The organism is Streptomyces populi (assembly GCF_002911015.1).
Taxonomy (GTDB): domain Bacteria; phylum Actinomycetota; class Actinomycetes; order Streptomycetales; family Streptomycetaceae; genus Streptomyces; species Streptomyces populi.
In genome coordinates this window covers 1-47,332 of sequence record NZ_KZ626903.1, presented here as the reverse complement: position 1 = coordinate 47,332, position 47,332 = coordinate 1, and the positions used below count along the sequence as shown (strand labels likewise).

Sequence of the window (47,332 nt, the reverse complement as noted above, 5' to 3'; positions counted from 1 at the left end):
CGCTCCGGCCGGCCCCTCGAGGGGCCGGCCGGAGCGGGCGCGGCCGGGATCAGACGGTGTCGAACGTGTAGAACGCGGAGTGGTCGAGCAGATCGGCCGGCCGGGTGTCGTTCCACGGCTTCATCGTCTCGCCGAGGTCGACGACGTTCGGGGTGTCCTTGAGCGGGAGATAGCCGGAAGCCGGGTGCCGGCGCTGCCACTGGGCCCACAGCCTGTCTATGAAGGCGTGGTGGAGCCAGAACACCGGATCGTTGGGGGAGACGCCCGTGGCCATCTGGCCGCCCACCCACACGTGCACCCGGTTGTGGAGGTTGACGCCCCGCCAGCCTTCGAGGTGATTGCGGAAGCCGTCCGAGGCGCTGTTCCAGGGCGCCATGTCGTACGTCGCCATGGCGAGCACGGACTCCACCTCGGCACGGGTCGGCAGTTCCCGGACCCCGCCACCCAGCGACCTGCGCAGATAAGTGCGGCTGTCGACACGGACGTTGATCGGCCAGTTGCCCGTGGAGGCCGCGAACGGGCCGTCCATCACCCGGCCGTCGAGGCTGCGCCCGGTGCCGCCGAGGAAGTCGGGCGCCCACAGGGAGGCCCGCGTGGTGCGGTCGGTGCTCCAGTCCCAGTAGGGCAGTGCCACCGAGGGGTCGACGGTTTGCAGGGCCCGCTCGAACTCCAGGAGGAATCTGCGGTGCCAGGGCAGGAACGACGGTGAACGGTGGCCCGTCCGCTCGCCGTTGTCGGTGTCGCCGAGGATGAACGCGTTGTGGGTGGTGACGAAGGTGTCGTACTTTCCGCTGCGCTTGAGCTGCAACAGAGCGTCGACGAATCGCCGCTTCTCGTCGGCGGTCAGGCTCGCCTGGTTCTTGCGTACGGTCATGTGCGGGACTCCACGATCTGCTTGCGGGGTGGTTCAGTTGGCGGCGAAGGGCACGAGCGGCGCCCCCTGCAGCTCCACGACGGCGGCGCGGGCCGCCTCGCGCGGGGTGGGCACGGGGGCGTAGTGGCTGACGACGCTGATCCAGCTGCCGTCGGCGTTGCTCATCACGTGCAGTTCCACGCCGTCGATGAACACGGCGTATCCGCCGCCGTGGTGGTGACCGCCCCCGGTGACCGGGCGGCCCTCTATGCGGCGCCCCTGGAACACCTCGTCGAAGGGCTGCGGGCCGCCGTGGTGGTGCCCGTCCATGGACTCCCGTGACGCGCCGGGTCCGTTCGGTGCCGCGGACGCGGAGGACGCGGCGAGGGTCTGGACCCCGCCGCCCGCGGCGAGCGCGGCGGCGGCCCCGAGGGCGCGGCGGCGAGTGAGCTCCGGCATGCGGAGACCTCCTGTGATCAGCTCTGTCGATGACCCGATATGCCTATCGGGTCGTCAAACAACGGGAGAAATCGCCGAATGTCGGTTGGCTGCGATCCGGACAATCGCCTACATGTCGTGCAGACTTGAACGAAGATGATCTTGCTGTCCGGGGCGCTCCGGGGCGGGCGGGAGCGGAAATCCTCCGGCCGGGAGGGTCTGTGCGGATGATCTTGCGGTCGCGGGCGCCGGCCCGTGGCGCGGCTCACGCCCGCGATCTGGCGTGAACCACGGGTATGGCACCCGCTGCTACTCTTCGTGCTCAATCGACCGCAATGTGCAACACAGGGGAGTGCGCGTGAAGATCGCGTGCGTCGGTGGCGGACCCGCAAGCCTGTACTTCTCGATCCTGATGAAGCTCCAGGACCCGTCCCACGACATCACCGTCCACGAGCGGAACCCGGCCGGATCGACGTACGGCTGGGGCGTGACCTACTGGGCGGGGCTGCTCGACAAACTGCGTGAGGGCGACCCGGCGTCCGCGCTCGCCGTCAGCGAGAACTCGGTGAGCTGGAGCGACGGCGTCGCCCATGTCGGCACCCGTACGACCGTGGCCCCGGGGGACGAGGGATTCGGCATCGGCCGCCGCCGGATGCTCGACCTGCTCGCGGAGCGGGCGCGGTCCCTCGGGGTCCGCGTCGAGTACGAGAGCGAGATCACGGCCGACCGGCTGCCCGAAGCCGACCTCGTCGTCGCCGGGGACGGGGTCAACAGCGCCCTGCGCGAACGTCACGCCGACCACTTCGGCAGCGAGATCGGTCACGGGCGCAACCGCTACATCTGGCTCGGCACGACCAAGGTCTTCGACTCGTTCACCTTCTCCTTCGTGGAGACGGAGCACGGCTGGATCTGGGCCTACGCCTACCGGTTCGGGGACGACCGGAGCACCTTGGTCATCGAGTGCTCCCCGCAGACCTGGACCGGCCTCGGGCTCGACAGCGCGGGCGAGAGCGAAGGTCTCGCGCTGCTGGAGGAACTCTTCGCCGGACTGTTGGGCGGACACGGGCTGATCGGCCGGGCGCAGGCCGACGGCGCGGCCCGGTGGCTCACCTTCCGCACCCTGACCAACCGGACCTGGCACCGGGGCAACCTCGTCCTGCTCGGCGACGCCGCCCACACCACGCACTACTCGATCGGCGCCGGCACCACCCTCGCCCTGGAGGACGCCATCTCCCTGGCGCGGGCGCTGCACGAGCACGCGGACCTCGAAACCGCCCTCACCCGCTACGGGCGGGAGCGCAGGGCCGAGCTCCTGCCGGTGCAGAGCGCCGCCCGCCACAGCGCCCAGTGGTACGAGAACCTGCCGCGCTACATCGGTCTTCCGCCGGCCCAGATGTTCGCCCTGCTCGGGCAGCGCCACTCGCCACTGCTGCCGTACGTCCCGCCGCAGCTGTACTACCGGATCGACCGCGCGGCCGGACGGCTGGAGACGCTGCGCCGCTTCAAGCGCTGGCTCGGGCCCCGGGTCGCCCGCGGGGTGCAGGCCCGCGCCCGGCGGTAGCCGTACCGGCCGGGGCCGACGGCGGCGGTACCGGCCGGTACCCGGGTCGAGTCCGGGCCCGGCCGATACCCGGGCCGAGCGCCGGTGCCTCGCGAGAAGTGGACCCCCCTTGGGGTGAATGGCGATTCACCGGTATGGTGAATTGTCATTCACCTCTTTTTCTCGTCTACTTCTGGAGTGCAGATGGCGGCCCTGCGCGAGCGGCTCGCGATACCTGTCCTGGCGTTCGGCGGGATCCTCATGGCCGTGATGCAGACGGTGGTCGTCCCGTTGCTGCCCGACCTGCCCCGGCTGACCGGGGCCTCGGCGGGCGCGGTCTCCTGGATGGTGACCGCGACCCTCCTCGCCGGAGCGGTGCTGACCCCCGTCCTGGGCCGCGCGGGAGACATGTACGGCAAGCGGCGCGTGCTGCTCATGGCCCTCGGGATGATGACGGTCGGCTCACTGATGTGCGCGCTCAGCTCCCACATCGGCGTCCTGATCGTGGCGCGGGCGCTGCAGGGGGCCGCCGCCGCCGTGGTCCCGCTGTCGATCAGCATCCTGCGTGACGAGCTGCCGCCGGAGCGCACGGGTTCCGCCGTCGCCCTGATGAGTTCCACCGTGGGCATCGGCGCCGCCCTCGGCCTGCCGCTCGCCGCCCTCCTGGTGCAGTACGCCGACTGGCACGTCATGTTCTGGGCGACGACCGCGCTCGGCGTCCTCGGGACGGCGCTGGCCTGGTGGGCGGTGCGCGAGTCGCCCGTCCGGGAGCCGGGCCGCTTCGACACGGTGGGCGCGCTGGGTCTGGCCGCCGGGCTGGTGTGCCTGCTGCTCGCCGTGTCCCAGGGCGGCACCTGGGGCTGGACCAGCCCCGGCATCCTCGGCCTGTTCGCCGGCTGCGCGGCGATCCTCACGCTGTGGTGGCGGCAGCAGCTGCGCGCCGAACGCCCCCTCGTCGACCTCGAGCTGGCCGCCCGCCCGCGCGTGGCCCTGCCGCACGTCGCCGCCCTGCTGACCGGCTTCTCCTTCTACGGCAACTCGCTGGTCACGGCGCAGCTGGTGCAGGCGCCGAAGGCCACCGGCTACGGACTCGGCCTGTCCATCGTGGCGACCGGCCTGTGTCTGCTGCCCGGCGGGGTGACGATGCTGCTGCTCTCACCCGTGTCGGCGCGCATCTCGGCGGCCCGCGGCCCCCGGATCACCCTGGCCCTCGGGACGGCGATCATCGCCTCCGGCTATGTCCTGCGGATCGCCGACAGCCGCGATCTGTGGGCGATCATCCTGGGCGCCACGGTCTGCTCGATCGGCACGACCTTCGCCTACTCCGCCCTGCCCACCCTGATCCTGCGCGCCGTGCCCGCCGGGCAGACCGCCTCCGCCAACGGCGTCAACGTCCTGATGCGCACCATCGGGCAGGCCGTGTGCAGCGCCGCCGTGGCCGCCGTGCTCGTGCACCACACGAGTCTCGTCGCGGGTGCCCCGGTGCCCACCCTGCACGGCTATCTGCTGGCCTTCGCCATGGCGGGTACCGTCGCACTGGTGGCCTGTGCCGCCGCACTGTCGATACCCACCGACCCCGCCTCCCGCGAGACCCCGCGAACCGGCCGCCCCACCGGCGCACCCCGCGACGAGGCCCTCGAAGGAGCTTGAGCACCGTGACCACCCCGCACTCCGGTCTCACGGCGTCCCCGGCCGTCCCGGCGACCGGTGAGCAGCCGGCCGCCGCCGCTCCGCAGCGGGGGGAGCCGGAAGCCGCGCCCGCCCCGCACCAGGAACCGGGAACGGGCCCCGCCCCCCGCCGCGACGCCGAGGCGAGCAAGGCGGCGATCCTGCGCGCGGCCCGGTATCTGCTGGCCCGGCACGCGCACGCGGACATCACGCTGAAGGCGGTCGCCGACCGGGCCGGGGTGAGCGCGCCGCTGATCCTGAAGTACTTCGGCAACAAGGACGCGCTGTTCGCCCGCGTCATGTCCTTCGAGTCCGACGCCGACGCCCTGCTGGACGCCCCGCTGGAGGAGCTCGGCCGGCACATGGTCCGCCACCTCCTCGAGGGCCAGACCCGGCGCGGCGCCGATCCCGTCCTGCGGATCGTCTTCGCCCCGTTGCAGGGGGAGCAGGGCGAGACGTTGCGGGCCAACTTCCGCGCCCAGGTCAGCGAACGGCTCGCGGGGCGACTGAGCGGGCAGGACGCGGGGCTGCGCGCCGAGCTCGCCGTGAGCACCCTGCTCGGCCTCGGCGTGATGTACGGGATCGCCAGGGGCCCGCACCTGCGCGCCACCACGGTCGACGACATCGTCGACCGGTACGCGCCCGCGGTGCAGGCCCAGCTCGCGCCCTGAGCGGAGGGGACGCGCGCTCCGGGGAGTGGGGTGCCACGGTCACCAGGGAACAGGGCCCGCCGCGTCGAAGAAGCCGCCGGTCGGTCCGTCCCGGCCGATCCGGGCCATGCGCACGATGATCCCGGCGCCCTCCTCCACGGTCTGCGTCCCGGTGTTGCCGTTCAGGTCGGTGGCGGTGAAGCCCGGTTCCACGGCGTTGACCCGCATCCCGGGGAACGCCTTCGCGTACTGCACGGTGATCATGTTGACGGCGGTCTTGGACGCCGGATAGGCGACACCGGGATAGGCGTGGGCGGGGCTCGTGGGATCGGTGGTCCCGGTCAGCGAGGCCAGTCCGCTGCTGACGTTCACCACGACCGGCGCGGCGGAGCGCCGGAGCAGGGGCACGAAGGCGTGGAGGACCCGGACGACCCCGAAGACGTTCGTCTCGAACAGCTCGCGCATCATGCCGGCGGTCACCTCCGCCGCGCCGATCACGCTGTTCCCCTCGCCGCGCCCCTCGATCCCCGCGTTGTTGACGAGGACGTCCAGACCGCCCTCGGCCTCGATCGTCCTGGACGCGGCGGTCACGGACGCGTCGTCCGTGACGTCGACGACGATCGCGCGCGCCCCGATCTCCGCGGCCGCGCGCCGGCCGCGCTCCGGGTCCCGGCTGCCCACGTAGACGGTGTGGCCGGCCGCGACGAGCCGGCGGGCGGTCTCGAGGCCGAGGCCCTTGTTCGCTCCGGTGACGAGTGTGGTGGTCATGCGTCCAGGGTCCGGCCGTGCGTCGCGGACAGCCAGGAGTCCGGTCTTCCTGGGACCGCCGGTACCAGGCGGGTCCGCCCGGGCGGGTGCACAGTGGGTGGCATGGTGAACACGGAGTTCGGGCGGACGGTGCGACGCTGGCGTGACAGGGTCACGCCGGAGGCCGTCGGGCTGCCCGGCGGCGGGACGCGGCGCGCGGCCGGACTGCGCCGCGAGGAGCTGGCCCTGCTCGCCGGGATCTCGGTCGACTACGTCACCCGCCTCGAACAGGGGCGGGCGGCCCACCCCTCGGAGCAGGTCGTCGAGGCACTGGGCCGGGCGCTGCGGCTGTCGGGGGCCGAACGCGAGCACCTCTTCCAGGTGGCCGGGCTGGTGCCGCCGGGCCGGGGCACGGTGCCGGCCCACATCACCCCGGGCGTCCACCGGCTGGTCGACCGGCTGAGCGGGACGCCCGTGGCGGTGTACGACGCGGCCTGGACCCTGCTGCTGGCCAACCCGCTGTACGCGGCCCTGCTGGGCGACCCCTCGGGGTGGCGCGGCAACGAGCGCAACGGTGTGTGGCGCAACTTCGTCGGCCCCGGCAGCCGGGTGCGGCACACTCCCAGGGAGCGGCGCGCCTTCGAGGCGACGCTCGTCGCCGACCTGCGCGCGACCGCGAGCCGGTACCCGACGGACCGGCGCCTCGGGCAGCTGATCGAGGACCTGTGCGCGAACAGCGTGCGGTTCGCGGAGCTGTGGGAGTCGGGGGCCGTCGCCCGCCACGACGCGTCCCGCAAGATCATCGACCACCCCCAGGTCGGAGCCGTGACGCTGGACTGCGACGTGCTCAGCGTCGCGGGCGGCGACCTGCGGATCATGGTCTACACCGCCGAGCCCGGTACGGAGGACGCCGAACGCGTCGCCCTGCTCGGCGTCCTGGGAACCCAGGCCCTCGTGGAGTGATCCCGCGGTGGCGTCCGGCTACGGGAGCCGCCGCTCCGTCAGCACTTCACGGATCACGTGCTCGGCGTTGCCCGCGATCACCGGGTTCGTGGCGCGGTAGTACGGGAGCTGGGCGAGGGCCATGGACAGGGCCCAGCCGCGTCCCCGTGCCCACCCGGCGTCGTCGGCGCCGGCCGCGTCCCGGAAGACGGGCCTCGCGGCGGCGGGCAGGAGGTTCCAGGCCGGGATGAAGTCGCAGGCGGGGTCGCCGGTGCCGAGGGTGCCGAAGTCGAGGACGGCCGTGAGGCGGCCGTCGCGGGTCAGGAGGTTCATCGGCATCAGGTCCGCGTGGAGCCAGCGCGGCGGGCCCGTCCACGCGGGCGCGGACAGCGCCTCCTCCCAGGCCGCCGTCGCGGCCCCGGTGTCGATGGTGCCGCGGAGGTCCTCGATCGCCGAGCGCGTCTCGGCGTCCACCGTGGTCAGGGGTGCGCCGCGGTAGGAGGCCGGTCCCCCGGGCAGGTCGGTCCCGCGCAGGGCGGCGACGAACGCGCCCAGGTCGGCGGCCAGTTCCCGGGCGTCGGTGAGCGCGCCGGGCGCCGGAGTGCCGCCGTCGAGCCAGCGCACCACGGACCAGTGCCACGGGTAGTCCGCGGCGGGCGTGCCGAGGCCGAGCACCTCGGGCACCGTGAACGGGAGCATCGGGGCGAGCCGCGGCAGCCACGTGTGTTCCTTGACGGCGTCGTCGGCGCCGTCCGCGATCCGCGGGAGCCGGACGGCCATGTCGTCGCCGAGCCGGTAGAGGGTGTTGACCGTACCGGCCGACCGCACACGCCTCAGGGGCAGTTCGGCCCACCGGGGGAACTGTTCGGCCAGCAGACGCCGTACGAGGGGACCGCCGATCCGCGTCTCGTCCGCGTGCATCGGGGCTGTGGGCAACGCCGGCCTGCTTTCCGTGGGAGGGCATCGACTTCCGCCATCCTGTGTCCCGATCGCGTCGCCGCGCAACGTGTTTGAGGCGGCCGGGCAACCTCCCGGACGCGATCGACGTCTTGATCGGCAACGGGCGCGTGGCAGGCGGTCCTCCCTGGAGCATCTCTTCACGGAAGATGATCCGGCCCATTATGCACTCTGTGTATACATGTCGTGTATACATCGTATGCATAGCCGGACCGCCGCACGTCGCCGCCCTGAAGGAGTCGATCACAGCATTGCCGCCGGACCGGTCCCGTACGCGGACGGACGGTGGCGGACGGAAAGGCACGCATGTACGGCAAAGCCTTCGCCCCGGAATACCAGGGCGCCTTGACCACCTTGTCGGTGAACTCCTCGCTGACCGACGTCCTCGCGGCGGGCACCGAGCAACTGCGCGCCGCCGAGCGTGCGGGCGCCCACGCCGAGGCCGCCCGGTCGGGCCTCGCGGTCGCCGAGGCGCACCGCCGGCTCGGGCAGGTGACGGACGCCGACCGGGCGTGGAAGGCGAGTTACCGCACCGCCCGGGAGGCGGGGGACGGCGCCGCGATGGCGTGGGCGCTGTGGAGCGGCGGCACCCTGGCCCGCCAGCGCGGGGCGTTTCCCCTGGCGTGGCGGCTGCTGCGGCTCGCCGCCGAACTGGGCGGACGGGCAGGGGACGTGGTCGTGCGCGGCTACTCGCTGGCGGGCATGGCGGAGACCGGCCGCATCCAGGGCGACTACGCGGCCGTGACCGCACTGCACGAGCAGCTGCTGGCCGAGGCGCGCAAGCGCGGCGAGGCCCGGCACACCGTGTGGGCCCTGGAGGGCATCGCCCAGATCCACCGCAACACCGGCGCGTACGACAGCGCCTACGCGATGTTCGAGGAGGCGGCGGAGATAGCCGCCGGTGCCGAGGACCGGCGCGGTCACGCCTGGGCGCTGCGAGGACTCGCGGACATCGTCTCCGTGCGGGACGGGGACACGGAGCGCGCGCTGGAGCTGCTGAGCGAGGCCGAGGTCTCCTGCCGCGCGATGAAGCTGTCCGGAGCGCTCGCCTACAACCACAAGATGCGTGGCAACGTCCTCTACCGCGCCGGGCGTTACGAGCAGGCCCGTGAGGTGTACGCGGGCGCCCTCGCCGAGTTCGAGTCGATGAGCGAGCCGCGCGGCACGGCCCTGTCCCGCCTCGGGCTGGTCAAGTCCCTCGCCCGTCTCGGCCGCGACGGCGCCGAGACGGCCGCCGAACTCGACGAGCTGGCCGGGGTGCTGGAGCGCATCGGGCTGCGGCACGCTCACCGGATGGTCGAACGGGCGCGCACGGAACTCGGGTTGACGACCGGGACCGGCGAGACGGGGGCCGCGCGATGACCTCGACGACCCTCGGCGTTCCGGCCGTCCCGGCGGCCCCCGTGGCGGCGGACACGACGGCCGCGCCGGTTCCCGCGGTGGCCGCGGACCGCGCGGCCCGGACGTCGCCGATCACCCCCGAGTCCCCGCCCGCCGCCGCGCGGGTGCTGCGCCGCTGCCGCGAACTCGCCGCTCCCGCGCTGGCGGAGGCGATCGGCACACTGCACCCCTGGGTCGCCGAGATGGCCCGGTACGCGTTCGGCCGCTGCGAGGTCGGCGGTGCCCCCGCCGACCACGGCCAGGGCAAAGGAGTGCGGCAGGCGCTGGCCGTCCTCGGGGCGGAAGCCGTCTCGGGCCCGGCCGAGGCGGGTGTGCCCGCGGCCGTCGCGGTGGAGCTCGTGCACGTCTTCTCGCTGCTCCACGACGACATCATGGACGGTGACGCGCTGCGCCGCGGGCGCCCCGCCGTGTGGAAGGCGTACGGCACCGGTCCCGCCGTCCTCGCGGGCGACGCGCTGTTCGCGCTGGCCGTCGAGACCGTGGCTCTCGCTCCCCGATCCGGTTCCGCCGTACGGCAGTTGACCTCCGCGCTCGGTGACCTGGTCCGCGGCCAGGCCGACGACCTGCTGTTCGCCGACAGGCCCTGGACCGGACCGGACGCGGTCGGGGTGGCGGAGTACGAGGTGATGGCCGAGCGCAAGACCGGCGCCCTGCTCGGCTGTGCGCTGGCACTCGGCGCCCGGCTGGCCGGAGCGCCGGACCCGGCCGTGGCCGCGCTGGACCGCGCCGGACGTCATCTCGGCGTCGCCTTCCAGATCGCCGACGACGTGCTGGGCGTCTGGGGCGATCCGTCGGTCACCGGAAAGCCGGTCCACGGCGACCTGCGGCAGGGGAAGAAGACCCTGCCGGTGCTCGCGGCGCTCGGCGGCGCCGGGTACGGCGAACTCGGCGAACTCCTCGCGGCCCCGCACTCCCTGGACGGTGCCGGAGTCCGCCGCGCGACCGCCCTCGTCGAGCGGGCCGGCGGACGCGCGGCGGCCGTGCGTGAGGCGCGCCGCCACCTGGCCGCGGCGGACGCGCTGCTCGCGGGACTGCCCCTCGCCCCCGGGCCCGCGACGGAGCTGCGCACCGTCCTGTCCGCCCTCGCCGACCGCGCGGTCTGAGACCTCCGGTTCCCCGCCGCGTGCTCCCGCCCCGTCCGCTCCGGGGCCGGGACGGTGCGACATCGGTCACACGCGCGCGCCGATCGGCCTCGTCAGGCAACCACTTCATTCCCCCTCACATCTGTTCGGTCGGCGCACTGTTGGCCACTCCTCGATCACCGATAAGCGAACTTTTGTAAAGAGATGCCCCCGAACGAAAGAAAAGGGATCTTTCTTCTTTACATGTACATGATGAATCGGTGAGGGTGGCGCATCGGGGCCCGACAGCTCCCGCGGCGCCCGACGGCGCCGCGCCGTAAGGCGGTTGGTGATCCCGGCCGCCCCTGTGCAAAGGAACTCAGTGCGTAGACCCCACATACGCCACGTGGCGATCGCCGTCGCCGTGACGACGGCCGCCACGCTTCCCGGTCCCGCCTTCGCGTCCGCGCCCGAGGGGCCCGCCCGCGTGGCGACCCCGGCCTCCTCGCCGGTGGCCGCCGCCAGGGCCGCGGCGTTCGCGCACGCCTCGGCCACCGGTGTCACCCGCGGCGACACCCTCCAGGCCAAGGACGTGATGACGGACCCGGACGGAAAGCAGCACGTCCGCTTCGTCCGCACCCACCAGGGCCTTCCCGTCCTCGGCGGCGACATGGTCGTCCACCTCGGCGAGCGGGGCGAGTATCTGGGCGTGACCCGGGCCGCCGACCACACGGTGAAGCCCTCCACCGTCGAGGCGCGGCTGACGCCGGAGCAGGCCGAGGCCAAGGCCGAGGCCGTCGCGAAGGGCGACGCGGGCACCGCCCGCCTCGTCGTGGACGCCCGCGCGGGTGCCGCCGACCTCGCCTACCAGGTGCTCGTCACGGACAGCGGCACCACGGAGGCCGGCGGGTCGACCACGGTCGTCGTGGACGCGCGCACCGGCCGGATCCGCAGCAACACCCCGAACACCGACGAGTTCATATCGCCCTCCCTGGCGGCCACGCTGCGCGAGCGCGGGGAGAGCGCGACCCCGCAGACCGGTACGGCCCCCGGTGCCGCCGCCGGGCTGTCCGGCCTCACGGGCATCGCCGCCGCGGGCCGCTACCCGGCCACGGCCAAGGGGAGCGGATCCTCCCTCTTCGCCGGCAAGGTGTCCCTGACCACCACCCGCACCGCGCGGACCAGCTACGTGCTCAAGGACCCGACCCGGTGGAACACCGAGACCCGGGACGCCAAGGGCCAGGAGCTGGAGTCCTTCGCGCGGGGCAAGGCGTTCACCGACGGCGACAACAAGTGGGGCACCGGCACCACCTCGGCCCGGACCACCGCCGCCGTCGACGCCCAGTACGGCATCACCCAGACCCTGGACTTCTACAAGAAGACCTTCGGCCGCAAGGGCATCAAGAACAACAGCGCCGCTGCCCGGGGGATGGTCCACTTCGGCAACAAGGTCGGCAACGCCTTCTGGGACTCGTACTGCGGCTGCATGCTCTACGGCGACGGCGACGGCCGGGTGTTCAAGAAGCCCCTCGTCGTCCTCGACGTCACCGGCCACGAGCTGACCCACGGGGTCGTCGACGCGACCGCCGCCCTCGAACCCACCCGCGTCGACGACGACGGCAACCAGTACGGCGAGGCGGGCTCCCTCAACGAGTCGCTCGCCGACATCTTCGGTTCGGACGTCGAGTTCTCCGCGAACAACCCGAAGAACCCGCCGAACTACCTGGTGGGGGAGAAGCTGGGGCTCGCCCAGAAGTTCCTGCGCCGCCTCGACCGCCCGTCCCTCGACGTGCTCGAGGAGACGGTCGACTACTGGTCGCCCGCCGCGTACGACACCGAGGTGCACGCCGGTTCCGGTGTCTCCTCGCACGCCTTCTACCTGCTCGCCGAGGGCAGCGGCCGGAAGACGATCAACGGCGTGACGTACGACTCGCCGACGTACGACGGTTCCCGCGTGACCGGGATCGGCCGCGCCAAGGCCACCGCCGTCTTCTACCGGGCGCTCACCCGCTACATGGTCTCCACGACCGACTTCCACGACGCCCGCAAGGCCACGCTGAAGGCCGCCGCCGACCTGTACGGCGCGAACGGCGCCGAGTACAAGGCGGTGGGCAAGGCGTGGGCCGCCGTCAACGTCACGGCCGCCAACACCCCGGCCGCCCGGCACTGACGGAGGGCTCCGGCAGACGGATCGAGGGGCCCCGCCGGCCGACCGGCGGGGCCCCTCGTGCCGTGCGCCCGGATCAGTGCTGCTGCGTCTTCTGCGGGGTCGCCTCGCTGGGACGCACGACGACGTAGCCCTCGCCCTCCAGTTTCAGCTGCACCGCCTCGCCCGAACCGCCTCGGATCATCGAGCCGATCGACTGCGAGCGGTGCAGCGAGGTGTGCAGGTGCGCCGTCCAGCCGACGACCGCGTCGGTGTCGACGAACACCGGCTGCTGCTGGGAGACGGGAATCACGAGCGGGTTGCCCTCGCATATCAGCCCCAGGCTGCCGTGACCGGTGAAGACGCTGTTGAACAGACCGCCGCCGGTGATGCCCGCGCCCTTCACGGTCTTGATCTCGTACGACAGCGAGGCGTCGAAGCACAGGACGTTGCGGCCGTTGACCGTGAACACGTCGCCGGGTTCGATGCCCACGATGAAACAGTTCTGCGCCTCGTGCGCGAACCAGACCTCGCCCTGCCCGCGGACGGTCATCAGCGGAAGTCCCTCACCGGTGACCGCCCGCTTGAGCATGCCGCCCACGCCCTGGCCCTTGCGCTCGAACTGGAGGTTGCCCCGGTAGGCGACCATCGCGCCCTGACGCGCGAACATCTCGCCCTGGACTGCGTACTTGATGGACTTGGCGTTCTGGACGCTCATGCCCGCCGCGACGGCCGGCTGCACCATGTGGTCACTGGAAAAGAGATCGCTCTTCATGCGCGCATCCTGTCGCGGAGGGTGAGGCTCCGCCAGGGGCGTGGCGATCTTGGGACGTACCGTGACCGAGTCACGACATGCCGAAGGCCGGCCCGGGCAACCGGACCGGCCCACGGGGGAGTTGTCAGGCGGCGGCCGGAGCGTCGACGTGCGCGTGCAGCCGGTTCAGGACCTCGGAGAGCTGCTCCGCGACCTCGGCGTCGTCGACGGGGTGCGTCTCGGCGAAGCGGACCACGGAGCCGGGCACGGAGAGCTTGATGTCCTCCAGCACGGTGCCGCCGGCGATGCCCACGGCCTTGCGGGCCTCGTCCTGCGCCCAGACGCCGCCGAACTGGCCGTACGCGGTGCCGAGCACGACGACCGGCTTGCCGGTGAAGGCGCCGGCGCCGTACGGACGGGACAGCCAGTCGATGGCGTTCTTGAGGACCGCGGGGATGGTGCCGTTGTACTCCGGCGAGAACAGCAGGAACGCGTCGGCCTCGCCGGCGACGGCGCGCAGCCGCGCGGCTGCGGCCGGCACGTCGCCCTCGACGTCGATGTCCTCGTTGTAGAAGGGGATCTCGGCGAGGCCCTCGAAGAGCTCGATCTCGGCACCCTCCGGAGCGAGCTTGACGGCCGCCTCGGCGAGCTGACGGTTGTGGGAACCGGCGCGCAGGCTTCCGACGAGGGCGAGGATGCGTACGGACATGGGTGTCTCCCGGGGGATGGAAATCGCTGAAACATTGCCGCAACAAAACGGACCGAGGTCCGCTTAAAGGTGTACCACCGAAGCGGACCGCAGTCCAGTTTCCTTCGGATGCCGTTACGCTGGCTCCATGTCCCAGCCACTTCCGCCGTTCCCGAAGCGACCGGAAACACCCGACGAGCCCGTCCTCATGCAGCTCACCGCGCCCGAGGCCGCTCCGCTGCGTGCCGACGCCGCCCGCAACCGCGCCCGCCTGCTGGAGGCCGCGGCACGGTTGGTCGAGGAGCAGGGAGTGGCCAGGCTCACGATGGAGGGCGTCGCCTGCGCGGCGGCGGTGGGCAAGGGCACGGTCTTCCGGCGCTTCGGTGACCGCACCGGCCTGCTCATGGCACTGCTCGACCACACGGAGCAGCGCTTCCAGACCGCCTTCATCAGCGGTCCGGCTCCGCTCGGTCCCGGCGCGCCGCCGCTGGAGCGCCTGCACGCCTTCGGGTGCCACGCCCTTCGCCAGACCTCCGAACAGCTCGACCTGTACCTCGCCGCCGAACCCGAGGTCACCCGCCGCTTCACCTCCGCGCCGTACCGGGTCCGCTTCATGCACGTGTGCATGCTGCTGCGGCAGACCGGCCCGGGACCGGACACGGACGTCGAACTCGTCGCCCAGACCCTGATGGGATACCTCGACCCCGCGCTGATCGGTCATCTGACCCGCCAGCGCGGTATGCCGTCCGAGCGCCTGGAGGCCGGCTGGCGCGACCTGGTCGACCGGAGCGTCGGTCCGCGGCCCGTCGTCTAGCCTCCCCGCCGGGAGCGGGCGGACAATGGATCCATGGGGCCACGCCTCGAGGACATGAGCGCACCCGCCCGGCTGGCCGGCCCGGACGAGGGCATCAGTGCGCAGGAGCTGGCCCTCGCCGCCCGGAACCACGGCCTGCCGCTGGAGGCCCTGCGGTACGAGGTCACACCGCCGGGCCTGCACTATGTGCTGACGCACTACGACATCCCGTACGCGGAAGAGTCCGACTGGCGGCTCGTCCTCGGCGGGCGGGTGCGGCGTCCGCTGCTGCTCGGGGTCGACGAGCTGAAGGCGTACCCCGCGGTCAGGCAGCGGGTGACCATGGAGTGCGCGGGCAACGGGCGTGCGCTGCTGACGCCCCGGCCGGTGAGCCAGCCGTGGCTGGTGGAGGCGGTCGGAACGGCCGAGTGGACGGGTGTGCCGCTGCGGGTGCTGCTCGCCGAGGCCGGGGCCGGACCGGACGCGGTGGACGTGGTGTTCACCGGAGCCGATCACGGTGTGGAGCGCGGGGTCGAGCAGGACTACCAGCGTGCCCTTCCGCTGGACGTGGCGCGCGGGGAGGAGCCCGAGGTCCTGGTGGCCTACGCGATGAACGGTGCCCCGCTGCCGCCGCAGCACGGGTACCCCCTGCGGCTCGTGGTGCCGGGCTGGTACGGCATGGCGCACGTGAAGTGGCTCCGGGAGATCACGGTGACGAGCGCCCCGTTCCGGGGATTCCAGCAGGCCGTCGCGTACCGGTTGCGGCAGGACGCCGCCGACGAGGGCGAGCCGGTGACCCGGATCGCCCCGCGCGCCCTGCTGGTCCCGCCCGGCTTCCCCGACTTCATGTCGCGGGAGCGGGCGGTCCGGCCGGGTGCCGTCACCCTGACGGGACGGGCCTGGTCGGGGTGCGCGCCGGTGACGGGGGTCGAGGTCAGCACGGACGAGGGGCGCACCTGGCACCCGGCACGGCTGGACCCGCCGGACGCCCACCGCTGGGCCTGGCGCGCGTGGCGCTTCACCTGGACCGCGGCCCCGGGCCGGCACGTGCTCGGCGCGCGGGCCACCGACGCCGACGGGTGCGTCCAGCCGGTCGGCCAGCCGTGGAACCGCGGCGGCTTCATGAACAACCTCGTCCAGCGCGTCCCCGTGCTCTGCCTGGATCCCGACGGCGACGGGTGAGGCCGCCGAGGGCGGGTGACGCCTTCGGCGGCCCGGGCGGCGCGGCCCCGGTCAGCTGAACGGATCCAGCGTGACGAAGGCCTGCTGCGGATCGCCGTCGTGGACGAGGGACTCGTGGTTCCCGACGTCGTCGAAGGCGAACGCGTAGGCCTTGCCGTCGGCCATCTGCGCGTGGACGGCGCGGGCGTACTGGTTGGTCACCGCGTCCTTGTAGAAGTTCCCGGAACCCGTGTCCGGCTGGTTGGTGTTCGTCAGCAGCGTGGTGCGGTTGAAGCCCGCGCACAGGGTGCGTGAAATGGGCCCGCGCACCAGGTCGTTGGGCGCGTCGAGCCGCTTGTAGCAGCCGAAGACGCTGTCCGAGTCGGGCTTCTGGAAGCTGGTGACGACCGCTCCGGAGCCGTTGGTGAAGTTCATGACGCCGCCGGAGACGCGTCCGAAGTACTTGGTGCCCGGCTGGTCGGCGAACGGGGTCACCGTCAGCGTCGACGAACCGTACTTCTGCCAGACGCGGTTGATGTAGTCGTCCATGACGCCGGCCGGGAGCGCGCCCGCCTCGATGCCGTGCCCCGGGGCGAGCGCCCGCAGCACCGTGCCGTCGGACCGGGTCTGGACGAGCTTGGCCCAGCCGCCCGGCTGGGCGCGCAGCGCGTCGAAGAAGCCTTTGTAGCCACCGGCCTTGAGGTGCCCGGTGTTCCTGGTGGTCCCGTCGGCGCCCTTGACCCCGACGGCGTACGGGGCGGAGAACATGTCGACCTGGGTGCTGTTGATCCACAGACCGGAGTCGTTGAGCGTGTACTCGGACCAGTTGAAGAGGATGTTGCGGTTGGGGTCGCTCGGATTCTGGACGGCCGGCTGCACGAGACCGCCGGTCGTCACCCGGAAGTCGATCTTCTGCCCGAAGGAGAAGTAGAGCCGGCCGGAGAACTTGGGGATCCGGATCGTCTTCGACTGGCCGTTGGCCGGTCCCGGGATGGACGCGTCGGGCGCGGGAGTGGGCGGGTTGCCGCCCGCGGGCCACGCGTGGAAGGTGCCGTTCGCGTCGGCCCAGCCCTGCCGTCCCGTCGACAGCTGGGTGCCGAGGTCGTAGATGTAGACCTGCTCGCCGCGGCCGGAGTTGTTCGTGAAGGTGAGCGGGATCGTCGCCGGAACCGCGGCCTCGGCGCGGGTGGGGGCGCCGAAGGCGAGCAGGGCCGTGGTGAGCGTGGCCGAGGCCAGCGCCCAGGCCGGCCATCTGATGTGTACGCGCACTCTCTGCCTCCTTGATGTGGGGTTCAGCGAGGTGGATTCACGCGGACGCGGCTCGTCCGCTTCCTTTTGAGAGCGCTCTCAGAATCGAGCCAGGTGGCGTACATGTCAACGATTCGCACACGATTGGTCCGGTCCAATTCGCCGGACTGTCAAAGGAGTTGACCGAGCGCGAGGGGTTGACTCCCGGGAGCGGCCACTGGTTCAGTGGCTCATCCACTCAGCCACTGCCCGGAGGGGGAAACGTGGAGGCCCTGCCCCGCGAGACCATCGTGGACGTCCTGGAGGACCGGCTGCGCACGGACATACTCGACGGCCTTCATCCGGCGGGGAGTTACCTCCCCCCGGAACGGCGGCTGGCCGACGGGTACGGCGTCACCCGCACCACGCTCAAGCACGCCTTCGGACGGCTCGCGCAGGCCGGACTGCTGGAGACCCGGCACGGAGTGGGCACCCGGGTGCGGGACTACGCCCGGCTCGGCGGAGCGGATCTCCTGCCCATGCTCGTCCGGCACGACTCCGGCTGGGTGCGCGAGGTGTTCGAAGTGCGGCGCGGGGTCGGCGCGTTGATCGCCGAGCGGGCCGCCGAGCGCGGCACCCGTCCGCAACGGGCCGAACTGGGCGCGCTGCTCGCGGCCCTGCCGCGGGCCGAGGGCGCCGACGCGGTCCAGCTGGCCGACGTGGAGGTGCACCGCGCACTGGCCCGCGCCACCGGCAACCGCGTGTACGTCCTGCTCACGAACACGCTCTTCAACGCCTATCTGCCGGTCCGCTCCCTGCTCCAGGGACCCTTCACCGACCCGGAGGCCGCCCACCGGAGACTGGCGCCGGTCGTGGAGGCCGTCACCGCCGGGGACGCCCGGCGGGCGCGCGAGGCGGCCGACACCTATCTGCGCGACACCGAACGCATCATGCTGGAGGGCCTCGCATGAGGGGCACGGTGTTCACGGAGACGATGCTCGGCACCGTCCGCCTCGACGGAGAGCCGGAGGAACGGCGCGTCCGGCTCGACCTGCGGGCCGACGCCGATCGCGTCCTGCTCCCGCACCGGACCACCCCGGCCCGGCTGACCGGCCGGGTGCGCATCGCCGGACACGCCGACGACCCGCGCGCCGAGGGCGAGCTGCAGGTGTCGCCGATCGCCCGGCGGCGCATCCGCTACCGGCTCGCGTTCACCGCCGACGGACGCCGCCTCACCCTGGACGGCTGGAAGTCGGTGACCCCCCGCCACCCCCTCGCGTCGATGACCGTCCTGCCCTTCACCGTGTACGAGGGACAGGCCCGGGTGGGCGAGGGCGTCCTGCGCTTCCCCCTGGCCACCGGCCTCCTGCCCTTCCTGCTCGGTTTCCGCTTCCCGCGCCGCGAGGACCCCGCGCGGCACTCGGCCCCGCGGTGGAACGGCGCCCCGGGCCGCACCGAGGTCTGGTACACCACCCTCACCGACCCCGCGAGCGGCACCGGGGTCTGGCTGCACCACGAACTCACCGCACCCGCCGACGGATCCGAACCCTTCGCCCACGGCTGGGCCGCGGTCTTCCCCCGCGAGGGCGAGGTGCGGCACGCCCGCTTCGGACCCGTCCCCTGGACCCGGCCGGCCGACGGCTTCACGGCCGAGGACGTGACCTGCTCCGGCGGACGACTGACCGGCAGCGCCGGCGACCTGCGCTGGAAGCTCACCGAACAGCCCCAGGGACAGCCGTTGTTCACCTTCCCCCGCTGGGCCTGGCGCCACCCCGTGCTGCCCGCGGCCCAGATGCTGCCGTCCGCGCGGGCCACCTACGAGGGAGAAATCTCCTACGGGGGAACGACGATGGACCTGCGCGGCGCGCCCGGAGCCTCCGCCCGGATCTACGGGCACGGCAACGCCCACCGCTGGGCCTGGCTGCACGCGGACCTCGGCTCCGGCGACGTCCTGGAGGTCGTCGCCGCCGTGTCCACCCGGCCCGCCCTGCGCCGGCTGCCCCCGCTCGTCTTCCTGCGCCTGCGCCGGAACGGCCGCACCTGGCCACGGCGCCCGGAACGCCCGGCGATCGGCGGGCCGGGGCCCGGACGCTTCCGGGCCGCCATCGGACTGCCCGAGTGGACGGTCACCGGCCGGACCGCCCTGCGCCGCATCCGCGTCGAGGTGAACCAGCCCCCGGAACGCACCCTCACCCTCGAGTACCGCGACCCGGACGGCTCCCGGGCGGTGTGCCGCAACAGCGAGTCCGCGGACGCCCGGATCGTCCTGGAACGGTGGTGGGGCCACTGGCGCCCGGAAGCCACCTGGACCCTGGACGGCACCGCGCACGCCGAGACGGGGACACGATGACCGCCGACGGGCTCGTCGCCGCGCTCCTCGCCGACGAGGACGGCACCGGATGGCCCGCCCGCGTGCCGCACCGCCTCGACGCGGTGCTCGCCGCCCTGCCCCGCCCGGCCCGCGCCGGGATGCGTGCCGCCGTCGCCGCCGTCGAGACGTACGCCCTGGCGCGCACCGGCAGACGCCTGGCCGCCCTGCGTCCCGACGAACGCGAGGACGTGCTCCGCTCGCTGGCCCTGCGCCCCCGGCTCGCCCCGCTCCTCGACCTCCTCAAGGTCCCCGTCCTGCTGGCCGCGGGCACCGAACGGACGAGGGTCGTGCCCCCTCCCGTACCCGCCCCGGCGGATCCGCCCCTCGACTGCACACCGGCCGGGGAATGGCCGGCCCGCACCACCGCCGACGCGGTCGTCGTCGGCTCCGGCGCGGGCGGCGCCATGGCCGCACGGACCCTCGCCCGCGCCGGACTGGGCGTCGTCGTCCTGGAGGAGGGCGGGCACCACCCGACGGCCTCCTTCGGCCGCCGGGCACCCCTCGACCGGTTCACCGAGCTGTACCGGGACGGCGGCGCCACCGTGGCCGTCGGCGGACCGCCGGTCCTGCTGCCCGTCGGCCGCGCCGTCGGCGGCACCACCGTCGTCAACTCCGGCACCTGCTACCGCACCCCGGACCACGTGCTCACCCGCTGGCGGAGCACGTTCGGGTTCGCCCTCGCCGAGCGCTTCGGCCCCCTCCTCGACGAGACCGAGCGAACCCTGCGCGTGGCACCCCAACCCCTCGACGTCCTCGGCAACAACGGACTGCTCACCCTCACGGGCGCCGAACGGCTCGGCTGGCGGGCCGCCCCGCTGCGCCGCAACGCCCCCGGCTGCAAGGGCTCGTGCCAGTGCGTGGTGGGCTGCCCCACCGGAGCCAAACAGAGCGTGCAGCTGTCCGTCCTGCCCGACGCCTGCGCCGCCGGCGCCAGGATCGTCACCGGCGCGAGGGTCCACCGCATCCTGCTGGACCACGACGTCCCGGGCCCGCCCCGCGCCGCGGGAGTCCGGGCCCGCCGTCCCGACGGCGGCGAACTGGAGATCCTCAGCCCCCTCGTCGTGGTGGCGGCCGGCACCCTCCAGACCCCGCCCCTGCTGCGCCGCTCGGGCCTCGGCGGACATCCCCGCCTGGGCCGCAACCTCAGCGTGCACCCGGCCACCAGCGTCGCCGGACGCTTCGCCGAGCCGGTGACGGCCTGGCGCGGCGTACTGCAGAGCGTCGGCGTCGAGGAACTGCACGCGGACGGGATCCTCGTCGAGGCGACCGCGAGCCCACCCGGCATGAGCAGCTTCGTCCTGCCCGGCCTCGGCCGGGAACTGCGGCGCGAACTGGAGGGGTCGGACCGGCTGGCCACCCTCGGCGCCATGATCGCCGACCGTCCCTCGGGGCGGGTCCTGGGCCGGGACCGGGCGTTCGTCCGCTACGACCTCGACCCCCGTGACGGCGGCCGTCTGATGACCGCCGTACGCGCCATGGGCCGCCTGCTCTTCGCCGCCGGGGCGACGGAGGTCCTCACCGGGGTCCCCGGCGCGCCGCGCGCCCGCTCGCTCGAAGCCCTCGACGAACTGCTCGCCCCGGTCGGCGCCCGCGACCTCCACGTCTCCGCGTTCCACCCGACCGGCACGGCGGCCGCGGGCGGCGATCCGCAGAGAGCGCCCGCGGACCCCGAAGGCAGGCTCCGCGGTGTCCACGGAGTCCTCGTCGCGGACGGTTCGGTCCTGCCGGGCTGCCCGGAGGTCAACCCGCAGCTCAGCATCATGGCGGCGGCCCTGGCGGTCACGGACGCCTGGCTCGCCGGAGCGGGGCACGGGGGCTGACCCGGTGCGCGCCACCCCAATGGGCCCCCGTGGTTCGCCGTGGCCGGGCACGGCACGGAGCATGAGGGAGTCCGTACGGCAGGAAAAGGACGTGCCCCCGTGCCCCGTACGGCAGGAAGAGGCGAGCCCCCATGAGCAGACGTGTTCCCCACGGCCGGAGCGGATCACGGCGTGTCGCTGTCCTGCTGTCCGCGATCGCGTGCGGCTCCGTTCTCGTCTCGTGCAGCTCGGACGACGGCGGTGGCAGCGGCGCCACGGCCTCGATCACCCCGCGGCCCACCCCGCCGAACACGTCGAACTTCACGGGGACGCCGCCGTCCGCCATCGCCTCGGCGGCCTCCTCGATCATCGCGTCGGCGTCCGAGCGGGCGGCCTCGGCCGCCGCCTCCGTGGAGGCCAGGGCCTCGGAGTTCGCGGCCTCGGTCTCCGCCGACACCGCCCGCGCCGCCGCCACCGCGGAGAAGGAACTGAAGAACGTCCAGGGCAGCGGCAACGCGACGTCCGAGGTCGCCATGACCGGAGTGCCCCTGGCGGAGACCGGCGGAGTGCGGGCCGTGCTCATCACCATCACCAACAGGAGCGGGGAGACGGCCTCGTACGCCGTGCAGGTCGACTTCAAGAACCCCGACGGCAAGGTCGTGGAGACGAAGTTCGTCGGCAAGGAGAACCTGGAGGCGGGGAAGAAGGCGACGCCGATCGTGATCAGCCGCCAGCCCGCGGAGCCCCAGCTCACCGCCGTGCTGACCAAGGCCCAGCGTTACTGACGGGGCGGACGCGGACGCGTACGGTCCGGGCGTCGGTGACACCGTCGCCCCGGGGCCCGGCCCCCCTCTCGGGGCCGGGCCCCGGGGCGCACCCGTGGGGGGAGGTCTGCCGGGGCGCGGACCGCCGCGGGCGCGGTGCCGGGAACCGTCAGGGGTACGAGACCACGGTGGACGGCACGGTGGAGGTGCCCGACGTGGGACTTCCCGTGTCGTTGACGACGCGCTCGTACTGCCCGTTGCCGCCGAGCGAGATCACCAGCAGACCGTGGAACTTCACGCCGGGCCTGTTGGGCGCCGCGAATCCGTGGTGCTGGACGATCGTGGGGTCCACGTTGTAGTAGCAGTAGCTGCCCAGGCCCCAGCCCTCGTGGGCGGTCACCGAGTCGCCGACCTTGTAGGCCGCGTACCCCTTGACGCTCCCGTTCTGGATCGCGGCCTGGTTCGGCGCGTCGTACGCCTTCTCGTTCTGGAAGAAGACCGTGCGGCCCCGCTGGCCGTACCACTGCACGTCGTACTTGTTGAAGTGCTCGACGAACAGCCCCGTGGCCAGGACGTCGTCGCCGTTGACGCGGAGGCCGTAGTCGGCCCTGTTGGTCTCCCAGCCGACGCCGGTGCCGTGGTCGGCCCGCCAGATCCACGTGTGGTCGACGATGGTGTGCCGGCTGTTGACGACCATGCTGGTCGTCGCCCTGCCGGCGCCGGCACCGCCGATGCGCACGAAGACGTCCTGCACGGTGGTCGGGTTCGCCGAGTGGTCCGCCGACGCCCCGGCCGGGCCGATCTCCAGCAGGGTCGGGGAGTTGACGGGGCCGGCGTCGACCAGGAAGCCGGCCAGCCGGATGCCGTCCACGTCGGCCGTCCTGAGCGCGGTGACGCCGTTGTCGGGGACCAGCGTGGCGTAGCCGAGGCCGAGGACCACGGTCCCCGCGCGGTTCACCTGGATCGGCCGGTCCAGGTGGTAGATCCCCGGAGTCAGCAGCAGGTGGAGGCCCTGGGCGAGCGCGGCGTTCAGGGTGGCGGCGGTGACTCCCGGCTTCGCCACGTAGAACTGGCCCAGCGGCAGCGACGAGCCGCGCGGGGTGCCGTTCCCCCAGGTGGTGCCGCGCGCGTTGACGCGCTTCTCCGGCAGGAACACCCGGTACTCGCTGCCGCTCAGATACAGGAACGGCTTCTCGCGGGACACCGGTGTGGTGTCGAGCGTGGTGTACGGAGGGTTCGGGAAGGACTGCGCGGGCGCGCCCTGGACGCCCGAGAACACCATGTTCCAGACGGCGTTGACCCAGCCGCCCACCGAACTGTCGCGGGTGTACCACTGCTGCTGCGAGTACGGTCCGACGGAGCCGTCGATCCGGCTGTCGGCGATGTAACCGCCGCTCGCCCAGCCGTAGCCGTCGGGAGCGAGGTTGAGACCGCCCTTGACGTGCATACGACGGAACGGCGCGGCCTGGGCGACCGCCCACCGGTTGGTGCCGTTCACCGGGCTGAGGGCCAGGTTCTCCGCCGAGCGCCAGAAGTTCTGGGTGGCGTTGCCGTTGAACCAGCCGGCGTCGACGGTCACGTCACCGTTGATCGTCGTGTCGTCCGGCGACAGGCCGAGACCCGCGATCGAGGTGTAGAAGCCGAGCTGGGCGTTGAGCCCGTTGTACGTGCCGGGCTTGAACAGGAAGGCGTAGCGGCCCGTGCCGAACTGCGCCGACTCCTGCTGCCGGAAGACCTGGTCGAGCCTGGCCTGGATCCCGGGCGTGGAGGGATCGAAGACGATGACGTTCGGGCCGAGATCACCGCCGCCGGGAAGGGCCGACGGCTTCCGGGCGGACCGGGTGACGGGCCGGGCGGGGGCGGCGGACGCCGGTGAGGACGGCGCGAGCAGTCCGGGTGCGGCCGCGCCGGCCGCCACCGCTCCGAGGACGGTGCGCCGCGCGACGGTGGAACGACCGGGGTCCGGGGCGTCTGTGGGGGTTGGAGGCATGGGGGGCGACTCTCCTGGTTCAGGAAGTGAACGGTGGGAGGTACGGGGGAGCGCTCTCTCGCCGATGCATGCTTCAACCAGGTGAACGACACGTCAAGAGTTGTGACCGGAGTCCCGGATGTTGTTGCACGCTGAAGCGACAACGCGGCACGTATTTGCGGTACTTGGACGAGGAATGGGTTGGTTCGAAGATCCGCGGCGGACCCGCTGCCGTGTTCAAGAGGTGCGCTCGATGTCGACGGACGATCCTTCGTCGACTCCCTTGACACCCTCGCGCGGCCGCCACAACACTCCTCGACGGGAGAGCGCTCTCCCATTCCCTCGGCACATGTGATGGCCCGTCACGCGGACGGTCCGGCGGCACCGTGCTCGTCGCCGCCCGGCCGCCCGACCCCCACCGTCCCCATCGACGTGGCAGGAGGTCTCCATGGCACGGAGATCGAAGATCGTCTCAGGAATGCTGATGTCCGGCGCGCTGGTGCTGACCTCGCTCGGTCTGGCCGGAGTGGCGATGAGCGCGGACCCCGTGTCCGGACCGCCGTCGAGGGCGGCCGGTTCGGGCGCCGCCCACGCCGCTCACGCGATGCCGGCCTCGACGCTCTCCTCGCCCGAGGACCCCGACGGCGACGGTTACATCCCGGCGAATCCCCAGGTCACCGGGGTCGTCCCGTCCAAGGCGGAGCCGGCGCACCGCTACTTCCACGAGTTCCAGGCGAACTGCTCGGTGACCCGCACCAGGCCGGACGACCCGATCGTCTACCCCGGCCAGCCGGGCAAGTCCCACGACCACACGTTCATGGGTAACACCACGACCGCCGCCGCCAGCACCACGGCCTCGCTCGACGCCGGTTCGACCAGTTGCAGGGCGCCCGGCGACAAGTCCGCGTACTGGATGCCGACCCTGCTCAAGGGCGGCACCCCCGTCCTGCCGGTGGGTCCGCAGGTCATCTACTACAAGGCGGGCGTCACCGACTACACCAGCGTGCGGCCCTTCCCGAAGGGGCTGCGCTTCGTGGTCGGCAGTCCGATGCAGTCCGCGGCCGACTTCCGCAACCACCGAGGGTTCGTCGAGGGGTGGGAATGCGGCAACAGCTACTTCAACACGGACTTCCCGCAGCAGTGCCCGAACTCGGCCGACGTCCAGCTCAACATCCGTTTCCAGGCGCCCAGTTGCTGGGACGGCACGTACCTGGACACACCGAACCACCAGAGTCACATGGCGTACCCGGTGGTGAACCCCGGCACCAACGACAACATCTGCCCGGACGACCACCCGGTCGCCCTGCCGATGATCGAGTTCAAGATGGCTTTCCCGGTCAACGGTGACATGTCGCAGGTCAGGCTCTCGAGCGGCGCCGGCTACTCGTTCCACTACGACTTCTTCAACGTGTGGGACCCGCCGACGCTCAAGGCGCTCGTCGACCACTGCGTCGTCGGCGGGCTCCAGTGCGACGCCCGCGGTTACGACCAGACGCACCCCGAGGCGGGCGCGGCACTCGACGCGAACTACCGGCTCCCCTGACGCGACACAGACGCGTCCCGCCGGTCCGGCGCGCACCCGGGCCGGCGGGACGGCCCACCCCTGTCACCGATCCCATCCCCCACCCGTACCCCGGACGGACACCCATGACCGGATCCCGTAGATCCCGTACCACCCGGCGCCGCATCGCGGCGCCCCTCACCGCGGGCCTGCTCGCCACGGCAGCACTCGTCCTGCCCGCCCAGCAGGCCCGGGCGGCCGGCGGCGTCGTCAAGGTCACCGGCTCGCAGGGCGACTGGCGGCTCACCGTCGACGGAAACCCGTACCAGATCAAGGGCCTCACCTGGGGGCCGGCCGTCGCCGACGCCGCGCGTCACATGTCCGACCTGAAGTCGATGGGCGTCAACACCGTCCGCACCTGGGGCACCGACGCCTCCAGCAAGCCCCTCTTCGACGCGGCGGCCGCCCAGGGCATCCGGGTGATCGGCGGATTCTGGCTCCAGCCCGGCGGCGGCCCCGGCAGCGGCGGCTGCGTGAACTACCTCACCGACGCCGCCTACAGGAACCAGGTGCTCACCGAGTTCCCGCGGTGGGCCGCCGCGTACAAGGACAACCCCGGCGTCCTGATGTGGGACGTCGGGAACGAGTCCGTGCTCGGACTCCAGAACTGCTACGGCGGCGACGAGCTGGAGCGGCAGCGGAACGCCTACACCACGCTGGTGAACGACATCGCCAGGAAGATCCACGCCGTCGACCCGAACCACCCCGTCACCTCCACCGACGCGTGGACCGGCGCCTGGCCCTACTACAAGAGGAACGCGCCCGATCTGGACCTGTACGCGGTGAACGCCTACAACGCCGTCTGTGACATCAAGTCGGCCTGGCAGCAGGGCGGTTACACCAAGCCCTACATCGTCACCGAAAGCGGTCCCGCGGGTGAGTGGGAGGTCCCGGACGACGCCAACGGCGTCCCCGCCGAACCCACCGACCGGGCGAAGGCCGACGGGTACACCCGGGCGTGGAACTGCGTCACCGGACACCGGGGCGTCGCGCTCGGCGCCACGATGTTCCACTACGGGACCGAGTACGACTTCGGCGGCATCTGGTTCAACCTGCTGCCCGCGGGCGAGAAACGGCTGTCGTACTACGCCGTGAAGAGGGCGTACGGCGCGGACACCTCCCGGGACGACACGCCGCCGGTCATCACGGATCTCGCCGTCGAGGGGGACGCGGGCAAGGTGCCCGCCGGACGCGACCTCACCCTCTCGGTGAAGGCCACCGACCCCGACGGCGATCCGGTCACCTACGAGGTGCTGGACAACAGCATGTACCTCGACCGGAGCGGACAGTTGAACCCGCTGCCCTTCACCGACCTCGGCGGCGGCCGGCTCAGGGTGACCGCGCCGGACCGGCCCGGGGTGTGGAAGTTCTACGTCAAGGCCAAGGACGGCAAGGGCAACGTCGGTGTCGAGTCCCGGTCGGTGCGGATCGTGCCGCCGACTCCGGGCGGAACGAACCTCGCCCTCGGCAGGCCCGCCACCGCCTCCTCGTTCCAGACCGGCGGCGGCGACTGCCCCTGCACCGCGGCGAACGCCGTCGACGGCGACCCGGGCACCCGCTGGGCCAGCGACTGGAGCGACCCCCAGTGGCTGCGGGTCGACCTCGGCGCCCGTACCTCGTTCCGCCACGTCCAACTGGTCTGGGAGACCTCGTACGCCAAGGCGTACACCCTGCGGACCTCCGACGACGGACAGAACTGGACCACGGTCCGCACGGTCACCGACGGCAACGGCGGCGTCGACGACCTCGACGTGACCGGCACCGGCCGCTACGTGCGGGTCGACGGCACGGCCCGCGGCACCGGCTGGGGTTACTCGCTGTACGAGTTCGGGGTCTACAACTGAACCCCGGCAGCGATGGAGAGCGCTCTCCGGGGAAGGGAGCCGCACCCGTGCGACAAACGGACGACGAGGCGGAGCGTGAGGCGCTCCTCGGGAAACTCACGCTCCGCGAGAAGGTCCGGCTGCTGACCGGCGCGACCACCTGGCGCACCCGGGCCGAACCGGTCCTGGGACTGAGGGAGATGGTCCTGTCGGACGGCCCCGCCGGAGTGCGCGGACAGTCCTGGGACGAGCGCGACCCCGCCCTGCTGCTGCCCTCGGCGTCCGCGCTCGGGGCCCTGTGGGACGAGGAACTGGTGGAACGCCTCGGCGGGCTGCTCGCCGCCGAGGCACGCCGCAAGGGCGTCGACGTCGTCCTCGCGCCCACCCTCAACCTCCACCGGACACCGCTCGGCGGGCGGCACTTCGAGTGCTGCTCCGAGGACCCCGAACTGACCGGCCGCACCGGCGCCGCGCTCGTCAGGGGAATCCAGGCGCACGGAGTGGCCGCCACCGCCAAGCACTACGTGGCCAACGACTCCGAGACCGACCGGCTGACCGTCGACGTACGGGTGTCCGAGCGGGCCCTGCGGGAGGTGTACCTGGCGCCGTTCGAGGCGGCCGTCGAAGCCGGCGTCCGGGTGGTCATGGCCGGGTACAACGGCGTCAACGGCACGACGATGACCGCCAGTCCGCTGCTCGACGACCCCCTCAAGAGCGAATGGGGCTTCGACGGCGTGGTGGTCTCCGACTGGGGAGCGGTCCGGAGCTGCGAACCGGCCGCCCTCGCCGCCCTCGACCTCGTGATGCCGGGACCGGAGAGCGCCTGGGGAGAGGCGCTGGTGCGGGCCGTGGAGGCGGGGCGCGTTCCGCGCGAGGCCGTCGACGACAAGGTGCGGCGCCTGCTCGGGCTCGCCGCCGCCTGCGGCGCGCTGGGGGAGCCGCGGACGTCCGCCCCGCCCGTCACCGGCCGGTCCGGGGCACGCGCGCTGCTGCGCGAGGCCGCGGCCGCGAGCACCGTCCTGCTGCACAACCACGGCGTCCTTCCGCTCGATCCCGCCCGGCTGCGCACCGTCGCCGTGATCGGCGCGCACGCGGCCCTGCCGCGCGTCCAGGGCGGCGGCAGCGCGGGGGTCTTCCCCGAGCGGGTCGTCACACCGCTCGACGGCATCAGGGCCGCGCTCGGCGACGGCGTGCGGGTCGTCCATGTGCCGGGCCCCTCGGCGGACGTGCCTCCGGCACCCCTGACCCCGGACCTGTGCACCGATCCCGTCACCGGCGATCCCGGCGTCCGGCTGCGGGTGCTGGACGCGGCGGGGCGTGAACTGCACTCCGAACACCGGACGAGCGGAAGGCAGTTGGAGCCGCCGCTGCCACCCGGTGCGCACACCGTCGAGATCGGAGCCTTCCTGCTTCCGGGATCCTCGGGACGGTGGAGGCTCGGAGTCGGCGGGTTCGGCCGCCTGAGCGTCGCGGTCGACGAACGCGTCGTCCTGGACGGGGAGTTCGGCAGGGGCACCGACGATCCGGCGGTCGTCCATGTGAACCCGCCCGTCCACGGCGCGACCGTCCCCCTCACGGCGGGACGCGCGGTGCGCGTGGTGGCGCGCCGCGAACTCGCCCCGGGGACCGGCCGGGCCACCGTCGTCACCGCGGCCCCACCCCGCCCCGACGACGGTCCGGCACTGGCCGAGGCGGTGCGGGCGGCCCGCGAGGCGGACGCGGCGATCGTGGTCGTCGGCACCACCGAACACGGCGAGTCCGAGGGGCACGACCGGACGGACCTCGGACTCGGCGGACGCCAGGACGACCTGGTCCGCGCGGTGACCGCCTTCGGCTCGCGCACGGTCGTCGTCGTCAACAGCGGCGGCCCGGTCGAACTGCCCTGGCGCGCGCGGGCCGGTGCCGTACTGCTGACCTGGTTCCCCGGACAGGAGGGCGGCGCGGGCCTGGCCGACGTGCTGTTCGGCCGGGCCGAACCCGGCGGCCGGCTGCCCACGACCTGGCCGGCGCGCCTCGCCGACGCGCCGGTCACCCGCACCCGGCCCGAGGGCGGGCGCCTCGACTACACCGAGGGCCCGCACATCGGCTACCGCGCCTGGGCCCGCCACGACCGTGCACCGGCCTACTGGTTCGGGCACGGACTCGGGTACACCACCTGGGCGTACGAGGGGCTGGCCGTCCCCGACGAGATCGTGGCCGGCGAGGCGTTCACCGTGCGGGTCGAGGTGCGCAACACGGGTCCGCGTCGCGGACGCGAGGTCGTCCAGGTCTACCTCGCCCGGCCCCCCGGCCCCCTGGACCGCGCGGCCTGCCGGCTCGCCGGACACGCCGCGGTCGTCGCGGAACCGGGGGAACGGGCGACGGCGTCGGTACGGATACCGGCCCGCGCGCTGCGTCACTGGGACGAGGACGGGCACGCTTGGCGCACGTCGCCCGGCCCCTGCCGCGTGTTCGCCGGCCGCTCCGCGGGCGCCCTGCCGCTGACGGCCACCGCACCGGTCCGGTCCTCCGGCTGAGCGGCGGACGGCCGGGGAGAGCGCTCTATCCCGGGGCGGCACCGTGCCGTTAGGGTGCCGCCATGAGCAGACAGGCCCCCACGCTGGAGGATGTCGCGCGGGTGGCCGGAGTCTCCCGCGCGACCGTGTCCCGGGTCATCAACGGGGTCCGCAACGTCGACCCCGGGATCCAGGAGGTGGTGCGCCAGGCCATCGAGCGGACCGGATACGCGCCCAACCGGGCGGCCAGATCGCTGGTGACCCGGCGCAGCCAGACGGTGGCGCTGATCGTCTCCGGCGCGGGCGACACCCCGGGGGAGGAGCAGAACGCCTTCGCCGCAAGGGTGTTCGCGGACCCCTTCTTCGGACGGGTCGTCAGCGGCGTGGTGGGGTACCTGCGTCCACGCTCGATGCACCCGCTGCTGATGTTCGCCGAGTCCGCGGAGACCAGGAGCCAGGTGCTGGCCGACCTGCGGCAGGGCAGCGCGGACGGCGCCCTCGTCGTCTCCACCCACGCCGACGACCCGCTGCCCGCCCTGCTCGCCGACGCGGGGGTCCCCACCGTCCTCTTCGCCCGGCCCTCCCGGCCCGTCAGGCTCAGCTACGTCGACCTCGCCCACCGGGAGGGGGCGCGGCTGGCCGCCGAACACCTGCTGAACCGGGGGTGCCGGCGGATCGTCACCGTCACGGGCCCGCTCGGCGTGGCCGCGAGCCAGGACCGGCTCGCCGGGTTCCGGGACACGATGGCCCGCGGGGGACACCCGTACGTCCCGGTCGCCGAGGGCGGGTTCACACTGGACAGCGGCATGGCGGCGATGTCCGGGCTGCTGGCCGAACACCCGGACGTCGACGGGGTGTTCGCCGCCAACGACCTGATGGCGCAAGGCGTGTGCCAGCTGCTGCGGGAGCGCGGCAGAGCGGTGCCGGACGACGTCGCGGTCGTCGGCTTCGACGACTCCAGCGTGGCGGTGACCTGCCGGCCTCCCCTGACCACGGTGCGCCAGCCGGTGGAGGAGATGGCCGCGGCGATGGCCGCTCTCCTGGACGAGCACGTCCGGGGCGTGCGCACCGAACCCACCTCGCTGATCTTCGACCCGGAACTCGTGCTCCGGGCGTCGGCGTGACGCCCCACGTCCGTGGGCGGCCTCCGCCGGGAGTCCGCCGGTGGCGGACACTGGACGGGGCAGTATGGACGAGCACCCGGCCGGTCAGGCGGGCCGGCGACGGAAGGCAGGCGGATGACCCACCCGATCACCGTGGGCGTGGACGGATCACCCGAGAGCAGGGCGGCGCTGGCCTGGGCGGGCCGTGAGGCCGTCCGCCGGGACGTGCCCCTGCGGGTGGTGTACGCCTGGCACTGGCCGCCGCACGACATGGTCGGCGGAGGTGACCGGGAGGACCAGGCGCGCTGGGCCCACGGCATGATCGAGGACGCGGCCCGCACGGTCACCGACCGGCACGTCGGCCTGCGGGTGACGGTCGACGTGATCGACTCCGAGGGGGGCGACGCGGTGGAGGCGCTGCTGGGCGTCGCGGCCGACACCGGGACGCTGGTTCTCGGGTCGCGCGGATACGGCGCGTTCGTCGGCTTCCTGCTCGGTTCCGTCGGACAACGGGTGATCTCCGAGGCGTCCTGCCCGGTCGTGCTGGTGCGTTCGGAGGACCGTCCCGGGGACGAGGCGGGCGGCCGGGAGATCGTCGTGGGCCATCAGGGCGGTCCCGAGGACGGCGCGGCCGGACTGCGTTTCGCGTTCGAGACCGCGGCGGCCCGCGGCGCGGCGCTGCGGGCCGTACGGGCGTGGAGCCTGCCGCCGGTGTTCGCCTACAGCCCCGGCTCGCTGAAGATGCTGGACGAGGCCGGTGGCCTGGAGCCGTACGAGCGGAAGACGCTGGCCGAGGCTCTCCGGCCGTGGCGCGAACGCTTTCCCGAGGTGCCCGTCACCCAGCACATCGAGATGGGCAGCGCGGGCCAGGTGCTGCTGTCCCTCTCCGACCGGGCCCAGCTGATGGTCGTCGGCCGCAGGGCCGACCGCCCGGCGATGGGCGTACGCATCGGTTCGGTGGCCCACGCGGTGATGCACCACGCGCCCTGCCCGGTGGCGGTCGTCCCGCACGCCTGACCCGGGCGTCCCGGGCCGGAGACACCTACTGGCCGTTGTCGGCCCGGGACATCCGCAGGGCGAGGTCCTGGAGCAGGTCGGCCGTCGAGACGTCGGTCCGCCCGGAGTCGTGGAGGTCGGCGAGCTCGGAGAAGAGGAACGCGAAGGCGCCCACCAGTGAGATGGCGGCGGGCAGATAGGCGTCCGCGACCGCCTGCCCCGCCTCCGCGGGGCCGGCGTCACCGGGCACCTCGACGCGCGGGAACACCTCGGTGACGAGCGCGCCCAGGTTGTTCTCGGCCGACTCGACCCCGTCCTCCTCGTCCTGGGCGATCCTGCGCACCATGGCGTTGGTCTCGGTGAGCACGCCGATCGCGCGCAGGATGATCTCCGTCTGTTCCATGCGGTGAGCCTAAACGGGCGAAGCCCCGCTGTGACCAGGATCTTGGTCTCGGGATGGTAGACAGGCCCCATGAACGACAACTCCCGCGCCCGTCGGGCCCGCACGCGATGACCGCGGGCATCGACACCCCCGACCGCCGGGGCCGCACCGGACTCGACCGGACGGGCCGTGACCTGACCGGCAACCCGCGGGTCAGGATCCGCGACGTGAAGCTCCTGTCCTGCCACTGGTACGTGGAGCGCACCACCACCTTCGACCTCCTGCTCGCCGACGGGACCTGGAGCACCCAGGAGCGCGAGACCCACGACCGCGGCAACGGCGCCACTCTCCTGCTGTACGACGCCGAACGGAAAACAGTGCTGCTGACCAGGCAGTTCCGCTATCCGGTGTATGTCAACGGGCACCCGGACGGCATGCTGGTCGAGACGCCCGGCGGCCTGCTCGACGAGGACGACGAGCACCCCGAGGTCGCCGTGCGGCGCGAGGTCGTCGAGGAGACCGGGCACACCGTCGGGGAGGTCGAGCACGTCTTCGACGTCTACATGAGTCCGGGTTCGGTCACCGAACGGGTGAGCTTCTACGCCGCTTCCTACGGTCCGTCCACCCGTACCCACGAGGGCGGCGGGCTCGACGAGGAGGGAGAGGACATCGAGACGGTCGAACTGCCCTTCCACGAGGCCCTGTCGATGATCCGCACCGGGGAGATCGCGGACGCCAAGACCATCATGCTGCTGCAGTGGGCCGCCCTGGAGGGGCCGTTCGCCAAGGCTTGACCTCAAGAGCACTCCAACGAACAGACTCCCGTTCGGCCCGGGGACTTCGGGCCCGAACGGGAGGGAACACCATGCGTTACCGCACGATCGGCACGGACCCGGCCACCCGCCGCGAGGTGAGCGTGCTCGCGCTCGGAGCGATGCTGTTCGGCTCGCTGACCGACGAGGAGACCTCGTTCGCCGTGCTCGACCGCTACGTCGAGGCCGGGGGCAACTTCATCGACACCTCCGACAACTACGCCTACTGGACCGACGGCGGCCAGGGCGGGCAGAGCGAGGAACTGCTCGGACGCTGGCGGCGCAGCCGGGGCGTCGGCGACGAGATCGTCCTCGCGACCAAGCTCGGCGCCCGCCCGCTGGCCCCGGGCACCGGCTTCGTCGACAACCCCGAGGGTCTGTCCGCCAAGGTGATCCACGAGGCCTCCGAGCGGAGCCGGGAACGCCTCGGGGTGGAGAAGATCGACCTTCTGTACGCGCACATAGAGGACCGCACCGTCGAAGCGGGCGAGACCGTCCAGGCGTTCGCCGAACTCGTCGCACGGGGCAGCGTCGGACTGCTCGGGGTGAGCAACCACGCCGTCTGGCGCGTGGAGCGGGCCCGGGCCCTGGCCGCCGGGGCGCACCTGCCCGGCTACGAGGTCCTCCAGTACCACCACAGCCTGCTGCGCCCGCGCTCCGACGTACCGAGCGGGCTCTTCCCCGAGGGGAACCTCGGCGCCGCGACCGGAGAACTCCTCAGCTATCTGGGGGCGGAGGAGGGGCTGACCCTGGTCGCCTACTCGCCGCTGCTGGGCGGCGCCTACGGGCGACGGGACAAGCCGCTGCCCTCCGACTACGACCACCCGGGGAACACCGCCCGGCTCGCCGTGCTCCGGGACGTGGCGAAGGAGACGGGGGCGACCCTCAACCAGGTCGTGCTGGCCTGGCAGATCGGCGGTGAGCTGCCGGTGATCCCGCTGGCCGGTGCCTCCTCGGTGGCCCAGCTGGAGGAGAACCTGGCCGCGGTGGACCTGGAACTCACCCCGGACCAGCGGGCCCGCCTGGACGCGGCCCACTGACACCCGCCGGGCTCCCGCCGCCGAGGGCGGCCCGGACGGCGCCCGTCACGCGTGCCCGTCCCCGCGGGGCGGCCGGCGGGTGGTGAGCAGCAGGGCGATGTCGTCGGGGCGCTCGTCGGCCTGCCGGGCCTCCGCGGTGAGCAGGTCGGCGGCGCGGGACAGGGAAGGGCCGCCCGCCGTGCGGTGCCGCGGGGCGCCCGCTCCGGCCAGGGTCGAGCGCAGCGCCTCGACCCCTTCGTCGATGTCCGTGCCGGGCCGCTCGACCAGCCCGTCCGTGTACAGGGCCAGCACGGCCTCGGGCTCCAGCACCAGGTCCGTCACGGGGTAGTCGGCGTCCGGGTCCACGCCGAGCACCACACCGCCCGGCAGGTCCAGGACCTCGGTGCGGCCGTCGGGATGGCGTAGCAGCGGCTGCGGATGCCCGGCCCGCGCGGCCTGCGCCTCACCGGTCAGGGGGTCCACCCGGACGTAGCAGCAGCTCGCGAACTGACCCGGGTCGAGGTCGATGAGCAGCCGGTTGGTGCCGCTCATCACCTCGTCCGGAGGGTGGTCCCCGAGGGCGAACGCCCGTACTGCACTGCGGAGTTGACCCATGGTGGCGGCGGCCTGGACGCCGTGGCCCTGTACGTCGCCGATGACGAGGGCGAGCCCGTCGCCGGCCTCGACGACGTCGTACCAGTCGCCGCCCACGTCCATGCCGACGGTGCCGGGAAGATAGCGGCCCGCCGTCCGTACGAGGGGGTGCGCCGACAGCCGGTGCGGCAGCAGGGCCTCCTGGAGTCCGCGGGCGAGCGCCGCCTCGTTGTCGTAGCGCCGAGCCCGCTCCAGGGCCTGGGCGATCAGCCCGGCGAGCGCGGTGAGGACCGTGCGTTCCTCGGTGCTGAAGCTCCGGGGCCGGTCGAATCCGAGGATGCACGAGCCGACCGGGCGCCCGGAGGCGATCAGCGGCAGGAAGGCACGGGCCCCGACGGTGGCGTCCAGGGCGACGCCCGGATAGGCGGCGCCCAGCTGCTGCATCGACTCGAAGAAGAGCGCCCGGCCGCTGGTGAGCGTCTCGACCCCGGGCAGTTTGGCGTCCAGGCCCACGCCGTCGAAGGGGGCGAGGAACCCCTGCGGGAAGCCGGTCTCCCAGGCCAGGTAGAGCCGGCGGTCCTGGAGCAGGTAGATGGCCAGGCGGCGGCTGCCGAAGGCGGGCAGCAGCTCGCGCATCACCACCTCGGACACCTGCCGCGCGGTCACCGCCTCGGTCAGCGCGATCGCGAGGACGATGGGCCGGTACTGCGGTGCCGTGCCCGAGACACCCGAGTCGGGCTGTTCGGCCTCGGTCTGTACGGCCTGGGTCGCCTCCACGTCGAACGGAGTGTTCCCGGTGGCTCCCGAGGCCCGCCCCAGGGGCGTGATCTTGCAGGTCACGCCGCGGGGGCCGGGATAGACGGAGAAGCTCAGCCAGGTGCCCGTCAGGTGCCCCGGAGTCGTCTCGGTGCCGCTCCCCACCGGGCTGCGGGCCCGGAAGTGCACCGGGTCCGGCGAGAGCAGCGCGCTGCGCAGGTGGTCCTCGTAGGCGGGGTGGTCCATCCAGGGCACCACGTCCCACAGCAGCCGTCCCAGCAGCTCGGCGCGCGGGCGGCCGAGGAGCTCGGCGGCCCGCGGATTGGCGTAGGTGATCAGCCCGATCCGGTCGATCGCGAAGACGCCCTCCGGGAGCTGGTCGGCCGCCCCGTCCGCCGCCGGCCCCGGTCCAGGGTCGACGAGGGCGCCGCTGACCCGGAACGGCGGGACGTCCCCTCCTCCCGCGGTCCACAGTTCCAGGAGCCGCAGTCCCCCGCCGCCGGTGCGCACCGGCAGGGGATGGGGCGGCGGCCGTCCCGCGGCGGTCTCGCGCAGGGCGGCCAGCAGCAGCCGGGGGTCGTCGTGGGCCAGCGCGTCCGCGAAGGCCTCGGGCGTCCCCGCGAAATCCTCCGGGGGGATCCCGAGCAGCGCCCACAGGGCGTCGTCCGCGATCAGCGTGCCGTCGTCCGGATCCCAGGTGAACCCCCCGACGCACCGGGTGGACGGGCCGTCGACCGGCGGCCGGGTCCCGAGGGGGTCACCGTCCCACAGGACCGGGGACCCGTCCTTGTCCAGTCGCGCCAGGGCGGCCCCGAGCTCCGCCGCCACCGCCGTCATCCGGTCCCGGTCCGGCAGGACCTCGGTGGCGTCCGAGGCCGGCGGGCGCAGCACGATCAGGACGCCGTACGAGGTGGAGTCGCCCACCACCGGCACGTAGAGCGAGCCGAACTGGAACGGCAGTCCCGCCGCGAGCTGCGGATAGCGGCGCATCGTCTCCGTCGGGTCGGCGAGCAGTACCTCCACGCCGAGCCGATGGGCGTCCGCGACCGGGAACGGCCGGTCCACGTGCATGCGCGACCAGGGCCGGAAGAGGGGGCCCGGGAGCCCCGCGAGCACGGCCAGACGCAGCAGGCCGGGCGTGCGGGAGCGCAGATAGACGCCTCCCGCGAAGCCGCGGGCGGCCCGGATCGCGTCCGTCACCGCGTCACTGAGCAGGGAGGTCAGGCCGTCCGGCGCCTGGCCCTCACGCTCGGCGCTCCCTGTCATCGATCTGCCCTCGTCCGCCCGCCGCCGGGGGTCAACACAGCAAGAATGCGCCTCTCAGGCCGCTCGCCGCACCTCGGCGTCCTCCGCGGCGCCGGGAGGCGGGGCCGTTTCTCCCGGCCGAGCCCGCATGCGCCCGGCGTGGACACACCGGCTCGGACCTGCCTCGGGAGCCGTCCGGGAGCGGGCGGTCCAGGACACCGGCCCGGGCCGCCACGGCGGACCCGCGGGGCCCGGCGCGGGGTGCCCGGTGTCCCGATCAGGTCCCCGGGGGACACGAGCCGCTCCCGCTCGGCCATAGTGATCCCCGAATCGAAAGATGTATCGAGCAACCAGGATGAGTGTGGACACGAGCGAGAGCAGCGGCGAGAGCGGTACGGACAGCGGCACCGCGACGCCCGGCAGGAGCACCGGAACGACCGGCGGAGGCACCGGGAGGGCCGACGGGAGCACCGGGACGGCCGACGGAAGCGCCGGGACGTCCGACGGGAGCGCCGGGCGGACCGGCCGCTCCGGATGGCGCCGATGGGCCATGGACACCAGACCGCTGCGCCGCCCCGCCTACCGCCGCCTGTGGTCGTCGACCGCCGTCACCGCCGTGGGCAGCCAGCTCACCGCGGTCGCCGTGCCCAAGCAGATCTACGACATCACCGGCTCCTCGGCCTGGGTCGGCTACGCGAGCCTCGCCGGCCTGCTGCCCCTGGTGGTCTTCGCCCTGTGGGGCGGTGCGATCGCCGACAGCATGGACCGCCGCAGGCTGCTCCTCGTCACCAACACCGGCATAGCCGTCACCTCGCTGCTCTTCTGGGCCCAGGCCGTCACCGGACTGGACTCGGTGCTCGTCCTGATGGTCCTGCTCGCCCTCCAGCAGGCGTTCTTCGGCCTCAACTCCCCGGCCCGCAGCGCGTCCGTAGCCCGGCTCGTCCCGGCGGACGAACTGCCCGCGGCCAACGCGCTCGGCGCGACCGTCATGCAGACCGGCTCGGTGGCCGGGCCGATGCTCGCCGGCGCGCTCATTCCCCTCGTCGGGCTGCCCGAGCTCTATCTGATCGACGCCCTCGCCCTGTGCGTCACCGTGTGGGCCGTCCTCCGGCTCCCCGCGCTGCCGCCCCTCACGGGAGCGGCCTCCCGGCGCGCCGGCCTGCGCGAAGTGGTGGCCGGTTTCCGTTACATCGCGCTGCACAAGGTGCTGTTGCTGTCCTTCCTCGCCGACATCATCGCCATGGTCCTCGGCATGCCGCGCGCCCTGTTCCCGCAGCTCGCCGCCGAGACGTACGCCTCCTACGGGGAAGGGTTCGCGCTCGGACTGCTGTTCGCGGCGATCCCCGTCGGCGCGGTCGTGGGCGGACTGACGTCGGGCACCTTCTCCCGGGCCCGCAGGCACGGCCTGATGGTCATCGTCTCCGTCGCGGCCTGGGGCGCGGCCATCGCCGGGTCCGGCCTCAGCGGCAGTCTGTGGCTCGCCGTGGCCTTCCTCGCCGTGGCCGGGGCCGCCGACATGGTCTCCATGGTCTTCCGCGGCGCGATCCTGCTGTCCGCCGCCACCGACGAGATGCGCGGACGGCTCCAGGGCGTCTTCACCGTCGTCGTCGTGGGCGGCCCGCGTGTCGCCGACGTCCTGCACGGCACGGCCGGTTCGGCCTTCGGAGCACCCGCCGCGGTCGCCGTCGGAGGCCTGCTCGTGATCGTGGCGGTGCTTGTGCTCGCTTTTGTCACACCGGCCTTGCGGCGTTACACAATCTGAATCTGAAAAACGACCATGGTGGTTCTAGAGTGACCGCATGGTGGACACGCGGCCCACGTCGGCCTTTCACGCGCAGAACATCAGCGCGGACAGCACCGCTCGTCTGGTGGGCGCCCTCGATGCCCAGGACGTCAATGACGGTGTGCAGCGGCTGCGTTCGTGGGCGCACGCGGCCCTGGTCGTACGGCCCGGAGAACGGGTGCTCGACATCGGCTCGGGCACCGGCTCGCAGACTCGGCGCCTCGCGACGGCCGTTGGCCCCCGCGGCAGGGTGCTCGGCATCGAGCCCAACCCCGGACTGCGCGCCGTGGCCGAGCAGCGGGGCACCGAGGAGCGCAGTGCCGCGCGCTTCGCCGACGCCGACGCCCTCTCCCTGCCGCTGCCCGACGCCACGGTCGACGTGGTGTGGTGCGAGCGGGTGCTCCAGCACCTCGTCGAGCCGGAGAAGGCCGTCTTCGAGATAGCGCGTGTGCTGCGCCCCGGCGGACGGGTCGCCCTGCTGGACACCGACTGGGCGACCACGATCCTGCATCCCGGCGACCCCGAGACGATCGCCGCGCTCACCACCGGCGCGCTGTCCGCGGCCGCCGACCCGTACTCCGGACGCAAGCTGGTGGGACGGCTGACGGCCGCCGGGCTGGTGATCGACGACCGTGGATCGCAGGCCCTGCTCCAGGACCACAAGTCGGTCGCCTGGCCGCTCATCCGGATGCTGGGCGATTCGGCGATGAGCCGTGGACTCATCGACGAGGCGCAGCGCGACCGCCTGTACGAGGACCTCGCGGAGGCTGCGCGACAGGGCGGCCTGCACATGTCCGTGACGATGTTCGGAGCGGTGGCGCACCGCCCCGAATGACCGGGTCGGGGCCCGGGGCGCCGCGCCCGGATCCACCGGGTCCAGGATCATGGTGTAGCGCCCGGATTGAACCGGAATACAATGGAATGGCCGTCGCTGACGGGCCAGTACGCATTTTTCCCCTGGCATTGGGGGTACGCGAACACCATGTACACCGCGAGCCAAGATCTGATCGCAGCGAGTTCCTCGCTGAACGCGGGTGCCGCCTTCATCGGCGGTCTCGTCATCGCCGGCGCCCTCGTCTGGGCCGTCCGGATGGGTATCCGGGTGCGGAACCTGGAATCGCGCCCGCCCACGGCCGAGGAGCAGCCCAGGCTGCCCGAGACCGGGGCGGTGCACGAGGAGCGCGAGATGCGTGAACCCGACGAGGTCCCGCACGCCGCGGACGAGAGTGAGCGGCTGATGCCGTACAACATGCACTCCGCGGGAACCAAACACGCCGACGACCAGCATCGCAAGCGCTGGCAACCAGGATCCAGCGGATCCTTCGGCAGCGGCGGACCCGGCAGGACCTGACCGGGACGCGAAGGGGCCGACCGTCGCGAGCGGCCGGCTCCTTCACGTGCGCGGACGGGACCGGTCGCGCCCGCGGGAGACCGGCCCCTCAGCCGTCCAGCGCCCGGGCGATCAGGGACTGCAGGTACAGCCCGCGGTGGGCGTCGAGCGCTTCCGGCCGGCCCGAGCGGACGGCGGTGGCGAACTCCCGGCGCAGCACGGGCCAGGACTCCTCGTGGTCGAGTGCCCCGGCGTCGAGGACCAGCTCGGGATGCCGCCCGAACAGCTCGACGCGGACGATGCCCCGCTCGACCTCGACCGAGCCCGACAGGGAGGCCTGGCTCACGGCGCCGCCCTCGTGCTCGCAGGTGAGTTCGAGCCAGCGGCGCGGGTCCCCGGCGCCGCGCACCCGGACGATCGGCCCCAGGGCCGCGTCCAGCAGATCGAGGAGGTGCGGTCCGAGGTCCAGCAGCGCCCCGTGCTCGAGCCGCCACGGGGTCGCGAAGTCACCGCCCAGGAAGGCGCCGCTGACACCGCAGGAACGCGCGCCCGAGACGTCCAGGGTCCGCGCCTTCGCGAGGAACCGCCGGGTGGCCGGGTGATAGCGGTTCGTGAGGACGAGCTGCGAGACCACGCCCGACGCGTCGATCGCGTCCACGAGCCGCCGCGCCGCGGCCAGGTCGAGCGCGAGCGGCTTCTCCAGGAGCAGGGCCTTGCCCGCCTCGGCGGCCCGGACGGCGAGTTCGGCCTGTACCGAGGGCGGAACCGAGAAGGCCACCGCCTCGCAGTCGGCGAGCAGCTCCTCGAACGTCGCGGCGGCGTTCGCGCCGTACGGGGCCGCCGTCTCGCGGGCGGCCTCCGGCCGGCGCGCCCACACCGACGTCAGCAGCGTCTCGGGCCCGGCGGCGAGCACCCGCGCGTGCACGGCCCGCGCCCAGGGCCCCGCGCCGACGAGCCCCACCCTGACGGGAGCACGGTTCCAGGTGGGCGAGGTGGTGGTCACGGCGTCTCCTCTGCGCTGTACGGGGCCTGACACGCCGTCGTCCGGGTGGTGCCGACGCCGGGGCGACGACCGGACGCCGGATCTTCGGACGTGTGGACAGACTTCACCACGGCGTCCCGGTGTCCGGCCAGTGGGGGAGGCCTCGCGCCCGTGCCGCACGGTCCCGCGGGGGCACACGGGGGCGCGGGAGCCCGGCGCTCGAACGCGGAGAGCGCGCCTCTGTCGGTCCGGGCCCGCCGCACGTCATCATGCCGGACATGGATCCCACACAGGACAAAGCGGGCCTCGGGGGCGGTGCGGGCCTGCTCGCGCTGCCGGAGGACTGGGACCGGTGTCTCGCCGTGGCCGCGCACCCGGACGACATCGAGTACGGCACGGCCTGCGCCGTCGCGCGCTGGACCGCGCAGGGCAAGCAGGTGAGCTATCTGCTGGCGACCAGGGGAGAGGCCGGCATCGACGGCCTGCACCCGGACCGGGCGGCACCGCTGCGCGAGGCCGAGGAACGGGCCGGCGCACGGCGGGTCGGCGTCGAGACCGTCGAGTTCCTCGACCACCGCGACGGCGTCGTCGAGTACGGGACCGGACTGCGCCGGGAGATCGTGCGCGCGATGCGCCGGCACCGGCCCGAGATCGTGGTGTCCGGCGCGTTCACGGTACGGATGATCGGCGGCATGACCAACCAGGCGGACCACCGGGCCGTGGGCCTGGCCGCCCTCGACGCGGCACGCGACGCAGGGAACCGCTGGATCTTCCCCGAACTCGCCGACGAGGGTCTGGAGCCCTGGAGCGGCATCCGGATGGTGTGCTTCGCCGGAGCGGAACGGCCCACCCACGGCGTCGACGTCACCGGCGAACCCCTCGAACGCGGCATCGCCTCGCTGGAGGCGCACGCCGAGTACACCAAGGGCCTGGGGGAGGGCGCCTTCGAACCGCGGCCGTTCCTGACCTGGGTGTCCGGCGTGGGCGGTGCGGCGCTCGGCGTCGAGTCCGCCGTCCTCTTCGACGTCCACCAGCTCGTCCCGGACGGTCCGCCGCCCTGGGTGTGAGCGGCTCCGGGACCGGCCGCCGGGACGGGCCCGGACGCGGCCACCGGGACGGGCCCGGGCCCGTCCCCGGAGCGGCTCACCGCCGACGGTGCCCTCGCGGGCCCGCACTCCACGAACACGACTTGACCCGATCGTGAGGGCCGGGGCGGGCGGGGCCTCATAGGCTGTGCGCGAGTGATCACCGTCGAACCGGAGGAGCGAACGTGACACCACGCCCGCACGAGGCCGCACGACGCACAACCGTCCTTCGCCGCGAAGCCGTTGTCGCGGCCGTCCCCGTCGCGCTCGCCGCGCTGCTCACCGCGGCCGGACCCGCCACGGCGGCCGGGACCGTGGGCTCGGCCGGCGCGGGAGACCCGTACTTCCCCCTCTCTGGCAACGGCGGCTACGACGTCCGCCACTACGGCCTGACGCTCGGCTACGACCCGCACGACCGCCACCTCGACGGCAAGGCGGTCATCACCGCCAGGGCCACCCAGCGGCTGACCCGGTTCGACCTCGACCTCAGCGGGCTGAAGGTCACCGGCGTCACCGTCGACCACGCCAAGGCGGCCTTCCGGCGCGACGGCCGGGAACTCGTGGTCACTCCCCAAAAAGCCCTGCGCAAGGGCCAGGAGTTCCGCGTCACCGTCACCTACTCCGGCACCCCGAAGCCGGTCACCGACCCCGACGGTTCTTCCGACGGCTGGATCCCCACGGACGACGGGGCGTTCGTGGCCGGCGAGCCCCAGGGCGCGATGACCTGGTTCCCCGCCAACAGCCACCCCACGGACAAGGCGTCGTACGACTTCACCCTGACCGTCCCGAAGGGGCGCACCGCCGTCGCCAACGGCGTCCTGCTCGGGCAGCGCACCGCGAACGGCCGGACCACCTTCCGCTGGCGCCAGTCCGAGCCGATGGCGGCCTACCTCGCCACGGCGACCGTCGGCACGTTCAAGGTCGAGCAGTACACCACCCGCGACGGCCTGAAGATCTACAACGCGGTCGATCCCCGCGAGGCGGCCGCCGCCGCGCCGGTGATCGGGAAGCTGCCGTCCGTCCTGGCCTGGGAGAGCAAGCTCTTCGGCCCCTACCCCTTCAAGGCGGCCGGAGCCATCGTCGACCGGGCCCCGCAGGTCGGGTACGCCCTGGAGACCCAGACCCGGCCCGTGTACGACTCCGCGCCCGACCTGGACACCCTCGTCCACGAGAGCGCCCACCAGTGGTTCGGCGACTCCGTCACCGTGACCCGGTGGAAGGACATCTGGCTCAACGAGGGCTTCGCCACCTACGCCGAGTGGCTGTACGCCGAGCAGCACGGAGGCAGGAGCGCCCAGAAGGCCTTCGACGCGCTGTACGCCACTCCCGCGGGCAAGGACCTCTGGGCGTTCCCGCCCGGTGACCCCGGCAGCGGCGAGCACATCTTCGAGACACCGGTCTACGCCCGCGGGGCCATGGTCCTGCACAAGCTGCGCACGGCCGTCGGCGATCCCGTGTTCTTCCGCATCCTGCGCTCCTGGGCCGGTGGCCACCGCGACGGGCACGGCACGACGGCGCAGTTCGTCCGGCTCGCCGAGCGGGAGTCAGGCAAGGACCTGACCGCTCTCTTCCACACCTGGCTGTTCACGGCCGGGAAGCCCGCCTCGTCCTGAGGCGGGCTTCCCGGCGGCGGCTGCGGTCGGGCTCAGGCCGGCCGCAGCCACACCGTCGCCAGCGGCGGCAGCGTCAGCTCGATGCTCGTCGGGCGGCCGTGCATCCCGATCGCCTCGGCCTTCACCGGCTCGGGGTGGACGACGTCGCTGCCGCCGTAGCGGAGGCTGTCCGTGTTGAGGACCTCCTGCCAGGCGGGGACGTCCTCGGGGACGCCGAGGCGGTAGCCGTGGCGTACGGCGGGGGAGAAGTGGGAGACGGCGAGGAGCGGGGTGCCGTCGGCCGCGTGGCGCAGGAAGGCGAGGACGTTGTCGTCCGCGGCGTCACCGGCCACCCATGCGAACCCGGAGGGGTCGGTGTCGCGTTCCCACAGTGCGGGTTCGCCGCGGTAGAGGGTGTTGAGGTCGCGGACGAGGTCCTGGACCCCGCGGTGGTCCCCCGCGGCGCAGTACGCCGGGTCGAGGAGCCACCACTCGGGGCCCTCGGCCTCCTTCCACTCCCCGCCCTGCGCGAACTCCTGCCCCATGAAGAGGAGCTGCTTGCCGGGGTGCGCCCACATGAAGCCCAGGTAGGCACGGGCATTTGCGCGCCGCTGCCACCAGTCGCCGGGCATCTTGGAGACGAGCGCCTGCTTGCCGTGCACGACCTCGTCGTGGGAGATCGGCAGGACGTAGTTCTCGCTGTAGGCGTACACCATCGAGAAGGTCATCTCGTTGTGGTGGTACTTGCGGTGGATCGGCTCGTGCTGCATGTACTCCAGCGAGTCGTGCATCCAGCCCATGTTCCACTTGAGGCCGAAACCGAGCCCCCCGTCGGACGTCGGACGGGTGACGCCTTCCCAGGCCGTGGACTCCTCGGCGATCGTGACGACACCGGGGTTGCGGCGGTAGACGGTGGCGTTCATCTCCTGGAGGAACGCCACCGCGTCGGGGTTGTCCCGCCCGCCGAACTCGTTGGGGGCCCACTGCCCCTCTTCGCGGGAGTAGTCGAGGTAGAGCATGGAGGCGACGGCGTCGACGCGCAGGCCGTCGATGTGGAACTCCTCGCACCAGTAGGTGGCGTTGGCGACGAGGAAGTTGCGGACCTCGCGGCGGCCGTAGTCGAATTCGAGGGTTCCCCAGTCGGGGTGGTCGGCGCGCCGGGGGTCCGCGTGTTCGTACAGCGGGCGGCCGTCGAACTCGGCGAGGGCCCAGTCGTCGCGGGGGAAGTGCGCGGGGACCCAGTCCATGAGGACGCCGACCCCGGCGCGGTGCAGCGCGTCGACGAGGTACTTGAAGTCGTCGGGGGTGCCCAGGCGTGCGGTGGGCGCGTAGAACCCGGTGATCTGGTAGCCCCACGAGCCGCCGAAGGGGTGCTCGGCGACGGGCATGAGCTGGACGTGGGTGAAGCCGAGGTCCGTGACGTAGGCGGGGAGCTGGTCGGCCAGTTGACGGTAGGTCAGACCGGGTCGCCAGGACGGGAGATGCACCTCGTACACCGAGAACGGCGCCGCGTGCACCGGGCGCTGCTTCGCCCGCTCCTTCATCCACTTCGAGTCCTGCCACGTGTACGACGACCGCGTCACGACCGACGAGGTCGCCGGAGGCACCTCGGTACGGCGGGCCATCGGGTCGGCGCGCAGCGTGCGGGAGCCGTCGGGGCGCGTGATGTCGAACTTGTAGAGCGTTCCCTCGTCCATGCCGGGCAGGAACACCTCCCACACGCCGGACGATCCGAGCGAACGCATAGGGAACCCGGCGGCGCCGTCCCAGTGGCAGAAGTCCCCGCAGACCCGGACCCCTTGGGCGTTGGGGGCCCACACGGTGAAGCGGGTGCCGGTGACGCCCTGGTGCTCCATCGGTTCGGCGCCGAGCGCCCGCCACAGCTCCTCGTGCCGGCCCTCGCCGATCAGATGCAGGTCGAACTCGCCGAGCGCGGGCAGGAACCGGTAGGGGTCCTCGGTCTCGAACTCGGTGCCGTCGTACGTGACCACCAGGGTGTACGCGGGAATCGCGTCACAGGGCAGGACGGAGCCGAAGAACCCGTCGCCGAGGTCGTCCAGCGCCGTACGGTTCCCGTCCACGACCACCGCCACCCCCCGGGCGTGCGGCCGCAGCGCCCGGATCACCACTCCGCCCGGCACCGGATGGGCGCCGAGCACCGCGTGCGGATCGTGATGGGCGCCGGACAGCAGCCGCCCCCGGTCCGTGGGGTCCAGCGCGGCGGGCTGCGCGGACGGGGCGGCGGGCTTGGCCCGTCGTGCGCGGGTGGATGCGGTGCGGGTCACGGCTTGGCCTCTCGGGGTGGGGTGGTGGAGATGGTCGTCGGGACGGTCCGGTCCGGTCGGGGCCGGTGGTCGGGCGGGCGTGGTCAGGAGCGGTCGGCGAGTCGTCCGACCGCAGCCATCGGGACGGGCAGCCAGTCGGGCCGGTGCCGTGCCTCGTAGAGCACCTCGTACACGGCACGGTCCGTCTCGTAGGCGCGCAGCAGTTCGGGTTCCTCGCGCGGGTCCCAGGCCGCGGCGTCGGCGTAGCCCGCGCAGAAGGCCTCGCGGCAGCGCTCCGCCCACTCGGGCCGCCAGGGCTGCCGGGAGCGGGCCGCGTAGTCGAAGGACCGCAGCATGCCCGCGACATCGCGTACGGGCGACTGGACACGCCGACGTTCGCTGATCGGGCGGGCCGGTTCACCCTCGAAGTCGATCACCGACCAGCGCCGCCCGGCCCGCAGGACCTGGCCGAGGTGGAGGTCGCCGTGGATGCGCTGGGCCGGGCGGACCGCCGCGTCCAGGGCGGCGAGCGCGTCGAACGCCGACCGCAACCCGGGCGCGTGCGGGCGCAGTTCGGGGACGGAACGCGCGGCGGCGTCCAGTCGCTCGTGCATCGCCTCGGCGAGCCGACGGTTGCGGTCCGGGCTCGGCGCGTCCACGGGGAAGGCCGTGGCCAGGGCCAGGTGCACCTCGGCGGTGGCCCGGCCCAGTTCGAACGCCTCGCCCGTGAAGTCCTGCCGCGAGCGGAGGGACTCGAGCGCCAGCGCCCAGCCGTCGGTGGCGCCCCGCAGATACGGCTGGAGGACGCCGAGGGTCGCCTCCTGCGGCTGCGTCGTCCGGAACCACGCGGCCGGCGCGGGGACGCGGTCGCAGCCCTGCCGGGCCAGGGCGCGCGGCACTTCCAGGTCGGGGTTGATGCCGGGCTGCACGCGCCGGAAGACCTTCAGTATGAACGCGTCCCCGTAGATCAGTGAGGTGTTGGACTGCTCGGCGTCGAGGAGGCGCGGTGCGAGACCGGAGGGCACCGTCACCGCCGGATCGGCCTCGAACAGCAGCGGACCCGCGGTACCCGAACGGCGCAGCCGCTCCAGGAGCAGTCCGGTGGCCTTCGGGTCGTGGAAGGCGTCGTACACGGTCAGCCCGGCCAGCGGACCGGTCTTCACCCGGCCGATGGCGGCGGGGGCGAGCCGCGGCGGCAGGACCTCCCGGACACCGAGGAGCAGTTGGTAGCAGTCCTCGGCCGCGGGCGAGTCCGCGCTGCCGTGCGAGGGCGGGCCGAGGTGCTCGGTGCGGACCAGCAGATGCAGACAGCCGGGGTACAGCTCGGTCGTCGACAGCAGTGTCACATCCGTCACGGGCCTGCCCTTGCCCGCGAACCAGCGCTGCCGGGGCAGCCAGGCCCGCAGCAGTTCGGCCAGCGGGGTGAGCAGCGGTGCGGTGTCGAGGCCGCTCGGACGTTGCAGAGCGGTGTCCGGCATGACGGCACGTCCTTTCCGGGGCGGGCGGGCTGTCGAGGGGTACGCGTTCACGGTCGCCTCGTGGTGGCGGGCCCGACCGCGGGACGCAACCGGAACCAGTAGA

The 47,332-nt window shown here is 73.0% G+C and carries 38 protein-coding genes; 25 read left to right on the top strand and 13 right to left on the bottom strand.

Translation table 11 applies throughout. The features are described from left to right. Positions 1-49: 49 nt before the first annotated feature. Positions 50-874 (bottom strand): tyrosinase MelC2, encoded by an 825-nt coding sequence (gene melC2 / locus CW362_RS27610; RefSeq protein WP_103552289.1) that lies wholly within the window; start codon positions 872-874, stop codon positions 50-52. 33 nt (positions 875-907) lie between these two features. Next, positions 908-1,312 (bottom strand): apotyrosinase chaperone MelC1, encoded by a 405-nt coding sequence (melC1, locus tag CW362_RS27605; protein ID WP_103552288.1) that lies wholly within the window; start codon positions 1,310-1,312, stop codon positions 908-910. Between the two features lie 337 nt (positions 1,313-1,649). Here melC1 and CW362_RS27600 point away from each other — a divergent pair, with 337 nt between their 5' ends. The 3 genes from CW362_RS27600 to CW362_RS27590 all read left to right on the top strand — a co-directional run bounded on the left by CW362_RS27600 (position 1,650) and on the right by CW362_RS27590 (position 5,170). Further along, positions 1,650-2,852, top strand: a complete 1,203-nt coding sequence (locus CW362_RS27600; protein ID WP_206301066.1) for an FAD-dependent monooxygenase — start codon at positions 1,650-1,652, stop codon at positions 2,850-2,852. Positions 2,853-3,035: 183 nt separating this feature from the next. Next, positions 3,036-4,481: an MFS transporter gene (locus tag CW362_RS27595; RefSeq protein ID WP_103552284.1), complete on the top strand. Its 1,446-nt coding sequence runs from the start codon at positions 3,036-3,038 to the stop codon at positions 4,479-4,481. A gap of 176 nt (positions 4,482-4,657) precedes the next feature. Continuing rightward, positions 4,658-5,170 (top strand): TetR/AcrR family transcriptional regulator, encoded by a 513-nt coding sequence (locus CW362_RS27590; protein WP_240658067.1) that lies wholly within the window; start codon positions 4,658-4,660, stop codon positions 5,168-5,170. A 39-nt stretch (positions 5,171-5,209) separates the two neighbouring features. Here CW362_RS27590 and CW362_RS27585 read toward each other — a convergent pair whose 3' ends face one another. Continuing rightward, complete coding sequence (locus CW362_RS27585) at positions 5,210-5,917, bottom strand: SDR family NAD(P)-dependent oxidoreductase (RefSeq protein ID WP_103552281.1); 708 nt, start codon at positions 5,915-5,917, stop codon at positions 5,210-5,212. A 102-nt stretch (positions 5,918-6,019) separates the two neighbouring features. On the opposite strand from CW362_RS27585, the gene CW362_RS27580 reads away from it, so the two are divergent. Then, positions 6,020-6,859, top strand: coding sequence for a helix-turn-helix transcriptional regulator (locus tag CW362_RS27580; RefSeq protein WP_103552279.1), 840 nt, complete (start codon positions 6,020-6,022; stop codon positions 6,857-6,859). 18 nt (positions 6,860-6,877) lie between these two features. Here CW362_RS27580 and CW362_RS27575 read toward each other — a convergent pair whose 3' ends face one another. Continuing rightward, complete coding sequence (locus tag CW362_RS27575; RefSeq protein WP_103552278.1) at positions 6,878-7,759, bottom strand: aminoglycoside phosphotransferase family protein; 882 nt, start codon at positions 7,757-7,759, stop codon at positions 6,878-6,880. A gap of 342 nt (positions 7,760-8,101) precedes the next feature. Between CW362_RS27575 and CW362_RS27570 the strand changes: the two genes are divergently transcribed. The 3 genes from CW362_RS27570 (at position 8,102) to CW362_RS27560 (ending at position 12,427) form a co-directional block, all read left to right on the top strand. After that, positions 8,102-9,157, top strand: a complete 1,056-nt coding sequence (locus tag CW362_RS27570; protein WP_103552276.1) for a tetratricopeptide repeat protein — start codon at positions 8,102-8,104, stop codon at positions 9,155-9,157. After that, the gene (locus CW362_RS27565; RefSeq protein ID WP_103552274.1) at positions 9,154-10,299 is read left to right on the top strand and encodes a polyprenyl synthetase family protein; all 1,146 of its coding nucleotides are present in this window, start codon (positions 9,154-9,156) and stop codon (positions 10,297-10,299) included. The genes CW362_RS27570 and CW362_RS27565 overlap by 4 nt, the downstream gene beginning before the upstream one ends. 340 nt (positions 10,300-10,639) lie before the next feature. Next, positions 10,640-12,427: a M4 family metallopeptidase gene (locus tag CW362_RS27560; RefSeq protein ID WP_103552273.1), complete on the top strand. Its 1,788-nt coding sequence runs from the start codon at positions 10,640-10,642 to the stop codon at positions 12,425-12,427. Between the two features lie 73 nt (positions 12,428-12,500). On the opposite strand, the gene CW362_RS27555 is transcribed toward CW362_RS27560, so the two are convergent. Further along, complete coding sequence (locus CW362_RS27555; protein ID WP_103552272.1) at positions 12,501-13,178, bottom strand: AIM24 family protein; 678 nt, start codon at positions 13,176-13,178, stop codon at positions 12,501-12,503. 124 nt (positions 13,179-13,302) lie between these two features. After that, positions 13,303-13,866, bottom strand: coding sequence for an NAD(P)H-dependent oxidoreductase (locus CW362_RS27550; protein WP_103552270.1), 564 nt, complete (start codon positions 13,864-13,866; stop codon positions 13,303-13,305). Positions 13,867-13,993: 127 nt separating this feature from the next. Between CW362_RS27550 and CW362_RS27545 the strand changes: the two genes are divergently transcribed. Further along, positions 13,994-14,659, top strand: coding sequence for a TetR/AcrR family transcriptional regulator (locus CW362_RS27545; RefSeq protein WP_103552268.1), 666 nt, complete (start codon positions 13,994-13,996; stop codon positions 14,657-14,659). A gap of 33 nt (positions 14,660-14,692) precedes the next feature. Then, positions 14,693-15,820 carry a sulfite oxidase gene (locus CW362_RS27540; protein WP_103552266.1) on the top strand — a complete coding sequence of 376 codons (1,128 nt, stop codon included), beginning with the start codon at positions 14,693-14,695 and terminating at the stop codon, positions 15,818-15,820. A 51-nt stretch (positions 15,821-15,871) separates the two neighbouring features. Here CW362_RS27540 and CW362_RS27535 read toward each other — a convergent pair whose 3' ends face one another. Further along, on the bottom strand, positions 15,872-17,068 hold the full coding sequence (locus CW362_RS27535; protein ID WP_103552265.1) for a glycoside hydrolase family 64 protein: 1,197 nt from the start codon (positions 17,066-17,068) through the stop codon (positions 15,872-15,874). A 242-nt stretch (positions 17,069-17,310) separates the two neighbouring features. Between CW362_RS27535 and CW362_RS27530 the strand changes: the two genes are divergently transcribed. The 4 genes from CW362_RS27530 (at position 17,311) to CW362_RS27515 (ending at position 21,981) form a co-directional block, all read left to right on the top strand. Further along, positions 17,311-17,997, top strand: a complete 687-nt coding sequence (locus CW362_RS27530; protein WP_103552263.1) for a FadR/GntR family transcriptional regulator — start codon at positions 17,311-17,313, stop codon at positions 17,995-17,997. After that, positions 17,994-19,376 (top strand): hypothetical protein, encoded by a 1,383-nt coding sequence (locus CW362_RS27525; RefSeq protein WP_103552260.1) that lies wholly within the window; start codon positions 17,994-17,996, stop codon positions 19,374-19,376. The genes CW362_RS27530 and CW362_RS27525 overlap by 4 nt, the downstream gene beginning before the upstream one ends. Continuing rightward, the gene (locus tag CW362_RS27520) at positions 19,373-21,217 is read left to right on the top strand and encodes a GMC family oxidoreductase (protein ID WP_103552259.1); all 1,845 of its coding nucleotides are present in this window, start codon (positions 19,373-19,375) and stop codon (positions 21,215-21,217) included. The genes CW362_RS27525 and CW362_RS27520 overlap by 4 nt, the downstream gene beginning before the upstream one ends. Positions 21,218-21,348: 131 nt before the next feature. After that, positions 21,349-21,981 (top strand): hypothetical protein, encoded by a 633-nt coding sequence (locus tag CW362_RS27515; RefSeq protein ID WP_103552257.1) that lies wholly within the window; start codon positions 21,349-21,351, stop codon positions 21,979-21,981. A 148-nt stretch (positions 21,982-22,129) separates the two neighbouring features. On the opposite strand, the gene CW362_RS27510 is transcribed toward CW362_RS27515, so the two are convergent. Then, entirely contained in the window at positions 22,130-23,950 is a 1,821-nt protein-coding gene (locus CW362_RS27510; RefSeq protein WP_103552256.1) for a coagulation factor 5/8 type domain-containing protein, read from the bottom strand. Between the two features lie 427 nt (positions 23,951-24,377). On the opposite strand from CW362_RS27510, the gene CW362_RS27505 reads away from it, so the two are divergent. From CW362_RS27505 to CW362_RS27485, 5 genes are all read left to right on the top strand, one after another. Further along, entirely contained in the window at positions 24,378-25,472 is a 1,095-nt protein-coding gene (locus CW362_RS27505) for a DUF1996 domain-containing protein (protein ID WP_103552255.1), read from the top strand. 104 nt (positions 25,473-25,576) lie between these two features. Further along, positions 25,577-27,334 carry a discoidin domain-containing protein gene (locus tag CW362_RS27500; RefSeq protein WP_103552254.1) on the top strand — a complete coding sequence of 586 codons (1,758 nt, stop codon included), beginning with the start codon at positions 25,577-25,579 and terminating at the stop codon, positions 27,332-27,334. Positions 27,335-27,381: 47 nt separating this feature from the next. Then, positions 27,382-29,829, top strand: coding sequence for a glycoside hydrolase family 3 C-terminal domain-containing protein (locus CW362_RS27495; RefSeq protein WP_103552252.1), 2,448 nt, complete (start codon positions 27,382-27,384; stop codon positions 29,827-29,829). 62 nt (positions 29,830-29,891) lie between these two features. Next, positions 29,892-30,932, top strand: a complete 1,041-nt coding sequence (locus CW362_RS27490) for a LacI family DNA-binding transcriptional regulator (RefSeq protein ID WP_103552251.1) — start codon at positions 29,892-29,894, stop codon at positions 30,930-30,932. Positions 30,933-31,046: 114 nt separating this feature from the next. After that, positions 31,047-31,928, top strand: coding sequence for a universal stress protein (locus tag CW362_RS27485; RefSeq protein ID WP_103552250.1), 882 nt, complete (start codon positions 31,047-31,049; stop codon positions 31,926-31,928). A gap of 25 nt (positions 31,929-31,953) precedes the next feature. Here CW362_RS27485 and CW362_RS27480 read toward each other — a convergent pair whose 3' ends face one another. Beyond that, positions 31,954-32,310: a hypothetical protein gene (locus tag CW362_RS27480; protein WP_103552249.1), complete on the bottom strand. Its 357-nt coding sequence runs from the start codon at positions 32,308-32,310 to the stop codon at positions 31,954-31,956. Between the two features lie 107 nt (positions 32,311-32,417). Here CW362_RS27480 and CW362_RS27475 point away from each other — a divergent pair, with 107 nt between their 5' ends. Together CW362_RS27475 and CW362_RS27470 are read left to right on the top strand one after the other, a co-directional pair. Then, positions 32,418-33,083, top strand: coding sequence for an NUDIX domain-containing protein (locus tag CW362_RS27475; RefSeq protein ID WP_103552247.1), 666 nt, complete (start codon positions 32,418-32,420; stop codon positions 33,081-33,083). Between the two features lie 71 nt (positions 33,084-33,154). Then, on the top strand, positions 33,155-34,141 hold the full coding sequence (locus tag CW362_RS27470) for an aldo/keto reductase (protein ID WP_103552245.1): 987 nt from the start codon (positions 33,155-33,157) through the stop codon (positions 34,139-34,141). 45 nt (positions 34,142-34,186) lie between these two features. On the opposite strand, the gene CW362_RS27465 is transcribed toward CW362_RS27470, so the two are convergent. Further along, positions 34,187-36,736: a SpoIIE family protein phosphatase gene (locus CW362_RS27465; protein WP_103552244.1), complete on the bottom strand. Its 2,550-nt coding sequence runs from the start codon at positions 36,734-36,736 to the stop codon at positions 34,187-34,189. A gap of 316 nt (positions 36,737-37,052) precedes the next feature. Here CW362_RS27465 and CW362_RS27460 point away from each other — a divergent pair, with 316 nt between their 5' ends. The 3 genes from CW362_RS27460 (at position 37,053) to CW362_RS27450 (ending at position 39,849) form a co-directional block, all read left to right on the top strand. Beyond that, the gene (locus tag CW362_RS27460; RefSeq protein WP_376450083.1) at positions 37,053-38,477 is read left to right on the top strand and encodes an MFS transporter; all 1,425 of its coding nucleotides are present in this window, start codon (positions 37,053-37,055) and stop codon (positions 38,475-38,477) included. Positions 38,478-38,514: 37 nt separating this feature from the next. After that, positions 38,515-39,333, top strand: a complete 819-nt coding sequence (locus CW362_RS27455; RefSeq protein WP_103552241.1) for a methyltransferase domain-containing protein — start codon at positions 38,515-38,517, stop codon at positions 39,331-39,333. Positions 39,334-39,480: 147 nt separating this feature from the next. After that, positions 39,481-39,849, top strand: coding sequence for a DUF6479 family protein (locus CW362_RS27450; protein WP_103552240.1), 369 nt, complete (start codon positions 39,481-39,483; stop codon positions 39,847-39,849). A gap of 88 nt (positions 39,850-39,937) precedes the next feature. Here CW362_RS27450 and CW362_RS27445 read toward each other — a convergent pair whose 3' ends face one another. Next, a complete protein-coding gene (locus tag CW362_RS27445; RefSeq protein WP_103552239.1) occupies positions 39,938-40,831 on the bottom strand; it encodes a Gfo/Idh/MocA family protein in 894 nt (297 codons plus the stop codon). 257 nt (positions 40,832-41,088) lie between these two features. Here CW362_RS27445 and CW362_RS27440 point away from each other — a divergent pair, with 257 nt between their 5' ends. Continuing rightward, positions 41,089-41,877, top strand: a complete 789-nt coding sequence (locus CW362_RS27440) for a PIG-L deacetylase family protein (protein WP_103552238.1) — start codon at positions 41,089-41,091, stop codon at positions 41,875-41,877. A 203-nt stretch (positions 41,878-42,080) separates the two neighbouring features. Further along, entirely contained in the window at positions 42,081-43,508 is a 1,428-nt protein-coding gene (locus CW362_RS27435) for a M1 family metallopeptidase (protein ID WP_103552237.1), read from the top strand. Positions 43,509-43,540: 32 nt separating this feature from the next. Here the strand turns inward: CW362_RS27435 and glgB are convergent, their stop codons facing one another. Both glgB and CW362_RS27425 read right to left on the bottom strand, forming a co-directional pair. Next, complete coding sequence (gene glgB / locus CW362_RS27430; RefSeq protein ID WP_103552291.1) at positions 43,541-45,859, bottom strand: 1,4-alpha-glucan branching enzyme; 2,319 nt, start codon at positions 45,857-45,859, stop codon at positions 43,541-43,543. Next, positions 45,856-47,229: a maltokinase N-terminal cap-like domain-containing protein gene (locus tag CW362_RS27425; RefSeq protein WP_103552235.1), complete on the bottom strand. Its 1,374-nt coding sequence runs from the start codon at positions 47,227-47,229 to the stop codon at positions 45,856-45,858. The genes glgB and CW362_RS27425 overlap by 4 nt, the downstream gene beginning before the upstream one ends. Between the last annotated feature and the right edge of the window lie 103 nt (positions 47,230-47,332).

What these genes read in the sequence shown, in the direction of transcription:
- CW362_RS27515 (WP_103552257.1), top strand. Translation starts at nt 21,349, where the DNA reads ATGAGCAGACGTGTTCCCCACGGCCGGAGCGGATCACGGCGTGTCGCT.
- CW362_RS27570 (WP_103552276.1), top strand. Translation starts at nt 8,102, where the DNA reads ATGTACGGCAAAGCCTTCGCCCCGGAATACCAGGGCGCCTTGACCACC.
- CW362_RS27595 (WP_103552284.1), top strand. Translation starts at nt 3,036, where the DNA reads ATGGCGGCCCTGCGCGAGCGGCTCGCGATACCTGTCCTGGCGTTCGGC.
- CW362_RS27555 (WP_103552272.1), bottom strand. Translation starts at nt 13,178, where the DNA reads ATGAAGAGCGATCTCTTTTCCAGTGACCACATGGTGCAGCCGGCCGTC.
- CW362_RS27510 (WP_103552256.1), bottom strand. Translation starts at nt 23,950, where the DNA reads ATGCCTCCAACCCCCACAGACGCCCCGGACCCCGGTCGTTCCACCGTC.
- CW362_RS27565 (WP_103552274.1), top strand. Translation starts at nt 9,154, where the DNA reads ATGACCTCGACGACCCTCGGCGTTCCGGCCGTCCCGGCGGCCCCCGTG.
- CW362_RS27490 (WP_103552251.1), top strand. Translation starts at nt 29,892, where the DNA reads ATGAGCAGACAGGCCCCCACGCTGGAGGATGTCGCGCGGGTGGCCGGA.
- melC2 (WP_103552289.1), bottom strand. Translation starts at nt 874, where the DNA reads ATGACCGTACGCAAGAACCAGGCGAGCCTGACCGCCGACGAGAAGCGG.
- CW362_RS27575 (WP_103552278.1), bottom strand. Translation starts at nt 7,759, where the DNA reads ATGCACGCGGACGAGACGCGGATCGGCGGTCCCCTCGTACGGCGTCTG.
- CW362_RS27480 (WP_103552249.1), bottom strand. Translation starts at nt 32,310, where the DNA reads ATGGAACAGACGGAGATCATCCTGCGCGCGATCGGCGTGCTCACCGAG.
- CW362_RS27455 (WP_103552241.1), top strand. Translation starts at nt 38,515, where the DNA reads ATGGTGGACACGCGGCCCACGTCGGCCTTTCACGCGCAGAACATCAGC.
- CW362_RS27545 (WP_103552268.1), top strand. Translation starts at nt 13,994, where the DNA reads ATGTCCCAGCCACTTCCGCCGTTCCCGAAGCGACCGGAAACACCCGAC.
- CW362_RS27465 (WP_103552244.1), bottom strand. Translation starts at nt 36,736, where the DNA reads ATGACAGGGAGCGCCGAGCGTGAGGGCCAGGCGCCGGACGGCCTGACC.
- CW362_RS27470 (WP_103552245.1), top strand. Translation starts at nt 33,155, where the DNA reads ATGCGTTACCGCACGATCGGCACGGACCCGGCCACCCGCCGCGAGGTG.
- CW362_RS27460 (WP_376450083.1), top strand. Translation starts at nt 37,053, where the DNA reads ATGTATCGAGCAACCAGGATGAGTGTGGACACGAGCGAGAGCAGCGGC.
- CW362_RS27585 (WP_103552281.1), bottom strand. Translation starts at nt 5,917, where the DNA reads ATGACCACCACACTCGTCACCGGAGCGAACAAGGGCCTCGGCCTCGAG.
- CW362_RS27425 (WP_103552235.1), bottom strand. Translation starts at nt 47,229, where the DNA reads ATGCCGGACACCGCTCTGCAACGTCCGAGCGGCCTCGACACCGCACCG.
- CW362_RS27550 (WP_103552270.1), bottom strand. Translation starts at nt 13,866, where the DNA reads ATGTCCGTACGCATCCTCGCCCTCGTCGGAAGCCTGCGCGCCGGTTCC.
- CW362_RS27485 (WP_103552250.1), top strand. Translation starts at nt 31,047, where the DNA reads ATGACCCACCCGATCACCGTGGGCGTGGACGGATCACCCGAGAGCAGG.
- CW362_RS27475 (WP_103552247.1), top strand. Translation starts at nt 32,418, where the DNA reads ATGACCGCGGGCATCGACACCCCCGACCGCCGGGGCCGCACCGGACTC.
- CW362_RS27540 (WP_103552266.1), top strand. Translation starts at nt 14,693, where the DNA reads ATGGGGCCACGCCTCGAGGACATGAGCGCACCCGCCCGGCTGGCCGGC.
- CW362_RS27440 (WP_103552238.1), top strand. Translation starts at nt 41,089, where the DNA reads ATGGATCCCACACAGGACAAAGCGGGCCTCGGGGGCGGTGCGGGCCTG.
- CW362_RS27450 (WP_103552240.1), top strand. Translation starts at nt 39,481, where the DNA reads ATGTACACCGCGAGCCAAGATCTGATCGCAGCGAGTTCCTCGCTGAAC.
- CW362_RS27580 (WP_103552279.1), top strand. Translation starts at nt 6,020, where the DNA reads ATGGTGAACACGGAGTTCGGGCGGACGGTGCGACGCTGGCGTGACAGG.
- CW362_RS27520 (WP_103552259.1), top strand. Translation starts at nt 19,373, where the DNA reads ATGACCGCCGACGGGCTCGTCGCCGCGCTCCTCGCCGACGAGGACGGC.
- melC1 (WP_103552288.1), bottom strand. Translation starts at nt 1,312, where the DNA reads ATGCCGGAGCTCACTCGCCGCCGCGCCCTCGGGGCCGCCGCCGCGCTC.
- CW362_RS27500 (WP_103552254.1), top strand. Translation starts at nt 25,577, where the DNA reads ATGACCGGATCCCGTAGATCCCGTACCACCCGGCGCCGCATCGCGGCG.
- CW362_RS27505 (WP_103552255.1), top strand. Translation starts at nt 24,378, where the DNA reads ATGGCACGGAGATCGAAGATCGTCTCAGGAATGCTGATGTCCGGCGCG.
- CW362_RS27525 (WP_103552260.1), top strand. Translation starts at nt 17,994, where the DNA reads ATGAGGGGCACGGTGTTCACGGAGACGATGCTCGGCACCGTCCGCCTC.